This is a genomic window from Rhizobium sp. NLR10b (assembly GCF_019685435.1).
Lineage (GTDB): Bacteria > Pseudomonadota > Alphaproteobacteria > Rhizobiales > Rhizobiaceae > Rhizobium.
Map to the genome: position 1 here is coordinate 1 of NZ_JABDWV010000017.1, position 55419 is coordinate 55419.

Consider the following 55419-nt stretch of genomic DNA (forward strand, 5'->3'; position numbering starts at 1 on the left):
GGCGCGGGTTGATCGTCCACAGCCGCTCGCGCTCGCCCGCCTCGCGCCATTTCAGCGCGCAGGGGGTACCCATCAGCCGCTTGAAGATCTTGGAGAAATGGCCGGAATGCAGCACGAGAAGGCCCATTCCCTCCCAGACGCGCCTGGCTACACGTTCGACGACGACGTCTGACACCGCGCCGTGATCCTTGTGGCCCCACCAGGTCAAGACATCGGTTTCGGCAAGCCGGGCCTCGCTCAGCCCATGTTCCGGCTCCTGCAGCGTCGCCGTGGTCGCCGAGATGCCGGCATCGGTATTCAGCGCATTGGCGATCGTCGTATGCATGCCTTCAGGGTAGATGCCCCGGACGATCGCATTGGTATTCTCGTGGATGTTTTCACCCCAGACGACGGTGCGTATGGTCATGATGTGCTCCTCTGGAAGCCGGAAGTATCGACAGGCGGGAAATTCAAAGCGCTTTGGAAAAAGGCGCTTGGGTGCGCCTCTATCTCCTCCACGTCCGAGCAACACATATCGCTTTGTCAGGGGTTTGACAAAGGGGAAAATTTCTTCCGTGAGACTCCAGAGGACTTTCTGAAATATAGCAATGAAATCAATGAGAAACGGATTTAGAGAACAGATTGACGACGATGACGCCCGATATGATCAGCCCGAGGCCGACAATGGCCGGCAGGTCGAGGCGCTGCTTGAAGAAGATCAGGCCAACCGAAGAAATCAGCACGATTCCCAAAGCGCTCCAAATTGCATAGGCGATGCCGACGGGAATGCTCTTCAGCGTCAAAGATAGGCAATAGAAGGCCGCGGCATAACACGCGACGACAAGCGCCGTCGGCCCGATGCGCGTAAACTGTTGCGACAATTGCAGCGCCGTAGTGCCGATGACTTCGAGCACGATGGCTGCAAAGAGCAGCCCGTAGATGGCGGCCTGGCTCATGACGAATTCCTTTTCGCATTACTTTCCCGTGAGCTCGACAAGACGGCTGATGAGATTCAGCCTCAAAGCACTGCTGATGTCATGGCTCTCCAACGTATCGGCGAACCACAGCCCGTCAGCGGCGAAGCGCACGATCTGTGCATCGAGCGAGGAGTCGGTGCCGACATATTCCTCGGCCCGCGCCTGAACCCATTGGCGCCAGCGAAGGCGCAGCCGGGGTTCGGCGAGAAGCGCGATCGTCACCTGCGTCCAACTCCTGGAATCGTCGGGACGGTCCTTGAGACCGGACACCGCATTGAGATAGGCGCGGGTGAAGCGGCCCTGCGGCACGGGATCGCCGCGCATCAGTTCCTCGATATCGGCATCGAACCTTTCGAGCAGGCTCTCGAACAGCGCGTCGAGCAGCGCATTCTTTGTCGGGAAGTGATGCAGCAAGCCGCCCTTGCTGACGCTGGAGGCAGCGGAAACCGCATCGAGCGTCACGGCCGCCATGCCTTCGCTGGCAGCGAGACGCGCGGCGACCTCCAGCAACTGCTGGCGCACGAGAGCGGGTTGCTTCTTGCGATGATGAGCGTTTGACATGCGAGATAAAGATACCGTCCGGACGGTTTTGTCAAGAAGAATCGGCGTAAGCGCATGCCCCACAGGCACTATGCGCGAAATGCCGCGGCACCTTGATGACAGTTGCGATCGTTTTCCATCGGGTGCATGAAGAGCCGGGGATGAGATAATACCGGGGATGGTTCCGTGACGGAGAAGGTCACCACTCTATATGAAGCGATCGGCGGCGATCCCACCGTGCGGGCGCTGACGCATCGCTTCTACGCGCTGATGGATACGCTGCCGCAGGCAAGCAACGTGCGCGCCGCGCACCCGCCGAGCCTCGAAGGCAGCGAAGAAAAATTCTACGAATACATGAGCGGCTATCTTGGCGGCCCGCCGCTCTATACCGACAAGCGCGGCCATCCGCGCCTGCGTAGCCGCCATTTCGTTGCCGAGATCGGGCCGGTGGAGCGCGACGAATGGCTGCTCTGCTTCCGCCGCGCGCTCGACGAGACGATATCAAGCCAGGCACTGCGCGATCTCATCTGGGCGCCGGTCGAACGCCTCGCCCATCACATGCAAAACAAGGAAGAGTCATGAGCCTCAACGCGCGCCTGGAGCCGGCGCTCTATCTCTTTGCCGGCCTGTTCGGCGCAGCCGGCGTGGCGCTCGCCGCCCTTGCCGCCCATGGCGGGGGCGAGGCAAACCTTGCGGCTTCTGCATCCGCCATGTGCCTTGCGCACGCCCCGGCCCTGCTGGCGTTGGCGCTCGGCATCGCCAGGCTCAAAACCGCCGGGCTGGCCGGTTTTCTGATGATCGTGGGAACACTGTTCTTTGCCGGCGATCTCGTCTCGCTCCGCTTCTCCGGCGCTGGCCTCTTCCCCTATGCCGCGCCGACCGGTGGATGGGCGATGATGCTCGGCTGGCTGGCCGTGGCGGCGGGTGCTGTGTTTCGGGTCAGAGCGTAGAGTCACCCCTTCTCCCCAGCGGGGAGAAGAGGGAGGAGGCGGCACCGGCATTCCGTAAGGGCCAAGCCTTAAATCCCGTCGACCACATTAAAACCCTCAAAAACCGGCGGCCCCTTGTACATCGTCTTGCGGTCCCCGGCATTGCGGTGCGCCGCGCGAAAGTTCTCAGACTTCGTCCAGTTCTGAAAATCGTCTTCGCTCTTCCAGACCGTGTGCGAGGAATAGAGCGTGTAGCCCTCTTCTTCGTTGGCCTTGCCGCGCAGCAGGCGGAATTCGACGAAACCGGGGACCTCGGCGAGGCTGGAATCCCGATTGCGCCAGACCGTCTCGAAATCGCCCTCGGTCCCGGTTACGACCTTGAAGCGGTTCATTGCGATATACATGAAATCTCCTTACGCCTTCTTGGCCGCCTTCGCAGCAGGCGAGGGAAAGGCGAGAACATTATTGCCGTTTGCCGCAGCCGCGCCAAGCGGTCTCGTGGCCGCCTCCCCAGGCATGCGCGCCTCCCAGGTCGGGAACAGTGTCACATTCTGATGGAGCTGCTGGCGTGCGGTGTGCTGCTGGAACAGTTCGTGGAGTTCGGGCACGAGGCCGTCGCCGCTCTGCGCGGCGAGCTTGTGCAGGCCGATCATGGTGAAGCCGTCGAGGCGCTGGTCGTTCATCGGGAAGTGTCTCGTTCGTTCATCGTCTGCAGCGCACGTTCCAGGCTGGACTTGCTGCCGTTTCGAAGCGGGATGAAGGCCTTGCTGAACTTCTTGCAGCCGGTCTTCACGCGCAGGCAGGCATCGTGGCTGATACAGTCGATAGGGCAGAACACGCAGTCGACGGAGGGAAGCAGCGTGTCGATGCGGGAGACCGCCTCGCGCAGGCCGCCATCGTGATGAATGAGCTCGGCGCCGAAATTGCTGGCGATCTGGCGCAGATGCGCCACCTGGCAGTCACGCCCGCCGACATAAAGAAAACTGCGGCCACCCAGTTTGGATCGTCCGTTGGATGCCTGTCCGGCCTCCGCGCCCGCGGTCTCGCGGACCTCCCGGTTCGATCCCTTCTTGCCCTTGCGAGCCATATGCCACCCGTTCGCTGGTTGATCGTCACACGATTCCTGCGTGTGCGGACGGACCTTATTAAACTTGATTTTTGGAGTAAAGTATAAAGTTGATTGTATTTATCGCGGAGTGACCTCAACCGGAAAGGTGTATGTGCGCTGGGATGCCGTCAGGTCATCGGACATAGCCGGAAGATTGCAGGAAGCTACCCTGGCAAGTGCGGCACGATCCACATCTGGCAAGCTTGACCCGCGGACGATGCCCGACGCTGTGATATCGCCGCCGCGGCTGACGGTGATGCGAACAGTTAAGCTGGCGCGAGCCCTCCGATACCGCGCCTCCATCCGATCGACGCAACGGAACAATCGTGCAACGAGCTTGCCCTTATAGTTGGCTTCCGACGCGGCGCCGGCTCCATTCCCACCGCCCGATGTCCGTGAATTGTTATCGGAATTGGCGTCTGCCTGCCCATCTGCCACACCTCTGCGCGCTTCTTGTTTGGCATCGCCCTCCGAGCCCTGCGCTTTCTTCGGCGGCTGTTTTCTTTCCACCGGCTTCTTTTCCACTGGCTTTTCAAGCTTGGGTCTCGGCGCTGGCGTAACGATTTCTGCCGGCTGTTCCGGCTCGGGAGAGATGGCGGCCGTCTCGACAGGCTTGATCTCTTCCTGCTCGGGCTGCACCGCGGCCGCCACAGGTGGCTCGACAGACATCACCGGAGTGTCCACCGGTTGTTCAGGCACCACCGTTGACATCGGCTGTACGACTGAAGTTTCCGCAGGGGTTTCCGATACAAGAACTTCCGGCTCCGCAGCCGTCACCGTCTCCGCTGAGTGACGTGTAATCTCCTGCGCCGGTTGAACAGCTTCGACAGGCTCCGCATCGGTCGGCTGGACGGCCTCCGGCTGCACCTCTGCTGTCTCTACCGGTTTGATCTCATCGGGTTCGACAGCTTCTGGAACGATTTCTTGCTGGATCGTGACATCGGTCTCGCCGGCTGCGCTTTGATCCGCATCAGAACTGCCGAGCATAATGACGCTGATCGCTTCGCCTGCTTCCACCAGTGTCTCGTCAGAAGGCTTGGGCATAACGACAAGCAGCGCCACGGCCAGCGCGACATGAAAGAAGAACGAACCGACACACGTCAGCGCCACCCGCCGCCGCACCGGCTTCTGATCGTCTTCCTGCTTCTCCACCGCCGCATCCATCGGCGGCGCGGAAACGTGAGCGACCGGTTCGGCTTCCGGATGGCCGGGAAAGGAAGAGATATGTGCTAAATGCGTATAGTGGATCACCGTTTCGCCGGCCGGCTGCCGCTGCGCGTTTCGCAGTTCGGGAAGCTCGTGGCCGGGGTGCATGCCGGGCGTGTTGTCGTTCAGGCTGGTGTCGGCACTCTCCTCCCCGATGAGCACGTGTTCCGATCCGGATTTCGCTGAAATCGCCATTCTTTACGCCTCGGACAGCCGGAAACATGTCCGCCGGGGTTCATCCCCGGCGTCTTCTCATCCTTCGAAAGGAACGGAGATCTGCGAGCGGGTGACGAGACCCTTCATGCATTCGCCGGCGACCGGCCCGTCGCAGACCGGCGTGTCGTTGATGAGGATGCGGGTCACGCTCTCGCATTTGACATTCGGCATGTCGAACTGGCGCACGCGCTTCTTGCCCTGCGGCAGATCGCGGAAGTCGAGAACGGTGATGCGGTCGACGGCATTCTTGTCATTGAAGAAGGCGAGCTCGAAGGAAACCTTGTTGATGGCGGAGGACAGCTTGTTGAGCGCCACGAAGGTCATCATGCAGCCCTTCTGCGAAGGCGCCAGCGCGTTCAGTTCGACATCGAGAGAGGTTGCGGGCGCCGCCTCCTGCGCCTGGACCACGGTTGCAACCACCAAGCCGGCCATTACGGCCGCAACCCCACCCGTCATAATCTTCTCCGCATTGTCGCGAGCCGTCAGCGGACGGCTTCGTATCAGCAATCTCAAAAACTTGACTGCTTTAGTCTCCTATTGCGTCTTTTAAAAACTATGAGTAAGCAAGTCAAGTTAATTGTAAACACAACCGGAGGCCTTCAGATCCCGGTACCACGGAATTGCCTGCCGAAATGATGGTTGAAAAGCCAGACACCTTTAAGCATGTGCCACTGCCCTTAGAGCCTGCGGCGCAGCACCGGATCGTCGAAAGCGCGGATCTTTTCCGCGGCAGCTTGCCGCCGTTGACGGCGTGCTGCCGCAGGCAAGCACCATTTCCTTTCCCTTCACCCTGCGCGAGATCGTCCGCATGGGCCTCACCTTGGGCCTGAACCTGCGCCCCGACAAATCAGATCAGACGGCCGCCGCCGCTCTCGCTTCCGTCGGCCATGTCGGCTTCGAAGGCCGCTTTTACCAAGAGCTTTCGGGCGGCGAACAGCAGCGCGTGCAGCTTGCCCGCGTGCTCTGCCAGATTTCCGAACCGTCGTCGACGGCAAGCCCTGCTGGCTGCTGCTCGACGAGCCGGTCTCCGGTCTGGATATCAGCCACCAGCTGACCATCGTGACGCTCGCCGGCAATTTCTGCGAACGCGGCGGCGTCATCGCAGTCATGCACGACCTCAACCTGACAGCACTCGTTGCCGACCGGATCGTGCTGATGAAATCCGGTCGGCTCGCCGCCGCCGGCTGATGGCACGCCTTTCGTGCTTGCCCACAGCGCCCGCTCCTGTCCCTGAGCCTGCGCGGGCGGAACTTTTGCCCTGTCAAAACGTTGTCGGCAATGATCTGGGTCAATGCCGGGCGACATCATTCATGCAACGGACGGTGGTGACCCTCGTGCGAAACAGGCGGGCTCGCGCGCGCCCCAGCCAATGGAGACAGCCATGAGCTATTCTATTTTCCAGTCCGGCCGCAGCCGCCGCAACGGCACCTTCCACCATCTCGAATCCGGTATCGAAGAACAGATCGAGGCATTGCGCGACGAGCTCGCTGAATTGACGCGCCTCGTCGGCAAGAACTCGCGCCACCAGAGCGAGAAGATTCGCAGCCAGGCCAACGCTGGCTATGAGGAACTGCTCAGCCGCAGCGAGGATCTGCTGCGCGAACTGCAGCACGGCTATGAGCGCGGAGCCACCGAAATGCGCGAGACGGTGCGCAAACATCCGCTGGCAACTATCGGCGCCGCTGCCGCTTTCGGCTTGGCCATCGCCTTCCTCGCCCGTCGCTGAGGAAGCACGATGCTCTCGATCCTCAGCCTGCTGATGGGCGCAAGCGTGCATCGGACCGTCGCGCGCGTCAAACGCAACAGCATCTTCATCGCGCTTGCCGCGCTCTTCCTCCTCACGGCCTATGCGCTGGCGGTGGCCGCCGGCGCCATTTGGCTCGCCGGCATCTACGGTCCGCTCGCCGCCGTCTTCTTCCTGGCCGTCGGCGCGATGCTGATCGCAATCATCGTGCTGGTGGTGATGTCTATCATCAACGCCCGCGAGGCTCGCCGCGCCCGCGATCGCCGTGCGGCGCTGGAATCTCTGGCGACGGTGGGACTGGGCCTCGTCCGCGCCCAACCGCTGCTCACTGCCGGCGTCCTGGCCGCCATCGTCGCGGCCAATCTTATGGGTTCGAAGCGGGAGGATTAGGGAAGGGCCACAAAGCTTGGCGTGCGATTATCGATAGCGGCACCACGCTAACCTCCTTCATTCCTGTCCTCGGGCTTTGACCCGAAGGCAGGAATGAAGGTGGAGAGTTGGTGCCTCGCACAAGCAACCGTTACGCGGATGCGCCGTTTCCCGGCCCCACCGAGGCAAAAGCCGGTGCCCCGAAGAGCAGATCGGCTCCACATGCAACACCTCTCAGAACGCAAAAGCCTTCGAGGTCAGCGGCGCCGAAGTGGCGTCGGGGCCGAAATCGGCCTCGCCTGAAATCTGCAGCAGTTCCTGCAGGCGCTGCCGCGCGCGGTTGACGCGGCTTTTGATAGTGCCGACGGCGCAGCCGCAGATCTCGGCGGCCTCTTCGTACGAAAATCCCGAGGCGCCGACGAGGATGATCGCCTCGCGCTGGTCCGGCGGCAGCTGATCGAGCGCCTTCTTGAAATCCTGCAGATCGAGTGCGCCATACTGGGAGGGATGCATTGCCATCGATTCCGTGAACAGCCCGTCGCTGTCCTGCACCTCGCGGCCGCTCTTGCGCATCTGGCTGTAGAGTTCGTTGCGCAGGATCGTGAAGAGCCAGGCCTTCATATTGGTGCCCATCTCGAAATGGTCCTGCTTGGCCCAGGCCTTCATGATGGTATCCTGGACGAGATCGTCGGCGCGATCGTGCCGTCCGATCAGCGAAATGGCGAAAGCGCGAAGGCTAGGGAGGGCCGCCAGCAATTCCCGCTTGAAGCTGGGTTGCAGTTTCTCTTCCATGCGACGATCCTATTCGGCCATCTTGGCAGAAGCCATCATTTCAGCATGGTCGAGCTTTTCGAGAAGGTCGAGAAAACGATCGGGGATCGCCTCTTCCTGTGCCGCGGCATAGAGCGACCGCAGCTTGACGCCGATCTGGTTGTTCGGGTCCAGAATATCGCTTGCCCGCAGCTCCAGCTTCCGCTGATCCGCCGCCTCTTTATTGCGTGTAGTCATCAACTCGTCTTCTCACCGTTATCTGTTCCAGAGGCGTGCAATCAAGAAATCAACCACCGACACCGACCGTTCCACTATCGATATCGCTGATATTTGCCGCGGCATGGATCAAATGCTACGCCCTTTCTTCGTCGGGTGGGATAATGCGGCGCGACAAAAAAAGTTCCTGCCGTTCCGGAACTTTTTTACCAAGGAAGCGTTAACCGCCCATTGAACCTACGACCGGCCTGCATACGGGAGCCCTTGATGACACTTTCTACTCGAATTGCGCCGCACCTTCCTTATCTGCGTCGCTATTCCCGCGCCCTTACCGGCACTCAGACTTCAGGTGACGCTTACGTCGCCGCCGTTCTCGAAGCCATTATAGCCGACCTGTCGATCTTTCCGGATACCCCAAATGACCGGGTCGCGCTTTACAAACTGTTCACGCAACTGTTTGGTTCCACTGCGGTCCAGATTCCAGAGCCGACCTCCCCTTATGCATGGGAACAGCGCGCCACGCTCAACCTGTCCAAGGTTTCGCCGGGCGCTCGTCAGGCCTTCCTGCTCGCTTCAGTGGAGAATTTCCGCGTTGCAGAAATCGCGGAAATCCTCGAACTCGATGAACAGGATGTCATGCAGTTGCTCGACAAGGCCTCGCAGGAAATCTCCCGTCAGGTCGCAACCGACATCATGATCATCGAGGATGAACCGCTGATCGCCATGGATATAGAGCAAATGGTCGAAAGCCTCGGCCATCGCGTCACCGGCATTGCCCGCACGCATGCCGAAGCCGTAGCGCTCTACAACAAGACGAAGCCGAGCATGGTGCTCGCCGACATCCAGCTTGCCGACGGCAGTTCCGGCATCGACGCGGTCAACGACATCCTCAAGACGTCGAGCGTGCCGGTGATCTTCATCACCGCGTTCCCGGAACGGCTTCTGACGGGTGAGCGCCCCGAACCCACTTTCCTCGTGACCAAACCGTTCAACCCCGACATGGTCAAGGCCCTGATCAGCCAAGCGCTTTTCTTCAATGAATCGACCAAGGTAGCCGCCTGAGACGCAATTTTCCGGTTCTCGGAACCAAACCGCCGAGACAGGCGTTCCGGTGCTACCGGGGTGCCCCGATGACTTTAACGGTTTTTGCAGCGCTTTATTCTAGAGTTGGCAGGCGGTTTCTGGCGGGGCGTTCCGTTCAGCGACGCTCCGAGATGTCACAAGGAAAGGCGGCCGAGTGAATACGACTGAACCATTGTCGGGCACGCCTTTCACCTTCGAAGGCAAAGCCGCAATGATGGAGCGGGCGCTCGGCAGCGCCGGGATTTCGATCCTCTGCCAGGACGCCCGGCTTTCAATCTTCTACGCCGAAAATCTGCCGCCGCATTTCGCAGCGCTTTTGATGCCCGGCGGCAGTGATGCCGCCCTTTTCGGCGATGTCCATGGGCAATATCTGACGGCGCTGAAACGCAAGGTGCTGGAGACCGGCATTCCCAACAATGCCGAGGTCGAAATCGATGTCGACGGCGAAATGCGTACCTATGAATTGAAGATCCAACGCACTGGCGACCGCAGCACGCTTGGACTTCTGTCCGTGATGACGGAGGTCACTGAGAGCCGGCATCGCGAAAAAGTGCTGAAATCGCTGCTGCGTGAGCTATCGCACCGTTCGAAGAACCTTCTCGCCATCATTCAGGGCATTGCGACCCAAACAGCGCGCAACACGCTCTCGCTAGACAGCTTCCTCCTCAAGTTCCGCGGCAGGCTGCAATCGCTTTCCAATTCCCAGGACCTCGTCACGGATTCAAGCTGGCGGGGCGCCTATCTCTTCGAGCTCGCTGAAAAACAGTTCGCTCCCTACTGGCCGGAGACATCAGGCTCCATGCCGATCTACGGCATCAATGCCCATCTGACGCCGAATGCCGCCGTGCATCTCGGCCTCGCCCTCCACGAGCTCATTGTCAACTCCGCTTCCTACGGGGCAATATCAGGCGGCGCCGCCTCAATCACGTTGAACTGCCGCGAGGCGATGATCAACGACAGGAAGGCAATCGAGATCGCCTGGGCCGAAGTGCTGCAGGATCAGTCGGAGGTCCATGAATTCAGCGACAACAGCTTCGGCCGCACCGTGCTGGAGCGTGTCGTGCCCTCGTCTGTCAACGGCAAAGCGGAATTGAGCCTTGTGCCCGGCCGCATCGAATATCGGTTGACCATTCCGGAAACCGAATTCGAGATCTTCAAGCGTGTGTGATAGCCGGAAACGACAGGCCTGTCAGCAACAGAAAAACAGCCGGTGCGAGGGCGGCGCACCGGCTGTCTTCACTCACCGGGAGGGGACCGTGAGTACGTCCGGATAGTGGGTTGGGGGCGCGCATGTTGGGTCGATGCGATCACCATCCGGATATCGCAATAACGGCGAAGCCAGGATTTGGTTCCCTCGCATTCGAAAAAAATCGTCCTTTTTTAATCTTTTTTCTGATGCTCTTCCCTCGCCGCATCTTCAGATAAATCATCGGTCAAAACTGAAGAAATTAAACGTTAAAAAACAGCGATTTACCGGCACCCTCTCCAGGAGGATCCGTCAAAATTTTACCGTTTGATAAATTTTTAAACCTGAGTTACGCTTTCCCTCACAGGCCGTTTACCAATAATGAGGGAACTTCAATGGAACGACTGGAAACCGGGATTCATGCTGGCCGGCTTTCGCCCGCCGAGTATGACGCTAATTTTTCCGATCTGCATCCGCGCCTCGACAATCATGAGGCGCTGGTCGCCGCCGACCGCTGTTATTTCTGTTATGACGCGCCGTGTATGACGGCCTGTCCCACCTCGATCGACATTCCGCTCTTCATTCGCCAGATTTCGACCGGCAATGCGCTCGGCTCGGCAAAGACGATCTTCGACCAGAACATCCTCGGCGGCATGTGCGCCCGCGTCTGTCCCACCGAAGAGTTGTGCGAGCAGGCCTGCGTGCGCAATACGGCCGAGGAACGGCCCGTCGAAATCGGCCGCCTGCAGCGTTATGCGACCGATGCCGCCATGCAGGCCGGCAAACAGTTTTATATCAGGGCAGAGGCGAGCGGCAAAAGGATTGCCGTCGTCGGCGCCGGCCCGGCAGGCCTTGCCGCCGCACATCGCCTGGCCGTGAAGGGTCATTCCGTCACGATTTACGACGGCAGGGAAAAATCCGGCGGCCTCAACGAATACGGCATCGCCACCTATAAAACAGTAGACGATTTCGCCCAGCGGGAAGTCGATTACATCATGTCGATCGGCGGCATCGAGGTTAAGCAAGGCGCCCTCCTCGGCCGCGATTTTTCGCTTTCCGATCTGCAGGCGCAATATGACGCCGTCTTCCTCGGCATCGGCCTTGCCGGCGTCAACGCCCTGCGCATTGAGGGCGAAAACCTAGCCGGCGTCGACGACGCCGTCGATTTCATCGCCGCCCTTCGCCAGGCTGACGACAAGAGCGACATTGCCATCGGCCGCCGGGTCGTCGTGCTCGGCGGCGGGATGACGGCGATCGACGCTGCCGTGCAGGCAAAGCTGCTCGGCGCCGAGGAAGTGACGATCTGTTATCGCCGTGGCAAGGAGCACATGAACGCCTCGGAATACGAGCAGGATCTGGCCAGTTCCAAGGGCGTCATCATCCGCCACTGGCTGGCGCCGAAATCGATCCTGTCGCAGGACGGCAAAGTTGCCGCGATCGAAGTGGAATATACCAAAATCCTCGAAGGCCGCCTCGTCGGCACCGGCGAGACCGGCGTGATTGCCGCCGACCAGATCTTCAAGGCGATCGGCCAGACCTTTGATGCCGCGGGCCTCGGTTCGCTGCGCATGGAGTCCGGCCGCATTGCCGTCGACGCCGAAGGCCGCACCTCGCTCGACGGCGTCTGGGCCGGCGGCGACTGCGTCTTTGGCGGCGAGGATCTCACGGTTTCCGCCGTCGCCCACGGCCGCGACGCGGCTGAATCCATCCATCGCGCCCTCTCCGCAACAGCCGTTCCGGCTGTCGCGGTTGCTTGAAGGGGAGAATGAACAATGGCTGATCTCCGCAACAATTTCGTCGGCATCAAATCCCCGAACCCGTTCTGGCTGGCCTCCGCGCCGCCGACCGACAAGGCCTATAACGTCGAGCGCGCCTTCAAGGCCGGTTGGGGCGGCGTGGTCTGGAAGACGCTCGGCGAGGAAGGCCCGCCCGTCGTCAACGTCAACGGCCCCCGCTATGGCGCGATCTTTGGCGCCGACCGCCGCCTGCTGGGACTCAACAATATCGAGCTCATCACCGACCGCGACCTCTACACCAACCTGCGTGAGATGAAGCAGGTGAAGATGAACTGGCCGGATCGGGCGCTGATCGCCTCGATCATGGTGCCCTGCGAGGAACAGGCCTGGAAGGCGATCCTGCCGCTGGTCGAAGAGACCGGCGCCGACGGTATCGAACTCAATTTCGGCTGTCCGCACGGCATGTCGGAGCGCGGCATGGGCTCGGCCGTCGGCCAGGTGCCGGAATATATCGAGATGGTCGTGCGCTGGTGCAAGCAGTACACCCGCATGCCCGTCATCACCAAACTGACGCCCAATATCACCGATATCCGCCGTCCCGCCCGCGCCGCCAAGGCCGGCGGCACCGACGCCGTTTCGCTGATCAATACGATCAACTCGATTGTGTCAGTCGATCTCGACAACTTCGCCCCCAACCCGACGGTCGGTGGCAAGGGCAGCCATGGCGGCTATTGCGGCCCGGCGGTCAAGCCGATCGCCCTCAACATGGTGGCCGAGATCGCCCGTGATCCGGAAACCTATGGCCTGCCCATCTCCGGCATCGGCGGCATCACTACCTGGCGGGACGCAGCCGAATTCCTCGTTCTCGGCGCCGGCAACGTCCAGGTCTGCACCGCGGCGATGACCTATGGCTTCAAGATCGTGCAGGAGATGATAACGGGTCTCTCCGACTGGATGGACGAAAAGGGCCATCGTAGCCTCGACGACATTACCGGCCGCGCCGTGCCCAACGTCACCGATTGGCAATATCTGAACCTCAACTATGTCGCCAAGGCGAAGATCGACCAGGACGCCTGCATCAAATGCGGCCGCTGCCATATCGCCTGCGAGGACACCTCGCACCAGGCAATTACCAATGTCGTCAACGGTCTGCGTCATTTCGAGGTGATCGAAGAGGAATGCGTCGGGTGCAATCTCTGCGTCAACGTCTGCCCGGTCGAGAACTGCATCACCATGGAACCGCTTGCTGCCGGTACCCTCGACAAGCGCACCGGCCGCGTCGTCGATCCGAACTACGCCAATTGGACGACCCACCCGAATAATCCGATGGCCCGCCAAGCGGCGGAGTGACTGCTTCGCGACGCCGCGGACAGGTTCGGTCCGCGGCGTTGCGCTGTATTGCAAATGCGGATTTTGAGCCTGATGGGCGGCCCCGAAAGGTGGCGGAAAGCAATTCTGGGAACATCATGAGGCTGCCGAAGTTAGCGCAGGCGATCTCCACGAGAGAGCCATGCACGACCACTCAAACAGCGAAAAGTCGAAACCGGTGTCCCCCAGTTCGAGCCGACGCCTCCCGATCGGAGCGGAGGTTGATGCTGGCGGCGTTTCGTTCCGACTATGGGCCCCTGCCAGAGAACGCTGTTTCGCCGTCATCGAGGAAAATTCCGAATACGAGATGCCGGCGGAGGACGACGGCTACTTCTGCCTCTATCTGCCCGGCCTGGCTGCAGGGACGCGATACCGGTTTCACTTTGGGGATGCAGGTGATCTTCTTGCCGATCCTGCCTCGCGTTTTCAGCCGAAGGGTCCATCCGGGCCGTCAGTTGTCGTGGATCCGGCGCAGTATCAGTGGAATGACCACGATTGGCAGGGAATCCGCGCCTCCGGAGCTGCTCTCTATGAGATGCACATCGGCACCTTCACAAGGGACGGCACCTTTGCGGCAGCCCGGGAAAAACTGGCAAGACTTCGGTCGATTGGCATCAACTGCCTGGAAGTAATGCCGATCAACGAGTTTGAAGGCGAGTTCGGCTGGGGTTACGACGGCACGTTGCTCTATGCTCCCACCCGGCTCTATGGACCACCGGATGATGTGCGCGCCTTCGTCGACGAAGCCCACCGGATCGGCATGGGGGTGATCATCGACGTGGTCTACAATCACTTCGGTAAAGGCGAGCGTTTTTGCGAATTCACACCAGACTATTTCACCGAGCGTTACTCGAACGAATGGGGCAAGTCGATCAACTTCGATGGTGCGAACAGCCGTGGCGTTCGCGAATATGTCGCAAAGAACGCGGCCTATTGGATCGACGAATTTCATTTTGATGGATTGCGCATCGATGCAACGCAGGCCTTGTTCGACTCAAGCCGCGAACACATCGTCACGGTCATCGCCAGGGAAGCTCGCGCAGCAGCGAGACAGCGTCAAATCTATCTCGTCAGCGAAAATGAGCCGCAACAAACCAATATGGTGCGGCCGGCTGAGGTGGGAGGGCATGGGCTGGACGCCTTGTGGAATGAGGATTTCCACCGCTCCGCGACAGTGGCGCTGACGGGCCGCAATGAAGCCTATTATCATGATCATCGCGGTACGGCTCAGGAACTCGTTTCTGCCGCCAAGTATGGCTGCCTGTTTCAGGGACAAAGATATGATTGGCAGGATCGGCCGCGGGGAGCCGCCGGGCTCGACCTCAAACCGTGGAATTTCGTACATTTTCTCCAAAATCACGATCAGGTCGCCAACTCCGGCATAGGAGCCAGAATCGGCCACATAACGTCTCCGGCACGACTTCGAGCCCTGACGGCGCTCCAGTTGCTGGGGCCGCAGACGCCCATGCTCTTTCAGGGACAGGAGTTTGGTTCCTCTTCTCCGTTCTATTATTTCGCCGATCACGACGGAGAAATTGCCGACATCGTACGGCAGGGACGGCGTAGTTTTATCAGCCAATTCCCGAACCTGAGGGATGAAGAACTCATTAGACACATGGCTGATCCATGTGCTCGCGCGACGTTCGACAAGGTGAAGCTTGATTGGGCCGAATGGGAGAGGAACGCGGCGATCGTTCAGCTTCATCGCGACCTGCTGAATCTGCGTCAGACAGATAAGGCATTTTCTCGCCAGGCGTGCGCCCGTGACGGCCAGTTGGACGGCAGTCTCTTGTCCAGCACCGCCTTCCTCCTGAGGTTCTTCGCGGAAAAACCGTCTGATGAGAGATTATTGCTGATCAACTTCGGCAATGATCTCGTGGTCGACAGTCTGCCGGATCCGCTTTTTGCTTCACCGCAAGGTCATCAATGGTGTCTCTCGTGGTCGAGTGAAGATCCCTCATATGGTGGCAGCGGACGCCGGCCCTATGATTTCCAGAAGCGTTGGGTCTTGAACGGAGATATCGCTTTGGTCCTCGCACCTGTAAAAGTCGGGAACCGGCGAAACGCCTCAGGAGTACCCGTGAAGCGCTGGCAAGCCGGCATTTCGCGAGCAGAAGACGCCGGCCTCTGATCCAATACCTCGCATAACCGTCCCATGAAGCGGGGCTTATCGGCAGCTGCGCTTCATAGGCCAGTTCAGGTGGCGCCGCCGATCCTCTCAGGCCCCCTGCGCGTTTCCAGGTCGTGGGCGTATGGTCCCGCATGTCCACCGGTTCTCATGAAGTGCTTATCAATTTCGGCGATGCTCGCTTCAGCCCTTTCTCCGGCATTTAATCGGATCAGAGCGTCCAGTTTCGCTTCCGCGCGGTCATCATTTTCCTTCGAAGACGGAGATCCGATGTAGAGAAAGTAGGCAAGACCGACGACCTGCCAGAGCAGTTGCAGGAATTCGGACTGCCAATTTTCAAAGGTGTCTCTGCCCATCTCCATGAGATAGGCATCGATATCAGCGGCTTGACCGTGGCTCTGCTGCTCCCCGACAAAAGCAAACCAGCCAAATAACCAATGGCCGGCGAGCGAAAACAGAAAGAAGCCGACGGTGATCCAGGCGTAGGCGTATTTCTTGAAAATGATACCTCCTTTGGACAGGCAACTGGTGCGCAGAGTGCGAGAGCAGCCGCATTTGAGGTCCTCATCAGCTGATCCTGGCCTGTCCTTCACGTTCCCCCGTATTGCGAGATGCAGCAGCCGTCGCCCCGGACCTGAAAGCGGGCAGCACCTCATGTCCGTAGACTTCGATGATTTCGCGCTGATTGCGCCCGACATTGTGGATGTGGATCACCGCGCCCTCATACCAGCTGCTGATTCGGTTCGGCACCGCGACGGTCTCCCGTTAATCTCTCTTGCACACCTTCTAACGGTCCCCGAAGGAGGGGGTTCCAGGTCCACCGAGGCCGCGGGAAACCGGATGAAGGTCCGGCCCGGTGGAACCCGCGGGCGTCATCGGTGTTCTCCCAAGATCCCAAACAAGTAGGAAAGCCTCCGATGGATCAGTCCACGACATCGCTGGGAGGTCCCGTGCGATCACCTCTCCAACCGAAATGGTGGCATACGGCAACTGTCTACCAAGTCTATCCGCGCAGCTTCTGCGACTCGAACGGAGATGGCATCGGCGATCTTCCCGGCGTCACCGCAAAGCTCGATTACCTGAAGAAGCTCGGGATCGACATCATCTGGCTGTCGCCGATCTACAAGTCGCCGATGGACGACAATGGTTACTGCATATCCGACTATCGGGACATCGCCCCCGCGTTTGGCACGCTCGCAGATTTTGACCAGTTGGTGGCTGAGGCGAAAGACCGGGGGATCGGCATCATGCTCGACCTCGTCGTCAACCACACCTCCGACGAGCATCCGTGGTTTCTTCAATCCCGCCAAGACCTCGACAATCCATTCCGCGACTTCTACATCTGGCGCAAGCCCGCCCCGGACGGAGGACCGCCAAACAGATTAAAATCCTCCTTCGGCGGGCCGGCATGGACGCTCGATCCCGCCACCGGCGAATACTACCTGCACATGTTTTCCCGCCGCCAGCCGGACCTCAATTGGGAGAACGAGAGGGTACGGGCGGAAATCTATGACATGATGAACTGGTGGCTCGAGCGCGGCATTGCCGGCTTCCGCATGGATGTCATCGACTATTTCCGCAAGCAGGTGGATCAGGAACTCGTCAAGGACGGACCACATCTGCACGATTATCTGCAGGAGATGAATGCCAGGACCTTCGGCAACAGCGATATCCTGACCGTCGGCGAAGCCTGGAGCGCCACGCCCGGCGCGGCCCTTCTCTATTCCGGGCGTGAACGCCGGGAACTTTCGATGATCTTCCAGTTCGAGCACGTCACCCAGCAATGGGACGCGGTCTATGGCAAACGGCGCCCGAGCCGTTCGACCTCGTGAATCTCAAGACCGTGCTCAGCAAGTGGCAGCTTGCTCTATCCGAAGATGGGTGGAATTCGCTCTTCTGGGGCAATCACGATCTGCCGCGCGCCGTTTCGCGCTACGGCAATGTCAGCGGCTATCACGTCGAGTCGGCGAAGATGCTGGCGACCGTGTTGCATCTCCTGAAAGGCACGCCTTTCGTCTATCAGGGCGAGGAGATCGGCATGACGAACGTCCCCTTCACCTCGATCGAACAGTATCGCGATATCGAAACCATCAACATGCACAGGCTGCACGTGGAGGCCGGCCTTTCACCGGAGGAATTCATCCGCGGAGCAAACGAGAACGGCCGCGATAACGCCCGCACACCGATGCAATGGAGTGCTGCCCCCTATGGCGGCTTTTCCACAGGCGCCCCCTGGATCGAGGTCAATCCCAATTACCCGAAGGTCAACGCCGAAGCCGCCATCAAGGACGAAAAGTCGATCTGGAACCATTATCGCAAGCTGATCGCTCTCCGGAAAACCCACCCTGCCATTGTCTATGGGGAGTACCGGTCCTGGCTCGACCAACACCCCGATGTCTTCGTGTATACCCGCACGCTCGACAGGAGCTGGATCATTGTCGTCGCCAATTTCACGCCGCGCGAAATTGCGGTAAGTCTGCCGACAGAGCTGGCGATCCATGGAGAATGCCTGATCTGCAATTATGAACCGGTGCACACGATCGGCGAAACCGTTGAGCTCAAGCCGTACGAAACCTTCGCGATAGAATGTAAGTGAAGCTCTCGGACCAGCCTGTTAAACAACCGACGGGTTGACGGCCGTCGGCGATATCGAACGCGTTGAAAAGTTGGACCCTATGTCGGCATAACGCGCTCAGCCGCCAAATGACTTCCGATAGGCATTCGGGCTCGTGCCCAGCCGCTTGCGGAAGTGGTGCCGCATCGTCGCCAAGGTGCCGAAGCCGCTGGATATCGCGATGTCGTCGAGCGATACGGCAAGCTCTCTTTCAAGAAGGTCGCGCGCATGGCGCAGCCGCTCCTTCAGCAGCCATTCGCCGACGCTGAGACCTGTCGTCGCTTCGAAGCGGCGCTGGAAAGTGCGTACGCTCATGCCAGCCCTTTTGGCGAGCAGACTGATCGGCTGCTCCACGGCAAGGCTTTGACGCATCCATTCGATCAGCGGGCTGAGGCGTATGCCCTCACGTTCCTGCGGAATCGGCGCGCCGATGAACTGTGCCTGCCCACCTTCGCGGTGCGGCGGCACGATGAGGCGGCGGGCAACGCTGTTTGCCGCCTCCGAGCCGAAATCGCCGCGCACGACATGCAGGCAGAGATCGATGCCGGCCGCGCTGCCGGCCGCTGTCAGCAGGCTGCCCTCATCGATGTAGAGTACATCCGCGTCGAGCGTGATGTCAGGATAACGCGCTGCGATCGTGGCGACATAGCGCCAATGCGTTGTAGCCCTGCGGTTGGCAAGCAACCCGGACGCGGCAAGAACCGCAACTCCGGAACAGAGCGACATGATGCGCGCGCCGCGCTGGTGCGCTGCCTTGAGAGCGGCGGAAAGCGGTTCCGGCACCGGCGCATCGATTGACCGCCAGCCGGGCACGACGATCAGGTCCGCCGCATCGAGCACTTCCAGCCCCTTGTCGACCGCGACCGTCAATCCGCCGGCGGCGCGAAGCGGCCCCGGCTCGATACCGCAGACGGAGAAGCGATACCACCCCTCGCCCATCTCGGGACGCGGCAGGCCGAAGACCTCATAGGCTATCCCGAATTCGAAGGTGCAGAGCCCGTCATAGGCAAGTACGGCGACCAGCGGTCCGTTCCGCCGCGGAGATGTGTTTGGCATGATCTTTACGCTGACAGTCATGTTGGCCAATTTCGCAAATCTCTAGCATCGGCGATACCAGGCGGCAATTCCAACTAGAAGGAAAAACAAATGCCGAGTTCCGTCTCCGAAATCCCCGCTGCCGCACCCGATCTTGCTGTCGCCCACTATGCCGCCAAGCTCGCCTTCGAAACCGACTGCTCGGATGTCCGCGCTGCCTTTACCGCCGGCAAGGTCGATTTCGTTCTCCTCGACGTGCGCTCGCCGGCGCTGTTTGCGCAGTCGCATGTGCCTGGCGCGGTTAACCTGCCGCACGGCAAGATGACCGCCCACCGCATGTCGGGATGGGCCAGCGATACGCTCTTCGTCGTCTATTGCGCCGGTCCTCACTGCAACGGCGCCGACAAGGCCGCTTTCCGTCTCGCCAAGCTCGGCCTCCGGGCCAAGCTGATGATCGGCGGCATGACCGGCTGGGCCGACGAGGGCTTCGCCTTCGAAAGCCAAGCCGCCGCTGCCGAATAGGGTATCGCTCCCCTTCGCGATGCGAGGGGAGCGCATCTCTCAAAACTTAATGACGATCTTGCCGAAGGGACCTCGATAGAGATGATCGAGCGCCTGCGGCAGCTCCTCGAAGCCATAATGCCTGTCGATAACAGGCTTCAGCCTGATCTGGTCGACGGCGCGCACCAGATCCTCCAGCGCCCTGCGGTGACCGACCGTAATTCCCTGCATGACGGGCGCCTTGAGAAGCAGCGGCGCCACCGGCGCCGAGATCTCGAAACCCTCGAAGACGCCGATCACCGAAATGCGTCCGTTAACCGCCACAGCCTTCAGCGCCTGGCCGAGATGCGGTCCGCCGACGATTTCGAGCACGTGGTCGGCGCCGTAATCGCCGGTCAGTTGATGGAACTGCTCCACCCAGTCGCGCTCATGCCGGTTGATCAGGTGATCGGCGCCAAGCGCCAGCGCCCGGTCGAGCTTTTCGCTGCTGCCCGATGTGATGAAGACCTCGGCGCCATGTGCCTTGGCAATCTGCAGGCCGAAGAGCGCCACGCCGCCGGTTCCCTGTACCAGCACTTTGTCGCCGGCCTTGAGCTTGCCGCATTCGATCAGCGCGAACCATGCCGTCAACCCGGCGCAGGGCAGCGTGCTCGCTTCGGCGGCATCGAGCGTTTTCGGCGCAAGTGTGAACCACTCTTCAGAAAACACGGTGTGTTCGCTCAGCACGCCGGGATAGAAGCCGCCGCGCGTCTGGTAAGGCGGATTGCGCGCAGTGCCCGGCCCGCGTCCGTCGATCCAATCCGGGGAAAAGGTGGAGATAACTCGATCGCCGGGTTTGAAGCGTGTGACATCCGGGCCGACGGCCTCGACCTCGCCTGCCATGTCCGAGGCCGGTACGAAGGGAAACTGCAGCGGCAGTCCCATGCCGCTCTCGAGCACCAGCCTGTCGCGGAAATTGAGGGAGACCGCCTGCGTCCGCACCCGGATCATCGTGCCGGACACGTCGGGAATTCTCGCTTCACCAATCTTCAGATTGGCCTCCGCCCCAATGGCGTCGGTTTGCCACTGCCTTGTCGTCTGCATCTTTCTGCTCCTTCTCGATTGGAGGAGTAGCAGATATATCGTTGAATATTGATCGCCTGTTGCGATATAAAATCGTCAAACTGGTGCCGCAAAGGAAACAACGATGGAGCAGTTGAAGGGGATTTCGATCTTCGTCCAGACGGTCGAAGCCGGCGGATTCTCCGCCGCCGCCGAACGGCTTCACCTCACCCGCTCGGCAGTCAGCAAGACAATCGCAAGGCTCGAACAGCGACTCGGCGTCCGGCTCTTCAACCGCACGACCCGGACCCAGAGTCTCACCGACGAGGGCCGGTTCTTCTATGAGCGGTGCCTGAGAGCCATCGAGGAAATCCGGATCGGTGAGGCCCAGCTTGAGTCGGGCAGGCGCGAGGTCCGCGGCAGGCTGCGGGTATCGATGCCGGCACTGTTCGGGCGCCATTGCGCCGCGCCGATCCTGACCCGCCTGCTCGATGACCACCCCGATCTCGAACTGGACTTATCCTTCAGCGATCGGGTCGTCGATCTCTCGGAGGACGGCTTCGACCTTGCCGTCCGCAACGGTCCTCTGAAGGACAATCCCGACCTGATGGCGCGCACGATCGCCCGGCAAACAATGACGGTCTGCGCCTCGCCCGCTTATCTCGAAACCTATGGCGTGCCGCAAACGCTCGACGATCTCGCCCGTCATCATGGTATCGTCTATCGCAGGGGTGATAATGACAAGGCCTGGACCTTCCCGGCTCCGGCCGGGCCCCCACGCGAAGTTCTGCCGACATCGCGGTTACGGCTCGACGATCTCGCCTCGATCGCAGACGCCGCGGTTGAAGGCCGCGGGCTTGCCTGGCTGACCTGCTGGCTGGTGCGGGACAGGGTCCTCTCAGGTGAACTCGTGCGGGTTCTGACCGATACGCCATCCACCATATTTGAAGCCTATGCCGTCTGGCCGCGATCGCCGGTGATGCTGCCGAAAGTGCGTCTTGCCATCGATACGCTGGCCGCGGAACTGCCGGCGATCATGAGCTGAATCTCACCAAATCGAGCCGGAGGCGAAGCCCATGTTTTTCTATAGGTTTCTCTGGAAATGCCGAGACGCTGCAATATATCGCTAGTTCGTCGCTCTCGCATTCGCAGCATCCTCTGCCACTTCACTCAGAACACGGTCCGTATGTCACTTCGAAGCGTGCTCCGCGCAGAAACAGCAGATTGCCACGCCAAAGTCGATAAGCTCTTCGGCATTTTCGACCTCTCCAGCAGAGAGCAGTACAGGACATTCCTGCGCGCGCACGCCCGCATCATACCGGCAGCCGAACATGCGCTCGAGGAAGCCGGAGTCGTTCGCCTGCTGCCCGATTGGCCGGAAAGAAGGCGCGCGCAGCTGCTGTTTGCCGACATCGGCGAACTCGGCGACCGGTTGCCCAAGCGCCTTCCGCCACCGCCATTGCAGGGCGACGCGGCGCTCTGGGGCGCCCTCTACGTCCTTGAAGGCTCCAAGCTCGGCGGCGCCATGCTCGCCAGGTCCGTGCCCGATCACCTGCCCAGCAGCTATCTCACGCCGCAGGGGTCCAAGGGCGCTACTAGGGTCTTCATGGATCGTCTCGATGCAAGCAGCGTCGACGTTCCCGCCGCCACCATTTCGGCGGCCCGCATGCTCTTCGAACTTTTCCTCAGAGCCGGCCAACTCGAACTGGAAGCCGTCGCATGAGCAGCGTGCGCCAACCCGTCGATCTCACCAATTGCGATCGTGAGCCCATCCATCAGCTCGGCGCCATCCAGCCGTTCGGTTTCCTCCTGGCGATATCGCTCGATTGGATGGTCACGCGGGCCTCGGCGAATCTTGCGGAATTTCTCGGGGTGGAACACACCGACGCGCTCGGTCGTCCCGTCTCGTCGCTGATCTTGCCCGAGGCGGTCCACACGATCCGCAACAAGCTGACCACCATACGCAGCTCCGATGTCGTCGAGCGCATTTTCGACATTACCCTGCTGCCTGAGGAGTCCCGCTTCGACCTCGCCGTCCACCTGCAAGAAAATCTGGTCATCCTTGAAGGCGAGCGCAGCCAGCAAGACAAGCGCAACGCCCCGTCGCTCTCCATGCGCAGCATGATCTCCCGCCTCGATCAAACTGAGACGCTGGAAGCCTTCTTCCGCGAGGGCGCGAGGCAGGCACGCGCGCTTACCGGCTTCGACCGGGTCATGGTCTATCGCTTCGATGAAGGCGGCTCGGGCGAGGTCGTGGCGGAAGCCGCCCGCAGCGGCATTGGCTCGTTTCTTGGGTTGCACTATCCGGCCTCCGACATTCCGGTGCAGGCGCGCGCCCTTTATCTGCGCAATCTGTTTCGCATCATCGCCGATGTGGACGCGGTGCCCGTGCCGGTTCTCCCGCAATTGGACGAAGAGGGCCAGCCGCTCGATCTCTCTATGTCGGTGCTGCGCTCGGTCTCGCCGATCCACATCGAATATCTGAAGAACATGGGGGTCGGTGCGTCGCTCTCCATATCGATCGTCGTGGACGGCAAGCTCTGGGGCCTGTTTGCCTGCCATCACTACGGTCCGCGTCTGCCGTCGGCGCAAAGCCGCTCCACCGCCGAACTCTTCGGCCAAATGTTCGCTTCGCGCCTGGAAAGCCGCGAGCGGCGGCTGGCGCTCGACTACGAGACCAAGGCGCGCCGCATCGCCGACCGGCTTCTCACTTCCGTCGCCGACAATGCCAGCCTGCTCGACGATCCGGCCTGGCTGATCGAGGCGCTCGCCGACGCCGTTCCCGCCGACGGGATCGGCGTCTGGATCAACGGCCGGATGGCGCTTGCCGGGATCGGGCCGGATGAGAGAGGCTTTTCGGCCCTCGTCCGCCACCTCAACCGCAACGCCAGCGGGCGCATCTATGCGGTGGACAGGCTTGGCGAAACCTATCCGGATCTTGAGATCGACGATGCGGTGGCAGGCATGCTCGCCATACCGATCTCGCGTTCGCCGCGCGATTACGTCGTGCTGTTCCGTCAGGAATTGGTGCGCACCGTTCGCTGGGGCGGCGACCCGCACAAGCCAGTGGAATACGGCCCCAACGGTCCGCGGCTGACGCCGCGCAAGAGTTTCGAAGCCTGGTCCGAACTGGTGCGCGGCCGCTCCCTGCCCTTTACCGAGGCCGAGCGCCGGGTCGCTGAAACCATCCGCGTCACGTTAATCGAGGTGGTGCTGCGTCTGACCGACGAGGCCAGCATGGCCCGCCAGGTGGCGAACGAGCGGCAGGAACTGCTGATCGCCGAACTCAACCACCGCGTCCGCAACATATTGAGCCTGATCACCGGCATCATCCGGCAGTCGCAGACGACGTCGGTCGGCCTCGGCGATTATGTCCGTCAGCTCGAGGGCCGCATTCAGTCGCTCGCCCGCGCCCATGACCAGATCACGAGGGATCACTGGGCACCCGCTTCGCTGCGGCAATTGTTGTCGGCTGAAACCGCGGCCTACCTCGGAAAGAACGCGCAACGCTTCCGGATAAGCGGCGAAGACGTCCTCCTAGAGCCCCAGGCTTTTACCATCGTCGCCTTGGTCTTCCATGAGCTGATGACCAACAGCGCCAAATACGGCAGCCTCTCCGGCGCCGGCAGCGGCACCGTCGAGCTCGGCTGGCATCGCGATGATGAAGGCAGTCTACGCATCGGCTGGCGCGAAAAGGACGGCCCGCCCGTCGCCGAGCCGGAGCGTCACGGATTCGGCTCGACGATCATCCGGCGCTCCATTCCCTATGACCTCGGCGGCAAGGCCGAAATCCGCTACATCAAGGAAGGGCTGGAGGCGGATTTTTCGATACCGGCCCGCTACGTGAGCGATGTCGACCAGAGTCTATTGCCCCAGGCGACGGCTGCCGGCGTTGCGGAACGCAAGACTGTTCCCGCTGACCGGGAGCCGCTCTCCGGCTTGAAGATCCTGCTGGTGGAAAACAACCTGATCATCGCCATGGATGGCGAGGATATCCTGCGCCGCCTCGGTGCCGAAGTGACGACGGCGCCCAGCGTCGCCGAGGCGATGGAGATCCTGGCCGGCCGGTCCTTCGATTTCGCGCTTCTCGATGTCAATCTGGGAGACGAGACGAGTTTCGGGATTGCCGACCGATTGGCAGCCGCAGGCGTGCCCTTCGTTTTTGCCACGGGTTATGGCGAAGGCATCGCCCAAGCCAACACCCACTCGGGCGCGCCGGTATTGCAGAAGCCCTATACGACCGAAGGCATCACGGATCTTCTTGCCCGGGTGCAGCTTCCGAAGGGAGGGTGAAACGGTCAAGTTCTCGCAGTATCCGGCCGCAGCCCGCCGATGAAAAGCTGTTCCAAAAACCGCGCCGCATCCTCGAAGCGCCCCTCGCCGGCGTGCTCCTGCCCCAGCACGGCGCGCACCTGGACGTCGAAGTCCGCATAATGCTGCGTCGTCGACCAGATCGAAAAGATCAGGTGGTAGGGATCACACTCGACGATCTTGCCTGATTTCGTCCAGGCGCGGATGACCTCCGCCTTCTCGTCGACCAATTCCTTCAGTGGCCCCTTCAGCTCGTCCTCGATATGGGGGGCACCCTGCAGCACTTCGTTGGCGAAAAGCCTGCTCTCGCGCGGAAAATCGCGCGCCATCTCAAGCTTGCGCCGGATGTAGCTGCGGATTTCTTCCTCCGGATTGCCCTCGGCGTCGAAGGCGCGCAGCGGCTCCAGCCAGGTGTAGAGCACCCGATCGATCAGCGCCCGGTGCATGGCTTCCTTGGTGCGGAAATAATAGAGCAGATTGGGCTTCGACATGCCGGCCACTTCGGCGATCTGATCGATCGTCGAGCCGCGAAAGCCGCGGGCCGAGAAGACATCGAGCGCCGCCTCCAGAATCTGCTCTTCCTTCTCCTCCTGGATTCGCGTCCGCCGCAAGGTCTTCGCTGCTCTCGGAATAGCCATAGGCTATCGTTTCCCCTTGCAATTCAACTTCTTCGCTCAAGTCTTGGCTAGGGTCGGTCCTGCCATTTTCTTCAGCAACTGCCCGCATTTTTATCGGCAATTTTCGTGATTTTCGTCTTGAGCCCGGCGGTGGAAGTTGTAATGTTTACCAATCGGTCAAATATCCGCCAGATGAAAAACAAAGGCAACTGGCGATTTTCCTGCGCTCGATAAAACCAATAAGAGGCGCGGGATCAGACCATGGGAACAGGCGGGCATGCCCCTTGCATGACTGCCGCAAACAGGTGAGGGCTTGAAGAATGGTGGCAGCACCAGGCGAGAACATGCGCGTCAATGGCGACCGTCTCTGGGACAGTCTCATGGACATGGCGAAAATCGGCCCAGGAATCGCCGGCGGCAACAACCGCCAGACGCTAACGGATTCGGATGCCGAGGGCCGAAACCTTTTCAAGACATGGTGCGACGAAGCGGGCCTGACCATGGGTGTTGACCGCATGGGCACGATGTTCGCCACCCGCCCCGGCACCGATCCCGATGCCCTGCCGGTCTATGTCGGCTCGCATCTCGATACCCAGCCGACCGGCGGCAAATATGACGGCGTTCTCGGTGTGCTTTCGGCACTCGAAATCGTGCGGACGATGAACGACCTGGGCATCAAGACCAAGCATCCAATCGTCGTCACCAATTGGACGAACGAGGAAGGCGCGCGCTTCGCCCCTGCCATGCTGGCGTCCGGCGTCTTCGCCGGTGTGCACAGCCTGGACTTCGCCTATAACCGCAGGGATCCCGAAGGCAATCTCTTCGGCGATGAGCTGAAGCGCATCGGCTGGGTCGGCGACGAAGAGGTCGGCGCCCGCAAGATGCACGCCTATTTCGAATATCACATCGAGCAGGGCCCTATCCTCGAAGCTGAAGACAAGCAGATCGGCGTCGTCACCCATTGTCAGGGCCTGTGGTGGCTGGAATTCACGCTCACCGGCAAGGAAGCCCATACCGGCTCGACACCGATGAACATGCGCGTCAATGCCGGCCTCGCCATGTCGCGCATCCTGGAAATGGTCCAGGCTGTCGCGATGGGCGAACAGCCGGGCGCCGTCGGCGGCGTCGGTCAGGTCTTCTTCTCGCCGAACTCCCGCAACGTGCTGCCGGGCAAAGTGGTCTTCACCGTCGACATCCGTTCGCCCGACAAGGCCAAGCTCGATCGCATGCGGGCAAAGATCGAAGCGGAAGCGCCTGGCATCTGCGATGCACTGGGTGTCGGCTGTTCCATCGAGGCGATCGGCCATTTCGCGCCGGTCACCTTCGACGAAAAGCTCGTCGCCTCGGTTCGCTCTGCTGCCGAACACCTGGGTTACAGCCACATGAACATCATCTCCGGCGCCGGCCACGACGCCTGCTGGGCCGCCAAGGTGGCGCCTGCCACCATGGTCATGTGCCCCTGCGTCGGCGGGCTCAGCCACAACGAGGCGGAAGAGATTTCCAAGGAATGGGCGACCGCGGGTGCCGATGTGCTGTTCCATGCTGTTGTGGAGACGGCGGAGATTGTGGTGTGATGGCGTCGAACTTGCCAACGACGTATCTCGACTATGCCGATGCCTTTAAGTTCGGAATTCAGCGAACTGCCGACGACATCGCATGGGCCACCTCCAATGTGGTGCCAGTGACTGAAGGGCCGTGGGGCGACATCCCTAGCGTGCAGATCTATTGTGTTGGCGTCAACACTGCAGGCGAGCGGATTAGGCTTCCGCAAATACCCAGCTTTTGGCGGTATAAACCTTCCGGGGTCCAACTGGCCCATTCGGATGACCCCGACCCAAATGGGCCCCATCGAACCTATTATATCTATGGACCTAGGCCTTGTGTCGTTCGAATCGAACTCGGCCCTTCCATGCCCGGCATTTTGGTCGAACGTCCCAACGGCGGCCATCCCGTACAGTCAACTGGGCTGATCGATGGCAAGGATTTCTACTTTCGCGAAAGCGATGGTTTTTGGTCATTGTCCGTCGGCGGCACTGACGTCGTTGACCAGCCCGACTGGTATTACGAGGAAGAGCATGACACGCCAGATGAGCTGAGTGAGGAAGCCGTCTACAGCCTCATCGCCAAGGGTGCAGCGCTCCTGCGAAGTGGTACGCCCACGATGGCAGTTGAGCAGTAACAACAAGAGACCGCAGGGAGAAGGAACAGCAGCCATGACCACAGTCATCAAGAACGGCACCATCGTCACGGCCGACCTCACCTACAAGGCTGACGTCAAGATCGACGGCGGCAAGATCATCGAGATCGGCCCGAACCTCTCAGGTGAAGAGAGCCTGGATGCCACGGGCTGTTACGTCATGCCCGGCGGCATCGATCCGCATACCCATCTCGAAATGCCCTTCATGGGCACCTATTCCTCCGACGATTTCGAGAGCGGCACGCGTGCGGCGCTTTCCGGCGGCACGACCATGGTCGTCGATTTCGCCCTTCCCGCCCCTGGCCAGTCGCTGCTCGAAGCGCTGACCATGTGGGACAACAAATCGACGCGGGCCAATTGCGACTATTCCTTCCACATGGCCGTCACCTGGTGGAGCGAGCAGGTCTTCAAGGAGATGGAGACCATCGTCCGCGACAAGGGCATCAATACCTTCAAGCACTTCATGGCCTACAAGGGCGCGCTGATGGTCGACGATGACGAGATGTTCGCCTCCTTCCAGCGCTGCGCCGAACTTGGCGCGCTGCCGCTGGTGCATGCCGAAAACGGCGACGTCGTCGCCTCGATGTCGGCAAAGCTGCTCGCCGAAGGCAATAACGGCCCCGAGGCGCATGCCTATTCCCGTCCCGCCGAAGTCGAGGGCGAGGCCACCAACCGCGCCATCATGATCGCCGACATGGCCGGCTGCCCGGTTTATATCGTCCATACCTCCTGCGAACAGGCGCACGAGGCGATCCGCCGGGCGCGCGCCAAGGGCATGCGCGTCTATGGCGAACCGCTGATCCAGCACCTGACGCTCGACGAGAGCGAATATTCCAACCCCGATTGGGACCATGCCGCCCGCCGCGTCATGTCGCCGCCCTTCCGCAGCAAGCAGCATCAGGACTCGCTCTGGGCCGGACTTGCCTCCGGTTCGTTGCAGGTGGTCGCAACCGACCACTGCGCTTTCACCACGGCGCAAAAACGTTTCGGCGTCGGCGACTTCACCAAGATCCCGAACGGCACCGGCGGCCTTGAAGACCGAATGCCTATGCTCTGGACGCACGGCGTCAACACCGGCCGCCTGACGATGAACGAATTCGTCGCCGTCACCTCGACCAACATCGCCAAGATTCTCAATATCTATCCGAAGAAGGGCGCGATACTCGTCGGCGCCGATGCCGATATCGTCGTCTGGGACCCGAACCGTTCGAAGGTTATCTCGTCCAAGAGCCAGCAGTCGGCGATCGACTACAACGTCTTCGAAGGCAAGGAAGTAACCGGCCTGCCGCGCTATACGCTGACGCGCGGCGTCGTCGCGATCGAGGAAAACACGATCCAGACCCGCGAGGGCCACGGCGAGTTCGTCAGACGCGAACCGGTGACAGCCGTCAGCAAAGCGCTGTCCACCTGGAAGGAGATCACCTCCCCGCGCAAGGTGGAACGCAGCGGCATCCCGGCAACCGGCGTGTGACGATGGAGCATAACGATACGGCCATCATCTGGGGAACGACGCCTCCATGCGGATGACCTCACGCCGGCACCAACGCGTCCAGCTCCGGCAGAAGCACGACGCTTTCCTGCTCGTGCGGATCGGTGCGGGCGATGACCGCCGTGCAGGGCGTGCTGCTGAGGTTCGCAGGCATATGCGGCACGCCGGCCGGGATGTAGAAGAGCTCGCCGGCATGGGTGACGACGTGATGCTCCAGTTGGTCACCGTACCAGGTATGAGCCTCGCCGGAGAGCACGTAGATCGCCGTCTCATGCGCCTCGTGCAGGTGCGCCTTGGCACGCACGCCGGGCGGGATCGTCAGGAGGTGCATGCAGATGCCCGTGGCGCCGACGGTCTCGGCCGCTATCCCTTCGAAATAGCTGAGCCCCTGCTTGCCGTCATAGGCGTGCTTGGGACGAACGATGTGGCAGGTGGGTTTTGATGTCGCATCCATCTTCTTACTCCGTAAATTGTGCCGCCGGCAGAGCCTGCGGTGATGGTAACACGCAAACCGCGGTCCCGCGGGGAAAACAAGATCGGTCGCATTGATGCAAGCACCCTCGGTCGTATCCGCCAAGGATCTCTGTCTCACCTATCAAGCGAATGACGGCCCCGTTCGGGCGCTGAGCGATGTCAATCTCGATGTCCGCAAGGGCGATTTCGTCTCTTTCATCGGCCCGTCCGGCTGCGGAAAGACGACCTTCCTGCGGGTCATCGCCGATCTCGAAAAGAGCACATCAGGCGAGATCTCGATCAACGGCATGACGCCCGAGGAGGCGCGCAGGGCCCGTGCCTACGGCTATGTCTTCCAGGCGCCGGCGCTCTATCCCTGGCGCACGATCGAAAGCAACATCGCCCTGCCGCTGGAGATCATGGGCTATCGCGGCGCTGATCGCACGCGGCGCATCGCCGAGGCGCTCGACCTCGTCAGCCTTTCCGGCTTCGAAAAGAAATTCCCCTGGCAGCTTTCCGGCGGCATGCAGCAGCGCGCCTCGATCGCCCGCGCGCTCGCCTTCGACGCCGACCTGCTGTTGATGGACGAACCCTTCGGTGCGCTCGACGAGATCGTCCGCGACCATCTGAACGAAGAGCTATTGAAGCTTTGGGCCCGCACCAACAAGACGATCTGCTTCGTCACCCACTCGATCCCCGAGGCGGTCTACCTCTCGACCAAGATCGTGGTGATGTCGCCGCGCCCCGGCCGCGTGACCGACGTGATCGACTCCACCTTGCCGGCCGAACGCCCGCTCGACATCCGCGACACCCCCGAATTCCTGGAAATCGCCCATCGTGTCCGCGAGGGGCTGAGGACGGGGCATAGCCATGAGGTTTAGAGCGTTGATCTCAAGGGCAGAGGGGGGTGGCTCCGCACTCGACGCCAACAGATGGAGGCAGTCGCTGTGAAACCAGACACCTTCAAAAACAAGATCGTTCCTGTCACCACGATCCTGCTCGGCCTGATCGCCATCTGGTATGTCGCCGCCATTCTCATGAATGCGCCGTTCCAGCGTGACATGGACAGCCGCGCCGGCGTCACGCCGACCACGATGGAATTCATCGGCAAGACGCTGGCGCAGCCAAAGCCGATCCTGCCGGCGCCGCATCAGGTGGCGCAGAATGTCTATGAGAACACTTTCCTGCGCAGCCTTTCGAGCAGCCGCAGCCTCGTCTATCACAGCTGGATAACGCTCTCCTCCACCCTGCTCGGCTTCGGTTTCGGCATGCTGCTCGGCATTCTTCTCGCCGTGCTGATCGTGCACAACCGCGCCATGGACCGCTCGCTGATGCCCTGGCTCGTGGCCAGCCAGACGATACCGATCCTCGCCATCGCGCCGATGATCGTCATCATCTCCTACAACGTGCTCACAGGCGATAATGCGCTGGCGCATCTGCTGAACCTCGATTCCGACGCCTCCCGTCTCGTCTCCAAGGCGCTGATCTCCACCTACCTCTCCTTCTTTCCCGTCGCCGTCGGCATGGTGAAGGGGCTGCGGTCACCCGAAATCCTCTATCTTGACCTGATGCGCACCTATAATGCCAGTCCGATGCAGACCTTTTGGAAACTGCGCGTCCCTGCCTCGATCCCGTTTCTTTTCACCTCGATGAAGGTCGCGATCGCAGCAAGCCTCGTCGGCGCCATCGTCGGTGAGCTGCCGACGGGCGCGGTTGCCGGTATTGGTTCGAAGCTGCTCGCCGGCTCCTATTACAGCCAGACAATTGACATCTGGGCGGCGCTGGTCGCCGGCTCGCTGCTTGCCGGCGTTCTGGTCGCGATTGTCGGCCTGGCGGCGAAGATCGTCGACCGCGCCATGGGCGGGAGGCCGGCATGAGGCGCCTGACCTTCTCCTGGCAAGGCACGGCGGCTCTTCTTCTCTGCGTCACGGCGCTGGCGACCTTGCCGCTTCTGTCCAACGGTGCAGCCCGTCCCCTGACCGACGGCACCGCGAGCCTCATCTTCATCGTCATCGCTTCGGCCGCTCTCCTGTCCTTTGCACCGCAGCCACCGGCCTATCGCGCCACCGTGCTTTTCATCGGCGCGCATGGCGCCGCCTGGCTGCTGCTTGCGGCACTTTCCGGCAACGAGGGCACGGCAACGCGGGCTTACTTCCTGCTGCTCTTCTCTGCCTGGCTGCTCGCCTGGCGATGCGTCACGGAGCTTTCGAAAGTGCCGCCTGCCGCCGCCTTCGGTGCATCGGTGCTCGAACTGCTGATTCCGGCGATTTTCGGCGCCTGGATTCTCATCCTCTGGGAAGCGATCACGCGCGGCGCCGGCATTCCATTCATCCTGTTGCCGCCGCCGAGCGCCATCGGCGCCCGCATCATGGCCTCTCTGCCCATCCTCGGCGACGACGTCAGACAGACGATCTTCAAGGCGGTCCTGATCGGTTATATCGTTGGCTGCCTGAGCGGCTTCGTCGTCGCGGTGCTGGCCGACCGCATCGCCTTCCTGCGCCGCGGCCTGCTGCCGATCGGCAACATGGTGTCGGCCCTGCCGATCATCGGCATCGCTCCGGTCATGGTCATGTGGTTCGGCTTCGACTGGCCGTCGAAAGCCGCCGTCGTCATCATCATGACCTTCTTCCCAATGCTGGTGAACACCGTGGCAGGCCTTTCCGCCTCCGGCAGCATGGAGCGCGACCTGATGCGCACCTACGCATCGAGCGACTGGCAGACGTTGCTCAAGCTCAAGCTTCCGGCGGCGATGCCCTTCATTTTCAACGCACTGAAGATCAACTCGACGCTGGCGCTGATTGGTGCCATCGTTGCGGAATTCTTCGGGACGCCGATCGTCGGCATGGGCTTCCGCATCTCGACCGAGATCGGCCGCATGAATGTCGACATGGTCTGGGCGGAAATCGCCGTCGCGGCGCTGGCCGGCTCGATCTTTTATGGCATCATCGCCCTGACCGAACGGGCGGTGACGTTCTGGCATCCGTCTATCCGTGGTGGCTAGGCGCGCGCGGCCTCGCAAATGGGGTCCGGGCATAACTTCAGAGGGTAAGGACAAGAAAATGAAAAAATTGATGGTTGCAATGATGGCGAGCGCCATGTCGCTTGCAGCGGCCCATGCTATGGCCGCCGACAAGGTGGTTCTGCAGCTGAAATGGGTCACACAGAGCCAGTTCGCCGGTTATTACGTCGCCCAGGAGAAGGGTTTCTACAAGGAGGAAGGCCTCGACGTCGACATCAAGCCGGGTGGTCCCGATATCGCGCCTGAGCAGGTGATCGCCGGTGGCGGCGCCGATGTCATCGTCGACTGGATGGGCGGCGCGTTGGTTGCCCGCGAAAAGGGCGTTCCGCTGGTCAACATCGCCCAGCCCTATCAGAAGTCCGGCCTGGAAATGATCTGCCGTAAGGACGGCCCGGTCAAGACCGAGGCCGACTTCAAGGGCCATACGCTCGGCGTCTGGTTCTTCGGCAACGAATACCCCTTCTTCGCCTGGATGAACAAGCTGGGTCTTTCCACCGAAGGCGGCCCGAACGGCGTCACCGTGCTGAAGCAGAGCTTCGACGTGCAGCCGCTCGTCCAGAAGCAGGCCGATTGCATCTCCGTCATGACCTATAATGAATATTGGCAGGCGATCGATGCCGGCTTTAAGCCGGAGGAATTGACGGTCTTCAACTATACGCAAATGGGCAACGACCTTCTCGAGGACGGCCTCTACGCCATGGAAGACAAGCTGAAGGACCCGGCGTTCAAGGAGAAGATGGTCAAGTTCGTCCGCGCCTCGATGAAGGGCTGGAAATATGCGACCGAGAACCCGGACGAGGCGGCAGAGATCGTCGTGGACAATGGCGGCCAGGACGAAAACCATCAGAAGCGCATGATGGGCGAAGTCGCCAAGCTCGTCGGCGACGGCTCCGGCAAGCTGGACGAGGCGCTCTATGCCCGCACCGCCAAAGCGCTGCTCGACCAGAAGATCATCAGCAAGGAACCGTCGGGCGCCTGGACGCACGAGATCACCGACGCCGCATCCAAGTAAGGACGGCCACATTTGAGGCAAACGCGCGGAGAATATTTCCGCGCGTTTGATATTTTTCCCGCTTGATGAAAAAACACCGTGCAGCTGTCGCATTTATCGGGCGTCAAACGTCATTGGATAGAGGCAGGATCAATCATCGTCATGTTCGCATAACCCTTCGGTGATTGATTCAAGTTCTGATGGTAATTAATATCAGCTCATGGGGAATTGTTTTCTGCCGGGCTTGCATATCGAGCAAATCGATACCAATTAGAAGCCGATTTGCCGGCGAGGGATGAAGACGGCAAAAGACGTGTGGATACCCCTGAGAATGCAGGAAAGGCAGTGGCCTGGTCGCGAGCTCAATGGCAGACGCGCGAATTCGGCTAACCTTCTGACGAGATTGGACGAAAACGCATGGCACGCAAGCCGACCGGAATTTTAGGCGCATCCACCCTTTTTGCAGCGGCGCTGGCTGCATCCACCGCCTTTTCGCAGGAGGCGCCGGTCTCAAAGCCGCAGCAGAACCTGCCGGCGATCGTTGTCACCACGGCTGTGAACCGCACCCTTGTCGACCGTGTCATCGGCACCGGAACGGTCAAGCCCGTCGAGGAAGTCTATATCCAGCCGCAGGTCGAGGGACTGTCGATCCGCACGCTGAAAGCCGATATCGGCGACAAGGTTCAGGCGGATAGCACGCTGGCGACGCTGAACGACGACGCGCTGGTCCTGGAGAAGAGCCAGATGATGGCGACCAAGGCCAAGGGCGAGGCAAGCCTCGCCCAGCTGCGCGCCCAGCTCATCGAAGCGCAGGCCAATGCAGAACAGGCAAGGCAGCAGCAGGCCCGCGCCCAGGAAATGGGCAAGAAGGGCACCGTTTCTACCGCCCAGGTCGAGCAGGCCGATGCAACCGCCGCTGCCGCCAATGCCCGCGTCGTCTCCGCCGAACAGGCGATCGAGGTCGCCGAAGCCGATCTGAAGGTCTTCGACAGCCAGATCGCCGACGCCGATCTGAAGCTCGCCCGCACCGACGTTAAGACGCCGGTTGCCGGCGTGGTTTCTGCGAAGAACGCCAAGGTCGGCGCGATCGCCGCCGGCAACGGGGATCCGCTGTTCACCATCATCCGCGACGGCGATATCGAGCTCGTTGCCGAAGTCGCCGAAAGCGATATCGTCAGGATCATGGCCGGCCAGAAGGCGACGATATCGCTTTCCGGCAGCCGCGAAAAGCTTTCCGGCGCCGTGCGCCTGGTTTCACCCACCGTCGATTCGGTGACCCGCCTCGGCCTCGTCCATATCTCCATCGACGATGACAGCAAGGCGCGTTCCGGCATGTATGGTAGCGCCGAGATCATCGTCCGCCAAACCGAGGGCGTATCGCTTCCCTTGACGGCGGTGCTCACCGGCAACGAAGGTTCCTCCGCCCGCAAGGTCGAAGACGGCGTGGTGAAATTCGCCAAGATCGAGACCGGCATCCAGGACGGCGCCTATGTCGAGATCGTCAATGGATTGAAGAGCGGCGACGAGGTCGTTGCCAAGGCGGGCGCCTATGTCCGCGACGGCGACCACATCACGCCGGTGCGTGAACAGCCCTCCGCTTCCAACTAAAGAGACCATCCGATGAATTTTTCAGCCTGGTCCATTCGAAATCCCATCGCGCCGCTGCTGGCCTTCTGCCTGCTGATCTTCATCGGCATTCAGTCCTTCAACACGCTGCCGATCACGCGCTTCCCGAACATCGACGTACCGCTCGTCTCGATCAGCGTCACGCAAAGCGGCGCTTCGCCGGCCGAACTCGAAATGCAGGTGACGAAGGAGATCGAAGATGCGATCGCCTCGATCACCGGCATCGACGAAATCCAGTCGACGGTGACCGACGGCAGCTCGCAGACAAACGTCATGTTCCGGATGGAAGTGCCGACGGAACAGGCCGTACAGGACGTCAAGGACGCGATCGACCGCATCCGCAGCGATCTGCCGGCGACGGCCGAAGCACCAATCGTTACCAAGGTCGATGTCGAGGGCCAGGCGATCCAGACCTTCGCCGTGTCATCACCCGACATGTCGCTGGAAGAACTCTCCTGGTTCGTCGACGACACGATCAAGCGCGCCCTGCAGGGCCAGGCCGGCATCGGCCGCGTTGACCGCTACGGCGGCGCGGAGCGCGAAGTGCGCATCGAACTCGCGCCTGGTAAGCTCGATGCTTACGGCATCACCGCCGCAAGCGTGAACGATCAGCTGCGCGGCACCAATGTCGATCTCGGCTCCGGTCGCGGCCAGGTGGCGGGCAGTGAACAGGCAATCCGCGTTCTGGGGGATGCCCGCAACGTCGCCGAACTTGCCGACACGACGATTGCGCTGCCGAGCGGACGCTTCGTCAAGCTGTCCGATCTCGGCGTGATCAAGGACACCTATGAGGAGCCGAAATCCTTTTCGCGCTTCAACGATACGCCTGTTGTTACCTTCGGCGTTTTCCGCTCGAAGGGCGCCAGCGAGGTCAGCGTCGCCGAAACGGTCGCGCAGAGCCTCGATAAGGTCCGAAGCGAAAATCCGAACGTGAAGATCGAAATGATCGACGATTCGGTCTATTTCACCTACGGCAACTACGAAGCCGCCATCCACACGCTGCTGGAAGGCGCTCTGCTTGCCGTCATCGTCGTTTTGCTGTTCCTCCGAAACTGGCGGGCGACGCTGATTTCGGCCATCGCGCTGCCGCTCTCTGCAATCCCGACCTTCTGGGTCATGGACATGATGGGTTTCTCGCTGAACCTCGTCAGCTTCCTCGCCCTGACGCTCGCGACAGGTATCCTGGTCGACGACGCGATCGTGGAAATCGAGAACATCGCCCGCCATATCAAAATGGGCAAGACGCCCTATCGGGCGGCGATCGAGGCGGCGGATGAAATCGGCCTCGCCGTCATCGCCACCACCTTCACCATCATCGCGGTTTTCGTGCCGGTTTCCTTCATGCCGGGCATTCCGGGCCAGTACTTCATCCAGTTCGGCCTGACCGTCGCTTTCTCCGTCTTCTTCTCTTTGCTGGTCGCGCGCTTGATCACCCCGATGATGGCCGCCTATCTGATGCGCGCCGAAGACGGGATGGAAGACCATCACGACAATGACAGTCTGCTGATGAAGGGTTATACGCGCCTGATCCGGGGAACGACCGGGCATAAGTATTCGCGATATCTGACTTTGCTTGCGGCGATTGGCTTTCTCGTTGGCTCGGTTTTCCTGCTGATGAAGGTTCCGGGCAGCTTCCTGCCGCCGGAAGACGCCTCACGCATCGTTCTCTCCGTCGAGCTACCGCCCAATGCGCGGCTCGACGACACCGAGAAGACGACCAATGCGATCTATGACAGGGTCAAGGACATCAACGGCGTCGAGAGCGTCTTCGTTCTCGGCGGCGCATCTCCGAAGGGCGATCTCGAACTGCGCCGTGCAACCATCACGCTGGCACTCCACAAGCTCGACCAGTCGCTGGTCAAGAAGGTGGTCAACGACGTGCTCGGCCGTATCCCGGTCATTGGGCCGATGCTGCCCAAGGTGGAAGTCCACGGCCGTGAGCGCCCGCAATGGGATATTGAAAAGGAAGTCTTTGCCAAACTGCGCGATATTCCCGATGTCCATATCCTGAAGCTGAACGACCGCGGCGAACGCGACCTCTCCTTCAACTTTCTCTCCAAAAACGAGAAGGACCTGAACGAGGCCGTCGGCATTCTGGAATCGAAACTCCGCGCCGATCCGCTGCTCGCCAATGTCAGCGCCGACGGTGCCCTGCCCCGTCCGGAACTGCAAGTGTATCCGCGCAAGGATGAAGCCGCCCGCCTTGGCATCACGCCGCAGCAGATCTCCGAGACGATCCGCGTCGCCACCATCGGCGATGTCGATGCGGCACTAGCCAAGATCTCGCTCGACGATCGCCAGATCCCGATCCGGGTGCAGGCAGCGCTCGACATGCGCCGCGACCTTGCCGCCATCCGGGCACTGAAGATCCAGACCGCCAGCGGCGGCACCGTTCCGCTCTCGAGCGTCGCCAATATCGACTATTCGGAAGGCGTAAGCTCGATCAAGCGCAATAACCGCTACCGCGTCGTCTCGATCGGTTCCGACCTGCCGCAGGGCGTGGCGCTCGACACGGCCTCGGCCCGCTTCCGTGAGATCGTCAACGCGGCCAAAATCCCGGCGACGGTGCATCTTGCCGAAAGCGGCGACACCAAGGTGCAGACCGAGATGCAGCAGAGCTTCGTCAACGCCATGTTGATGGGCCTTCTGCTGGTGCTGACGGTGCTGATCCTGCTCTTCAAGGACGTGATCCAGCCCTTCACCATCCTCTTCTCGCTGCCGCTCGCGATCGGCGGCGTCGCGGCGGGCCTGATCGTCACCAACAATCCGCTGTCCATGCCAGTCATGATCGGCATTCTCATGCTGATGGGTATCGTCACCAAGAACGCCATCCTGCTCGTCGATTTCGCGATCGAGATGCGCCACCAGGGCATGACGCGGGTCGAAGCCATGGTCGAAGCCGGCCGCAAACGCGCCCGGCCGATCATCATGACCTCGATTGCCATGTCGGCAGGCATGCTGCCGTCCGCGCTCGGCGTCGGCGAAGGCGGCTCGTTCCGCGCGCCGATGGCGATCGCGGTGATCGGCGGCATCATCGTCTCGACGGTGCTTTCGCTCGTCGTCGTGCCTTCCTTCTTCCTGATCATGGACGATCTGTCCCGCCTGCTCGGCTGGATGTTTGGACGCCTGGTCGGCAGGAAGGACGAGGAAGACCTGCCGCTCTCGCGCGAGGATCTTACCCGCGTGACCCGCGAGAACCGCAGCGATATCGATGCGCTGGACGAGCGCCTGACCGCGATCGAAAAGCCGGAAAGCAAGCGCAAGAGCGCCAAAGATACCAACGTGCTTCGCCTGCCGCCATTCGCGGCTGAATGAGCGAAATCCGAAAAACAGAACGGGCCGGGAGCAATTTCCCGGCCCGTTTCAGTTCGACGTTCCGCAACATCGCCTGTCGCGCAGCTTCAAAGCCCGCCCTGCTCCCTCAGGAAGCTGACGATCGAGCTGACGCCGTCGCCGCGCTTCATGTCGGAGAAGATGAAGGGGCGGCTTGCGCGCATGCGGGTAGCGTCCCGGTCCATCACCTCCAGATCCGCGCCAACATAGGGTGCCAGATCCTTCTTGTTGATGACGAGCAGATCCGAGCGGGTGATGCCTGGCCCGCCCTTGCGCGGGATTTCCTCGCCTTGGCAGACGGAGATGACATAGATGGTGATATCGGCGAGATCCGGCGAAAAAGTTGCCGCCAGATTGTCTCCGCCGGATTCGATGAAGACCACGTCGAGATCGGGAATGCGCTCGTTGAGGCCGGCGATCGCCTGAAGATTGATCGTCGCATCCTCGCGAATGGCGGTGTGCGGGCAGCCGCCCGTCTCCACGCCGACGATGCGCTCCGAAGGCAGGGCCTGCATGCGCACCAGCGCCTCGGCGTCTTCGGTCGTATAGATGTCGTTGGTGACAACAGCGACGGAATAATCGTCGCGCATCGCCTTGCAGAGCTTTTCCGTCAGCGCCGTCTTGCCCGAGCCGACCGGCCCGCCGATGCCGACGCGCAGAGGTCCATTTCGTGATTTCATATGTCGTACTCCAATAGGATTGCGATGATAGCGAGGCCGCCGGTAGGCGCCACCGTCAAATGGCGCAGTTGCAGGATTATTTTGGTAGGTTACGAGCGGAAAAGTCTGGTCGTTTGGGTTTCGTGGCGCAGGCTGGCGATATCGGCCTGCACCGTCGCCGAACCGAGATCGTCGAGGGTTGAGGCTGCCGCCCGCCACGCGATCCCCGCAATCTGCTCTTCAAGCCCGGCAAGTATGGCAACGCCATCCTTCTGCCCGGCGACGCCAAGTCGGATGCCTGCTGAAATCGCCTGCGAGGCATAGGCATGCAGAAAGACTGCGAGCACCTTCTCCGGTCTGATGCCATGGGCGCCAGCAACCGCTCCGACCGCGATAGGGTAGGCGGTCTTGCCGGGCAGCCTTTCGAAAACTTCATCCGGCCAGGCTCGCGCCGCCAAGAGGAAGGCCTCGCCGAGCAGCATCGTTTCCTGATGACGCTCGCGCGATCCGGCAAGCGCCTCGGCGAGTGCGGCAACCTCCGTAAGGCGCGCGAGGATCGCTTGGCACCTGTGGCTCTCTGCCAGAAGCACCGCATCGTTCCAGACCGAGCCATGGCCGACCAGCGTGACGACCCAGTCCGCAAGCGAGGCGCCACCGGTGACGAGCCCATCGGCCACCGCCCCCTCCAACCCGCCCGAATAAGCAAAACTGCCGATCGGAAAGGCCGGTGAAAGCCATGCCGTCAGGCGCAGCAGTGCCTGTAACTCACGATCTTCGCTCATCGAGCCTCAGTCGTGTTTGTGGCCGTGATGCCCGTGCCCATGATCATGGTCGCAGGTGTGATCATGCTTGTGGTCATGGCCATGCGTGTGATCATGGTCATGCCCATGGTCATGATTGTGCCCGTGGTCGTGATGAGCGTGCCCGTGGTCATGCGAATGTCCGCCATGGGAATGATAGGCTCCACGTGCCGGCTGGAAGGGCTCTTCGATATCGAGCACGGTGGCGCCGAGCCCCTGCAGCATGGTGCGGATGACATGGTCGCGCAGGATGACGATGCGGTCTTCCTCGATCTGGGCGGCAAGATGGCGGTTGCCGAGATGCCAGGCAAGCTCGACCAGATGCGTGCGGTCGCGTCCGCGAATCTCGAAGAGTTTCTCGTCGGCCGCAAGGATCTCGATCAGTTCGCCGTCTTCGCGCACAAGCAGGTCGCCATTGGCGAAGAGCACCGGATCCTTGAGATCGAGCATGACCATCTCGCCATTTTCCAGATGCAGCAGCTTGCGGCGCAGATGCCGCAAATCATGCGGTAGTTTGACCTGGGCGGTCGGGTGGGAGGACGGGGTTCCGACAGGAAGATAGGAGGTAACGCGCTGCATGACTTGTCCGTTTTGCTGAAAGGGCGACCATGCAAAATAGCTCTTGCCGATGCAAGCACCAATGGCCTTTCGTTAGCAGCTTGGCTTTTATATCCCGTAGGCCTGCATCACGTTGTCGCTGCTTAATCCCCTGCCCTCCGTGTCGGGACCAGCTTCGGCAAGTCCGTGCCAGGCATGATGCAGTCCCTCCCGCTCGTGCACGACGCGATTGCGTCCGAGCGCCTTGGCGAGATAAAGCGCCCGGTCGGCCGAGGCGTAGACCTGCTGCTTGTTGCGCCCAGGAATGAGATCGGCCACGCCGCCGGAAATGGTGATGGCAATATGGTTCCCATCTGCCACGAGCGGCCTGCCGGCGATATCGGACTGCACGGCCTGGATCCGCTCCAACCGTTTCTCCAGCGGTTCGCCGGAGACGATGACGCCGAATTCCTCGCCACCGAGGCGCGCAACGACGGATGATTCGTCGAAGGCGGTGATCAGCACCGCCGAGACCGCCGTGATAGCCGCATCGCCGCAGGCATGGCCGAAGCGATCATTGATCGCCTTGAAACGGTCGACGTCGAAAATGACGAGCGAGGCGTCGCCTTCGATCCGATCCAGCGCCTCTGTGAAGGCGCGCCGGTTCAACAGGCCGGAGAGGGTATCGGTGCGGCTGAGCTTTTCGAACTTCGCCCGCGATAGCGTCAGCTCATGCATGGTGAAGCCTGTGGCCAGCGACAGCATTCCGGAGACCGTGCCGCCGACAAGCCAGGAAAAAATGGCGCCGAAGCCGATCGCGTGCGAAAGGGTCACCGGCAGCAGCCCGAGAAAACCGAGTGGCGGTATCGTCAGCGCAATGATGACGCCGGAGAAAATGACGGCAAGAAAGCTCATCCTCAGCGCAAAGACATAGACGTGCCTGCGATATTGAAAATCGCCAAAATCGGCCTGCAGCGACATCCAGTTTCTCATGAGAATCGACCTTCCTGCCCGGCGTTTCAAAGCATTGATAAGAGCCCAATTGCTGCGGGTGTCTTAATCGACTCGCTAAAATTCGAACGATTTCCGACGATTCGGTGGAGAGATTTTTTCTAGCAGGGGCTGCAAGTCTCCAATCCCTGAATCGAACAACGCGCACGAGCAGCTAATATACTGATATATAATAGCTTTATCACGATCTTGCGCCGGGTTGTTTCAGAATGGACTAGCCGGAGAAAAGCCGGGTTTTCCCAGTGGTTTTTACAACCGAACGGAGAGCTCTGTTCACAATTTCGTTTAAGAGCGGATAGGCCAGCGAGTGCGTCAATTGTAGACACCGACAGACAATCGCAATGATTGTGGAAGCGGGTTCCATAAGCCAGTCCGAAGCCCCGCCGAACGGAGTGCAGCGGCAGTCCAGGTGTTGCAGCCGAAGAGGGCATTGAAGTATCCCTTGGCTTCGAAAAACCGATCGATCTCCCCGTAACCCGCATCCGGGATCGGCGCGATCTCGCCCGCGTTGCGGACGAGGCTGTCAGCGATGAATTGGCGCAGCCGCGCCAATTCATCGTCACCAATAACGAATGCGGTAACATCAGGCTGCGGCTCGGCAATATGGCCGGCGAGATCCACATGCAGCACCGAACGATCGATCGTCAGCGCCCGTAGCACCGGCAGCGGCTTTAGCTCACCCCAGGTCGGTGTTTCGAGATAGAAGGCGCGGCCGCCCCAGCCGACCACGAGCCATTCCGCATTCGGGTGACCGAGCGGAAAATCGGGATCATCGAGAAAGGAAAAGGCAGCCCGCGTCTCCGCATCGAGCGGAATGGCAATATCGGTATGGATCGGTCCCGACAGCAGAAGCACCCGGTGGGTCGGCACCGCAGGCGACGCCTTGACCGGGGCAATCAACGGCCGGGGAATGAAGGTCCCGCCCGCTGCCAGAATCAGAAGCAGGAATAGGGCCTGCAACAGCCAGCGGATGCCCGTCCTCATCAGCCGCCCCGCATGCACGGATGCTGGCCTAAAACAGGAAATAGCGCTGCGCCATCGGCAGCACCGTCGCCGGCTCGCAGGTCAGCAATTCGCCGTTTGCCCTGACTTCATAGGTCTCCGGATCGACTTCGATCTCCGGCGTCAGGTCATTGTGGATCATCGACGCCTTGGAAATGCCGCCGCGCGTATTCTTCACCGCCACGAGTTCCTTTGCGACCCCGAGCCTGCCCTTCAGCCCGGCATCGAGCGAGGCCTGGCTGACGAAGGTGACGGAGGAATTGGTGAGGCTGCGACCGTAGGAGGCGAACATTGGCCGATAATGCACCGGCTGCGGCGTCGGGATCGAGGCGTTCGGATCGCCCATCGGAGCCGCCGCAATGGAGCCGCCGAGCAGCACCATGTCGGGCTTCACGCCGAAGAAGGCCGGGTTCCAGAGCACGAGGTCGGCGCGCTTGCCGATCTCGACCGAGCCGATCTCATGGCTGAGACCGTGGGCGATCGCCGGATTGATCGTGTATTTGGCGATATAGCGGCGGACGCGGAAATTGTCGTTATCACCCTTTTCCTCCTTCAGCCGGCCGCGCTGGCGCTTCATCTTGTCGGCCGTCTGCCAGGTGCGGATCGCCACCTCGCCGACGCGGCCCATAGCCTGGCTATCGGACGAGATGATCGAGAAGGCGCCGATATCGTGCAGAATGTCTTCCGCCGCGATCGTCTCCTTACGGATACGGCTTTCGGCAAAGGCGATATCCTCGGGGATCGACGGCGACAGGTGATGGCAGACCATCAGCATGTCGAGATGCTCGGCGATGGTGTTGACGGTATAGGGCCGCGTCGGGTTGGTTGACGACGGGATGACGTTCGGCTGGCCGCAGATTTTGATGATATCGGGCGCATGCCCGCCGCCCGCCCCTTCCGTGTGGAAGGCATGGATGGTGCGGCCCTTGATGGCGCCGATCGTATCCTCGACGAAGCCGCTTTCGTTCAGCGTGTCGGTGTGGATCATCACCTGCACGTCATATTCGTCGGCGACCGACAGACAGCAGTCGATGGCGCCTGGCGTCGTGCCCCAGTCCTCGTGCAGCTTCAGCGAGGTCGCGCCGGCCAGCACCATTTCGGTCAATGCTCCCGGCAGCGAGGCATTGCCCTTACCGGCAAAGGCAAGGTTCATCGGGAAGGCGTCGGCCGCTTCGATCATGCGGGCGAGATGCCAGGGGCCGGGCGTGCAGGTGGTGGCAAGCGTGCCATGCGCCGGCCCCGTGCCGCCGCCGAGCATGCAGGTCATGCCGGACATCAGCGCTTCTTCGATCTGCTGCGGCGCGATGAAGTGGATATGACTGTCCATGCCGCCTGCAGTAACGATCTTGCCTTCGGCGGCGATCGCCTCCGTGCCCGGGCCGACGATGATATTGACGCCCGGCTGCATATCGGGATTGCCGGCCTTGCCGATCGCAACAATGCGCCCGTTCTTAAGGCCGATATCGGCCTTGTAGATGCCCGAATGATCAACGATCACCGCATTGGTGATGACGGTATCGACCGCGCCGTCGGCCCGCGTCACCTGGCTCTGGCCCATACCGTCACGGATCACCTTGCCGCCGCCGAATTTCACCTCCTCGCCATAGCTGGTGAAATCCCTTTCGATCTCGATGAAGAGCTCCGTATCGGCAAGGCGCACCTTGTCGCCGGTCGTCGGTCCGAACATGCCGGCATAGGCGGCGCGGGAGATCTTGTAGGGCATTCATCAGGCTCCGTGGGAGGAAGAGACAAGTGGTTTTTCGCCGAGTCGCGTGAGACGGCCGGCGGCAACATAACTATCGACAAGCTGCCGTTCGGCCGCAAACGGGTGCCATTCCCAGCCGGCGTGACCGAAGCCGGCCAGCATCACCTCGGCGTGGGGATATTTGTTCAGCACCTCGGCGATGACGATCATGCCGCTGCTCGGCACCACATAGGGCGCCGGCGCAAAGGCCGAAAGCGAGGCGTCAACGTCCTCGTGGAGCGCCTTACCGATGACGACATGCGCCTTGCCGGCGTCAGTGCAGAAGGCAGCGAACGCATCCGTATAGTCGTCGCAGAAATCGTCGAGCTCCGGATGAGAGGCAGTAAGCAGCGCCCGCATGGCGGCAAATTTTTCCGGGTCGCGCACGCACCAGATTTCGCGCGCCGCGACGACGCCGGGATGGGCGCGCCACGCCGGCGAGGCGAGCATCGCCTTGGCCGGCCGGCCGGTATTGCAGACTGCAACGGCATCCGTGCGTCTGCCGCCGGCGCCATAGGAGCGGCAATCGTTGAAGCGGATGACGAAATCAGCGGCATCGATGATGCCTGCCTGACCTTCTGCGACCTCTCCATTGCCGACGATTACGATCTTTTTGATCACCCTAATTGCTCATCGTGTCTTCGAGCTGTTTCAGCTCTTTCGTGCGTTTATCCGTCTCCTCGGCCAGGCATCCGGCAACCAGCATCGGCTCCATCGTGCCGCCGCGGGCCTGAAATCCGAAGGCATCGCATTCTGCATCGCGATAGTCGATCCAGGCGCGCTGCGCCTTGACCAGCGCCTTCTCCGCGCCTTTCATGTCGCCATCGAGATCCTTGTCGATCGCGGCCATGGCGGCCCGCGTCTTCTTATACTGTTCGTTCAGCGCCTTGTCGGCAGCCTCATGGCGCTCCTCTTCGCAGGAGGTCATATCCGATTGCGTCTGCGGATTCTTGCAATCGACATCCTGCGCGGACACACGGCCGGCCACAAACAGCATCGCCGCCCCGATGAGGCAAATATTCAGACGCATTCGCCTCTCCCGTTCTTCTAAAGCTTTCCCATCACGAGTTGGCGGAAGCCGTAAACCTCGCGCTTGCCGGACAGCGGGATCAGCGTCACCGAACGCGTCTGCCCCGGCTCGAAGCGCACGGCCGTCCCTGCCGGAATATCGAGACGTTTCCCATGCGCCGCCGCGCGGTCGAAGGAAAGTCCGGCATTGGTCTCCGCGAAATGATAGTGGCTGCCGACCTGCACCGGCCGGTCGCCGGTATTGGAAACTTCCAGCGTCACCGTCGGCGCGCCGGCATTGAGTTCGATATCGCCGCTAGCGGCAATGATTTCGCCCGGAATCATAGAGTTCTCCCTAAGCCGCCCTGGGCGCACAGCCCTCGGCCTTCAGCACACGTTTCGTCGAAGCCGGATTTTTGGCAAGCATGGCGGCCGGCCGGATGGGCCTGGCGACGAGATTGCCGCCGCAATTCGGGCAAGTGCCCTTCAATACGCCGTCCACGCAATCGGCGCAGAAGGTGCATTCATAGGTGCAGATCCGCGCTTCAGCGCTCTCCGGCGGCAGATCCTTGTCGCAGCATTCGCAATTGGGTCTGAGTTCCAGCATTTCTATCTCCTCACCTGATCGGTTCGTGCACAGTGACGAGCTTGGTGCCATCCGGGAAGGTCGCCTCCACCTGCACGTCGTGGATCATCTCTGCAACGCCTTCCATCACCTGGTCGCGGCCGATCACATGGGCGCCGGCCTCCATCAGCTCGGCGACCGGGCGGCCGTCGCGGGCGCCTTCGACGACGAAATCGCTGATCAGCGCGATCGCCTCGGGATAGTTCAGCTTGACGCCGCGCTCCAGCCGCCGCCGCGCCACCATCGCCGCCATCGATATCAGCAGCTTGTCTTTTTCTCTTGGAGTGAGGTTCATTACGTATCCATCTGCTTCGTGCTTAAATTCAGAGATTCCAGACTTTCGGCACAGGCGCACCATTACGCAAGGTGGAAATGACCGGGATCAGGATTTTTCTCAGCGAGAAACCGTCGGCTGCCGCAAGGCGCACGACGAGCTTGTCGTTCCAGGCGCTTGCACCGCCCATCGGCCCTTCGAGGAGCGTCCGCACTTTGCCGAGATAGGCCTCCGCAAGCGGCCCGGCATAGAGCAGCGTCGCAAAGGCCACCTGCCCGCAAAGCACGGCCTGACGCGCCGCCAGCGTCGAAATACCTTCGGAAAGCTTCAATTCCTCGGCATGGATCAACTGGCCCGAACGGCGGATACGCCAGCGGTCGCGAAAGAGTCCCGTCTCCACTGCCTCACCCATCGCCTTGCGGCCGAGCAGCACCGCCTCGACGGCCAGGAACTCGGCGCTTTCGTCGAGATCGACATCGAGCCGGCGGAAAAGTGAAGCCCGGTCGAAGAGTATCGTCTCCTGCGGCAGCCAGTCTACGCGCGCTCGCATTCCAACTTCGATGCGGGTCGTCACCTCGGCGGTGCCCGCCGATGCCTTGTAGATCTTCTCGCAAGCCTGGGTGGTAACGTCGATCTTCGTACCGGCGCCGGCAACGACGCTCCAATCCATCCGGTCGCCGCCGGTCAGCCCACCCGCGGTATTGATGATGACGGCTTCCATCGAGGTATCGAACGTATCGGGCAGGCGGATCTTCGCCGCGCCCTCCTGATAGAGCTCGCGGATGCGCGTGCGGCCGTCGAGCAGCCTTGCCGCCAGATGCCCGCGTCCCTCCGCTCTTTGCGGTCTGGTACCAGCCGCCGCAATCGTCATTTCGTCCCTTTCGGTCGCGCCACCGCTTTTCATTTCATCGCGCGGATCACGGAAAGCAAGCAATTCCCATGCCGCCCGGAAGACACCGCGATGCGTGCGGGAGATCGACGAAGCGCCGCTCTCATTGCCGCAAAACGCGGCATCTGCCCGTCAGACGGTCAGATGCCGGCGGGCCTCCGGCGTGTCCAGCGTCTCCGCCAGCCCCTCATGCACGATCTCGCCGCGATCCATGATGTAGACGTAGTCGGCAAGCTCCCGGCAGAAATCCAGATATTGCTCGACGAGCAGGATCGCCATGCCGGTGGAATCGCGGAGATAACGGATCGCCCGGCCGATATCCTTGATGATCGACGGCTGGATACCCTCGGTCGGCTCGTCGAGCACGAGGATCTTCGGCCGCGTCACCATGGCACGCCCGATCGCCAGTTGCTGTTGCTGCCCGCCGGAAAGATCGCCGCCGCGCCGCGACAGCATCGATTTCAGCACCGGGAAGAGACTGAAGATATCGTCGGGAATATTGCGGTCGCGGCGGCCAAGCGGCGCGAAGCCGGTTTCGAGATTTTCCCTCACGGTGAGCAGCGGGAAGATTTCACGGCCCTGCGGCACATAGCCGATGCCCTGCTTGGCTCGGGCAAAGGGCGGCAGGCCGTTCAGCTTCGTATCGTTGAAGGTGACGGCGCCGGCCGACAGTGGATGCTGGCCGGTGACGGCGCGCAACAGCGAGCTCTTGCCGACCCCATTGCGGCCCAGCACGCAGGTGATCTTGCCCATCTCCGCCTTGATGGAGATGCCGCGCAGCGCCTGCGCGGCGCCATAATGCAGATTTGCGTTTTCGACTGTCAGCATCCGTTCACCATTCCCCATCAGTTCATCAGGCTGCGCCTCAGCGTCTGCAGGGCATAGTCCTGTTCTTTCGTTCTCTCGCCGCCGACCGCAGCTACGTCCTCGGCGATACCGATCAGTTGTTGGCGCTCCTGCATGTCGAGCACCTTGATCCAAAGATCCCTGAACCGGCGGATCGGATCTTCGGGACTGGTGACGTTCTTGGACGCCCACTCGCCGAAAACCAGAACCTCTTCCATGTCGGCCGGCCGAATGATGCCTTTCATGCGGCCGCGGATGACATCCCTCGCCGCGTCGACATACATCGGCTTCTCCTTGGCAAGGCAGAAGAAGAAGGCGACCGCCGCAATCGCCGGATCGGCAATCGAAGCGAGCGGCGCCGCCTCCGCCTGTTTGCGGCGCTTTCCGCGCTTATAAGCGCCCCGCATACGCTCGACTGAATCGATAATCTCGTTTCCCGCCTCGCGCACCATTTTAAACCGCCAATACCAGATAACCGCGCCGCTGAGCGCCGCGACCAGAATACCGAGAAAAGCCATGATGAAACCCCACAATGAAACCCACTCGTTTTAGAGCGCCTTCTTTTGTCAGGTTCAAGCCTGGAGGTTGCATTCCTCACCGTCCCAGATAGTTCTCGATCACCTTCGGATCGGAGCTGACGAAATCGATCGATCCTTCGGCCAGCACCGAACCTTCTGCAAGACACGTCACCTTGACGCCGAGGTCGCGGATGAAGCCCATGTCATGTTCGACGACGACAACCGACCGGGTCCTGGCGATATCCTTGAGCAGGATCGCCGTTTCCGCCGTCTCCGCGTCCGTCATACCGGCCACCGGTTCGTCGACGAGCAGCAGCTTCGGCTCCTGCGCGAGCAGCATGCCGATCTCCAGCCACTGCTTCTGCCCATGAGAGAGATTGGCCGCCAGTTCGTCGCGCCGGTGCGTCAGCCGCACGGTTTCCAGGATTTCCTCTATCCGTGCCCTGTCCCCGCCCGAAAGCCGGTAGAACAGCGTCGAAAACACCCCACGGCGGCGGTTCAGCGCCAGTTCCAGATTGTCCCAGACCGTATGGCTTTCGAAGACCGTCGGCTTCTGGAACTTGCGGCCGATGCCGAGCTGAGCAATGTCGGCCTCATCCCTTGTCGTGAGATCGATTGTGCCGTTGAAGAACACCTCGCCCTCATCGGGTCTGGTCTTGCCGGTGATGATATCCATCATCGTCGTCTTGCCGGCGCCGTTCGGGCCGATGATGGCGCGGAGCTCACCGGGCTCAATGACGATCGAGAGCGAATTCAGCGCCTTGAAGCCGTCGAAGGAAACTGAGACGCCGCTGAGATAAAGCACACTATTCGGTTTGACGTCGGGAATCACTGTGTTCACTCCGCTGCCTGGATTTTCGGCTCGATGCCATCTTCCTCTGCCGCCGGCGGGACAGAATCGGAGACGGCTTTCCGTTTGCCGAGATGGTGCGAGATCGTGCCGACGACGCCCTTCGGCAGGAACAGCGTGACGGCGACGAAGAGGCCGCCGAGCGCAAACAGCCAGAACTCCGGAAAGAGGCCCGTGAAGATCGTCTTGCCGCCGTTGACGAGGATCGCGCCGATGATCGGCCCGATCAGCGTTCCCCGCCCGCCGACCGCCGTCCAGATGACGACTTCGATCGAGTTGGCGGGCGCGAATTCGCCAGGATTGATGATGCCGACCTGCGGCACGTAGAGCGCGCCTGCAATACCGGCCATCATCGCCGAGACGACGAAGGTGAAGAGCTTGAAATGCTCGACGCGGTAGCCGAGGAAGCGTGTGCGGCTTTCCGCATCGCGCACGCCGACGAGCACCTTGCCGAATTTCGAACGTACGATTGCCGAGGCGATCGTGAGCGACAGCGCCAGGAAGACCGCGGTCGCGGCAAAGAGGCTGGCGCGTGTGCCGTCAGCCTGGATGTTGAAGCCGAGGATGTCCTTGAAATCGGTCATGCCGTTATTGCCGCCGAACCCCATGTCGTTGCGGAAAAAGGCAAGCAGCAGCGCGTAGGTCATCGCCTGGGTGATGATCGAGAGATAGACGCCGTTGACGCGCGAGCGGAAGGCGAACCAGCCGAAGATGAAGGCGAGCAGCCCGGGCACGAGGAGCACCATCAGTGCCGCGAACCAGAACTGGTCGAAGCCGTACCAGAACCAGGGCAGTTCCTTCCAATTCAGGAACACCATGAAATCGGGCAGGATGGGATCGCCGTAGACGCCGCGCGAGCCGATCTGGCGCATCAGATACATGCCCATCGCATAGCCGCCGAGCGCGAAGAAGGCGCCGTGGCCGAGCGAAAGGATGCCGCAGAAGCCCCAGACGAGATCGAGCGCCAGCGCCAGCAGCGCATAGGTCAGATACTTGCCGAACAGCGCCATGATATAGGTCGGCACGTGCAGCGGGTGCGTCGGGCCGGTAGCAAGGTTCAGCACCGGCACGAGAATGGCGACCGCCAGCAACAGGGCGACGGCAATGGAGATCCTGCGATCGAGAGACCGGAGAAGGAAGGCCGTTATCATGCTTCCACCGCCCTTCCTTTGAGTGCGAAGAGCCCGCGCGGACGCTTCTGGATGAAGAGAATGATGAGGACGAGCACCAGGATCTTGCCGAGCACGGCGCCGGCGAAGGGCTCGAGGAACTTGTTGACGACGCCGAGCGACAGCGCGCCGACCAGCGTTCCCCAGAGATTGCCGACACCGCCGAAGACGACGACCATGAAACTGTCGATGATGTAGTTCTGGCCGAGGTTCGGCGAGACATTGTCGATCTGCGAGAGCGCCACGCCGGCCATTCCGGCGATGCCGGAGCCGAGCGCGAAGGTGAAGGCGTCGACCCAGCCGGTGCGGATGCCCATCGACGAGGCCATGCGGCGATTCTGCGTCACCGCCCGCATCTGCAGGCCGAAGGCGGAGCGCTTGAGCAACATCAGGAGTGTCAGGAACACCACCATCGAGAAGACGATGATCCAGAGCCGGTTCCAGGTGACGACGAGCCCGCCGAAATCGAAGGCGCCGGACATCCAACTCGGATTGCGCACCTCGCGGTTGGTCGGGCCGAAATAGCTGCGGATCGCCTGCTGCAGGATCAACGATACGCCCCAGGTGGCGAGCAGCGTTTCCAGCGGCCGGCCGTAGAGATAACGGATGACGACGCGCTCGATGACGAGGCCGACGAAACCGGTAAAGACGAAGGCGGCCGGCACCGCGAAGGCAAGCGAATAATCGGCAAGCGACGGAAAGGCCGAGGTGATATATTCCTGCACAACGTAGGTCGTATAGGCGCCGATCATCACCATCTCGCCATGCGCCATGTTGATGACGCCCATGACGCCGAAGGTGATGGCAAGGCCGATCGCGGCCAAGAGCAGCACCGAGCCGAGCGACAGGCCGTACCAGATGTTCTGGACGACATCCCAGAGCGCCAGGTCGCGGTTGATCGCATTGATCTCCGTCTGGATCGCGGGCTTCAGATCGTCGGGGGCATTCGTCATCGCCGTCGTCAGGATCGTCAGCGCATCGCGGCCGCCGCGGGCGGCGATCATGTCGATGGCGGCCCGCTTCTCCTCGATGCCGGCATCGCTCTTCAGCACCATCACGGCCCGCGCCGCTTCCATCGTGTTTTTGATCTGGCCGTCCTTCTCGGCTGAAAGAGCCGAATTCAGCAGTTCGAGATTGGCGGGATCGGCATCCCTCAACATGCCCTCGGCCGCCGTGAGCCGCGCGGAGCGATTCGGGCTCAAAAGCGTCAGCTGGCTCATCACAGTCGTGATCGTGGTGCGCAGCGAATTGTTGATCTTGACCTTCGACATCATGTCGGGGTCGACATCGGCAACCGCCTCGCCGGTGATCGGGTCCGAATAGGTGGGCTCGTCCTCCGTGCCATCCTGAACGAGAACGGGACCGCCCTCCGAATTGACGTAGAGTTGGCCATCGCTCAGCTGCTGCAGGATCTGGCTCACATGCGAATCCCCGGACGCGGCGAGCGCCCGGATGGCCGCCTCGCGCTCGGGAAAGCCGCCGACGCCGAGCGCATCGACGAGAGCGTGCACGTCGTCCTCGGCGCGAAGGCCAGTCACAGAAAGCGTCAGGCCCGGAAGCATCAGACAAAATGTCAGAAGGAGAATCTTGATGGCGCGAAACATCGGCTCTCTCGCCTTGAGTGTCGTCGGCCTTGCGGCGCAGCGGTAAGGACGGAGCTTCCGCCCGGATCGGCTCCGGACGGAAGTCTTCAGGCTATCAGCGGATGGGTCTCCTCAGGAGCCCTTGCCGCCGCACTTGCCGGTGGCAACGTTGAAATTGCCGCAGGAGAGAGGCTTGCGCCAATCGGAGATCAGGTCCTTGGAGTCGGGCAGGTAATCAGACCATTCGTCACCAACGACGGCGGGCGTCTGCTGGACGATTTCGAATTGGCCGTCAGCCTGGATTTCACCGATCAGCACCGGCTTGGTGATGTGGTGGTTGGGCATGACGGTGGCATAGCCGCCGGAGAGGTTCGGAACGGTGACGCCGATGATGTTGTCGAGAACGGCATCGGTATTGGTGGTGCCGGCGGCCTGTACGGCCTTCACCCAGGCGTTGAAGCCGATATAGGCGGCTTCCATCGGGTCGTTCGTCACGCGCTTGTCGTTCTTGGTGAAGGCATGCCATTCCTTGATAAACTTCTTGTTGGCCGGGCTTTCCACGGACTCGAAGTAGTTCCAGGCGGCGAGATGGCCGACCAGCGGCTTGGTATCGAGACCGGCAAGCTCTTCTTCGCCGACCGAGAAGGCGACGACCGGGATGTCGGTCGCCTTGATGCCCTGGTTGCCGAGTTCCTTGTAAAAGGGAACGTTGGCGTCACCATTGATGGTGGAGACGACGGCGGTCTTCTTGCCGGCCGAGCCGAATTCCTTGATCTTGGCGACCTCGGTCTGCCAGTCGGAGAAGCCGAACGGCGTGTAGTTGACGAGAATGTCTTCCTTCGGAATGCCCTTGGATTCGAGATAGGCCGCGAGGATCTTGTTGGTCGTGCGGGGATAGACGTAGTCGGTGCCTTCGAGCACGAAGCGCTTCACGCCTTCAGTGTTCATCAGGTAGTCGACGGCAGGGATCGCCTGCTGGTTCGGGGCCGCACCCGTATAGAAGATGTTGCGCGAGGATTCTTCGCCTTCATACTGCACGGGATAGAAGAGCAGCGAGTTCAGCTCTTCGAAAACCGGCAGGACGGATTTGCGCGAGGACGAGGTCCAGCAGCCGAAGACGGCGGCGACCTTGTCCTTTTCGATCAGTTCGCGGGCCTTTTCGGCGAAGAGCGGCCAGTCGGAAGCCGGATCGACGACGACGGCTTCAAGCTTCTTGCCGAGAAGACCGCCCTTCTTGTTCTGCTCGTCGATGAGCATCAGCATGGCGTCTTTCAGGGTGGTTTCGGAAATCGCCATCGTGCCCGAGAGCGAATGCAGCACGCCGACCTTGATCGTGTCATCGGCGGCCACCGCGCAGCTGAAGGCAGCCGACGCTGCCATGACGGCGCCGAGCGCGGCACCGGTAATCGTGGATTTGAGATTCATTGGTTGATCCCCTCTCTTGTTCCGCAACAGGCCGGAAACGGAGTTAACTGTTGCCGAGGGGACTATCGGGTGCTGCAGCGCGAAAACACATACGCAAAATGACGTAGGCGCAGGGGTCGAATGAGCACGCCGGGAAAGCACGGGCATCCCCATCAAAGGGGATGCCCTGTCGGTTCGATATTAGCCGTGGATCGTCAGGGTGACCGAGGTCGGGCCGTAGGAGACGGTCGCCCTGTGGCCGGAGATGGTGAACTTGCCGAAGGTGCCGGTGACAGCCGCGGCCTTCAGGATTTCGATCTTCGTTCCCGGCGCCGGGGCAAAGCCATGGGCGAGCGTCACGTCAAGATCGCCGGCGAGCGTCGCCTTGCCTGCAACGACCAGCGTGCCGGCGCCATTCGCGCCGAGCGTCGGCTTCGCCGTCGCACTGGCGAGCTGCTGATAGTCGCCGCCCACGGCCAAGGGCTTGTCGGCCGCCACGATGAGAGAACCGCCATTGACCATCAACCCGCCGGCGCCGAGGGCCGAGGGGGAGCCGGCTACCAGCACGCCCTCTTCCAGCACGGTGCCGCCAGCATAGCTGTTGGCACCGGAAAGACCGAGAATGCCGCTGCCGCGTTTTACCAGCTTGCCCTTGCCGCCGATGTCGTTGCGCCAGGTGTCGATCGCATTGAAGCCACCCTTTGCCGCATCCATCATCACGGTCACATCCTGTTTGAAGGCGCCATAGCCGTCGGCGGCGGCAAAGAGATTGAGGCGACCGTAGCCTTCCGCGTCGTCGAGCAGCGGATAGCCCGAAGCGATTTCCGTTGTGCCAAGCACCTCGCGGCGCTGTTCACCATCGAGATAAGGCAGACGGGTTTCGAGAAGCGTTTCGGCGCCCTCCGGCACGCGAGCCGGCTGATCGGTCGCATGGATCGTCGGCAGGCCATAGCTCAGGCGCTGCAGAACGTAAGCGCGATTGGCATCATGATCGGCGAAACGGTCCGCCGAAAGTGGCGCCGCATGGGCTGCGACTTCGAGCGCACCCGCATCCGCAACACCCGACTTGGCGATCAGCCATGATTGCGCCTGGGCGTAGGCGGCGCTCTTCAGCGCTGAATTGTCGGACTTGTTCAGGTTATAAACGACCGTGGCGGTGCCGAGCATGCGGCCGCCCATAACGTCGAGGGGAGAGTGCATTCCGGCAAGGATGCGGTCTTCACCCATTTCGCTGGCACGCGCGATCATTTCCTGGAATCGCTGCGGCACCAGATAGGCCATGGCGAGCGCATCCCGCCAGGCTTCCGCCGTATGTCCGCTGGGGAAGCCACCGTCCTCGACCGGCTTGCCGCTTTTGGCGGGCTCGAGCGTCGGGACGACCGAAACGTCCGGGCTCCAGCGATAGGGGCGGGCATATTTGAAATAGCGCTTGGCGGGCTCTGTCGAGCCATCGCCGCTCGCGGCGTTGATGAAGTCGATGGCGAGACCCATGTCCGGATTGGCATCGGTCTTGTTTTCCGTGTCCGGTTTGCTGCCGGCGCCGCGATTGTTACCCTTGTCGTCATATTTGACCGTCGTCGCGTCGGCCGCCACCTCAGTGATCGTGGTGATCTGCTTGGAACCGGCCTTCCAGGCATCCGTCAGCGGACCGAGACCATCGACGATGCTGGTATTCTTGCCGCGCCGATCGTCGAGATAGGCGGCAACCGCCTGCTCG

59 protein-coding genes and 2 pseudogenes (1 of these 61 only partly in view) are annotated in these 55419 nt (G+C 61.3%); 26 read left to right on the forward strand and 35 right to left on the reverse strand.

Going from position 1 to position 55419, the window contains the following annotated elements:
- The 3 genes from HJB91_RS24760 to HJB91_RS24770 all read right to left on the reverse strand — a co-directional run.
- Nucleotides 1-406, reverse strand: a 406-nt coding sequence (locus tag HJB91_RS24760) for a ThuA domain-containing protein (RefSeq protein WP_221156045.1), incomplete at its 3' end; no start/stop codon positions are given.
- A 187-nt stretch (nt 407-593) separates the two neighbouring features.
- Complete coding sequence (locus HJB91_RS24765) at nt 594-935, reverse strand: multidrug efflux SMR transporter (protein WP_064804454.1); 342 nt, start codon at nt 933-935, stop codon at nt 594-596.
- 18 nt (nt 936-953) lie between these two features.
- Nucleotides 954-1517, reverse strand: a complete 564-nt coding sequence (locus HJB91_RS24770) for a TetR/AcrR family transcriptional regulator (RefSeq protein WP_221123481.1) — start codon at nt 1515-1517, stop codon at nt 954-956.
- A gap of 165 nt (nt 1518-1682) precedes the next feature.
- On the opposite strand from HJB91_RS24770, the gene HJB91_RS24775 reads away from it, so the two are divergent.
- Together HJB91_RS24775 and HJB91_RS24780 are read left to right on the forward strand one after the other, a co-directional pair.
- On the forward strand, nt 1683-2078 hold the full coding sequence (locus HJB91_RS24775; RefSeq protein ID WP_210630179.1) for a group II truncated hemoglobin: 396 nt from the start codon (nt 1683-1685) through the stop codon (nt 2076-2078).
- Complete coding sequence (locus tag HJB91_RS24780; protein ID WP_221123482.1) at nt 2075-2446, forward strand: DUF423 domain-containing protein; 372 nt, start codon at nt 2075-2077, stop codon at nt 2444-2446. The genes HJB91_RS24775 and HJB91_RS24780 overlap by 4 nt, the downstream gene beginning before the upstream one ends.
- 68 nt (nt 2447-2514) lie before the next feature.
- On the opposite strand, the gene HJB91_RS24785 is transcribed toward HJB91_RS24780, so the two are convergent.
- The 5 genes from HJB91_RS24785 to HJB91_RS24805 all read right to left on the reverse strand — a co-directional run bounded on the left by HJB91_RS24785 (nt 2515) and on the right by HJB91_RS24805 (nt 5411).
- Nucleotides 2515-2829, reverse strand: coding sequence for an antibiotic biosynthesis monooxygenase (locus tag HJB91_RS24785; RefSeq protein WP_210630176.1), 315 nt, complete (start codon nt 2827-2829; stop codon nt 2515-2517).
- A 9-nt stretch (nt 2830-2838) separates the two neighbouring features.
- A complete protein-coding gene (locus HJB91_RS24790; protein ID WP_210630174.1) occupies nt 2839-3108 on the reverse strand; it encodes a hypothetical protein in 270 nt (89 codons plus the stop codon).
- Nucleotides 3105-3512, reverse strand: a complete 408-nt coding sequence (locus tag HJB91_RS24795) for a DUF2325 domain-containing protein (RefSeq protein ID WP_221156046.1) — start codon at nt 3510-3512, stop codon at nt 3105-3107. The genes HJB91_RS24790 and HJB91_RS24795 overlap by 4 nt, the downstream gene beginning before the upstream one ends.
- 99 nt (nt 3513-3611) lie before the next feature.
- Nucleotides 3612-4934: an energy transducer TonB gene (locus tag HJB91_RS24800; RefSeq protein ID WP_221156047.1), complete on the reverse strand. Its 1323-nt coding sequence runs from the start codon at nt 4932-4934 to the stop codon at nt 3612-3614.
- A gap of 57 nt (nt 4935-4991) precedes the next feature.
- Nucleotides 4992-5411, reverse strand: coding sequence for a hypothetical protein (locus tag HJB91_RS24805; RefSeq protein ID WP_221144723.1), 420 nt, complete (start codon nt 5409-5411; stop codon nt 4992-4994).
- A gap of 176 nt (nt 5412-5587) precedes the next feature.
- Between HJB91_RS24805 and HJB91_RS31175 the strand changes: the two are divergent.
- The 4 genes and pseudogenes from HJB91_RS31175 to HJB91_RS24825 all read left to right on the forward strand — a co-directional run.
- A pseudogene (locus tag HJB91_RS31175) lies at nt 5588-5686 on the forward strand (hemin uptake protein HemP); the annotation flags it as partial.
- Nucleotides 5668-6189, forward strand: a pseudogene (locus HJB91_RS24815) (ATP-binding cassette domain-containing protein); the annotation flags it as partial. The pseudogenes HJB91_RS31175 and HJB91_RS24815, both read left to right, overlap by 19 nt.
- Before the next feature lie 147 nt (nt 6190-6336).
- Complete coding sequence (locus HJB91_RS24820; RefSeq protein ID WP_210630167.1) at nt 6337-6681, forward strand: DUF883 family protein; 345 nt, start codon at nt 6337-6339, stop codon at nt 6679-6681.
- Nucleotides 6682-6690: 9 nt separating this feature from the next.
- Entirely contained in the window at nt 6691-7089 is a 399-nt protein-coding gene (locus HJB91_RS24825; RefSeq protein ID WP_221123487.1) for a hypothetical protein, read from the forward strand.
- 213 nt (nt 7090-7302) lie between these two features.
- Here the strand turns inward: HJB91_RS24825 and HJB91_RS24830 are convergent, their stop codons facing one another.
- Together HJB91_RS24830 and HJB91_RS24835 are read right to left on the reverse strand one after the other, a co-directional pair.
- On the reverse strand, nt 7303-7860 hold the full coding sequence (locus HJB91_RS24830) for an RNA polymerase sigma factor (RefSeq protein ID WP_011426507.1): 558 nt from the start codon (nt 7858-7860) through the stop codon (nt 7303-7305).
- Nucleotides 7861-7869: 9 nt separating this feature from the next.
- Nucleotides 7870-8076, reverse strand: a complete 207-nt coding sequence (locus HJB91_RS24835; protein ID WP_011426508.1) for a NepR family anti-sigma factor — start codon at nt 8074-8076, stop codon at nt 7870-7872.
- Between the two features lie 246 nt (nt 8077-8322).
- Here HJB91_RS24835 and HJB91_RS24840 point away from each other — a divergent pair, with 246 nt between their 5' ends.
- From HJB91_RS24840 to treZ, 5 genes are all read left to right on the forward strand, one after another.
- Nucleotides 8323-9117 (forward strand): response regulator, encoded by a 795-nt coding sequence (locus HJB91_RS24840; protein ID WP_210630163.1) that lies wholly within the window; start codon nt 8323-8325, stop codon nt 9115-9117.
- Nucleotides 9118-9310: 193 nt separating this feature from the next.
- Nucleotides 9311-10306: a sensor histidine kinase gene (locus HJB91_RS24845; RefSeq protein ID WP_210631574.1), complete on the forward strand. Its 996-nt coding sequence runs from the start codon at nt 9311-9313 to the stop codon at nt 10304-10306.
- A gap of 413 nt (nt 10307-10719) precedes the next feature.
- Entirely contained in the window at nt 10720-12081 is a 1362-nt protein-coding gene (locus tag HJB91_RS24850) for an NAD(P)-dependent oxidoreductase (RefSeq protein ID WP_210630162.1), read from the forward strand.
- A gap of 15 nt (nt 12082-12096) precedes the next feature.
- The gene (preA, locus tag HJB91_RS24855) at nt 12097-13410 is read left to right on the forward strand and encodes an NAD-dependent dihydropyrimidine dehydrogenase subunit PreA (RefSeq protein ID WP_210630160.1); all 1314 of its coding nucleotides are present in this window, start codon (nt 12097-12099) and stop codon (nt 13408-13410) included.
- A gap of 160 nt (nt 13411-13570) precedes the next feature.
- Nucleotides 13571-15559: a malto-oligosyltrehalose trehalohydrolase gene (gene treZ / locus HJB91_RS24860; RefSeq protein ID WP_221156048.1), complete on the forward strand. Its 1989-nt coding sequence runs from the start codon at nt 13571-13573 to the stop codon at nt 15557-15559.
- 65 nt (nt 15560-15624) lie between these two features.
- Here the strand turns inward: treZ and HJB91_RS24865 are convergent, their stop codons facing one another.
- Both HJB91_RS24865 and HJB91_RS24870 read right to left on the reverse strand, forming a co-directional pair.
- A complete protein-coding gene (locus tag HJB91_RS24865; RefSeq protein WP_311044187.1) occupies nt 15625-16149 on the reverse strand; it encodes a DUF6766 family protein in 525 nt (174 codons plus the stop codon).
- A complete protein-coding gene (locus tag HJB91_RS24870) occupies nt 16124-16306 on the reverse strand; it encodes a hypothetical protein (protein WP_221144719.1) in 183 nt (60 codons plus the stop codon). The genes HJB91_RS24865 and HJB91_RS24870 overlap by 26 nt, the downstream gene beginning before the upstream one ends.
- A gap of 167 nt (nt 16307-16473) precedes the next feature.
- Between HJB91_RS24870 and HJB91_RS31290 the strand changes: the two genes are divergently transcribed.
- Complete coding sequence (locus HJB91_RS31290; protein ID WP_409079593.1) at nt 16474-17388, forward strand: alpha-amylase family glycosyl hydrolase; 915 nt, start codon at nt 16474-16476, stop codon at nt 17386-17388.
- Nucleotides 17385-18152 carry an alpha-amylase family glycosyl hydrolase gene (locus HJB91_RS31295; protein WP_409078108.1) on the forward strand — a complete coding sequence of 256 codons (768 nt, stop codon included), beginning with the start codon at nt 17385-17387 and terminating at the stop codon, nt 18150-18152. The genes HJB91_RS31290 and HJB91_RS31295 overlap by 4 nt, the downstream gene beginning before the upstream one ends.
- A gap of 96 nt (nt 18153-18248) precedes the next feature.
- On the opposite strand, the gene ftrA is transcribed toward HJB91_RS31295, so the two are convergent.
- Nucleotides 18249-19247: a transcriptional regulator FtrA gene (gene ftrA / locus HJB91_RS24880; RefSeq protein ID WP_210630155.1), complete on the reverse strand. Its 999-nt coding sequence runs from the start codon at nt 19245-19247 to the stop codon at nt 18249-18251.
- 69 nt (nt 19248-19316) lie between these two features.
- On the opposite strand from ftrA, the gene HJB91_RS24885 reads away from it, so the two are divergent.
- On the forward strand, nt 19317-19727 hold the full coding sequence (locus HJB91_RS24885) for a rhodanese-like domain-containing protein (protein WP_210630153.1): 411 nt from the start codon (nt 19317-19319) through the stop codon (nt 19725-19727).
- Nucleotides 19728-19766: 39 nt separating this feature from the next.
- Here the strand turns inward: HJB91_RS24885 and HJB91_RS24890 are convergent, their stop codons facing one another.
- The gene (locus HJB91_RS24890; protein ID WP_221156049.1) at nt 19767-20789 is read right to left on the reverse strand and encodes an NAD(P)-dependent alcohol dehydrogenase; all 1023 of its coding nucleotides are present in this window, start codon (nt 20787-20789) and stop codon (nt 19767-19769) included.
- Between the two features lie 103 nt (nt 20790-20892).
- On the opposite strand from HJB91_RS24890, the gene HJB91_RS24895 reads away from it, so the two are divergent.
- From HJB91_RS24895 to HJB91_RS24905, 3 genes are all read left to right on the forward strand, one after another.
- Complete coding sequence (locus tag HJB91_RS24895; protein WP_210630149.1) at nt 20893-21792, forward strand: LysR family transcriptional regulator; 900 nt, start codon at nt 20893-20895, stop codon at nt 21790-21792.
- Nucleotides 21793-21933: 141 nt separating this feature from the next.
- On the forward strand, nt 21934-22470 hold the full coding sequence (locus tag HJB91_RS24900) for a biliverdin-producing heme oxygenase (RefSeq protein WP_210630148.1): 537 nt from the start codon (nt 21934-21936) through the stop codon (nt 22468-22470).
- Entirely contained in the window at nt 22467-25040 is a 2574-nt protein-coding gene (locus tag HJB91_RS24905) for an HWE histidine kinase domain-containing protein (RefSeq protein ID WP_210630146.1), read from the forward strand. Before HJB91_RS24900 ends, HJB91_RS24905 begins: the two co-directional genes overlap by 4 nt.
- A 5-nt stretch (nt 25041-25045) precedes the next feature.
- Here the strand turns inward: HJB91_RS24905 and HJB91_RS24910 are convergent, their stop codons facing one another.
- The gene (locus tag HJB91_RS24910) at nt 25046-25696 is read right to left on the reverse strand and encodes a TetR family transcriptional regulator C-terminal domain-containing protein (RefSeq protein WP_210630145.1); all 651 of its coding nucleotides are present in this window, start codon (nt 25694-25696) and stop codon (nt 25046-25048) included.
- Nucleotides 25697-25995: 299 nt separating this feature from the next.
- Here HJB91_RS24910 and HJB91_RS24915 point away from each other — a divergent pair, with 299 nt between their 5' ends.
- The 3 genes from HJB91_RS24915 to hydA are packed head-to-tail and all read left to right on the forward strand — an operon-like array spanning nt 25996 to nt 29343.
- Nucleotides 25996-27249: a Zn-dependent hydrolase gene (locus HJB91_RS24915; protein ID WP_210630143.1), complete on the forward strand. Its 1254-nt coding sequence runs from the start codon at nt 25996-25998 to the stop codon at nt 27247-27249.
- Complete coding sequence (locus HJB91_RS24920; RefSeq protein ID WP_221144712.1) at nt 27249-27854, forward strand: hypothetical protein; 606 nt, start codon at nt 27249-27251, stop codon at nt 27852-27854. The genes HJB91_RS24915 and HJB91_RS24920 overlap by 1 nt, the downstream gene beginning before the upstream one ends.
- Nucleotides 27855-27888: 34 nt before the next feature.
- Nucleotides 27889-29343, forward strand: coding sequence for a dihydropyrimidinase (gene hydA, locus HJB91_RS24925; protein ID WP_210630140.1), 1455 nt, complete (start codon nt 27889-27891; stop codon nt 29341-29343).
- A gap of 58 nt (nt 29344-29401) precedes the next feature.
- Here the strand turns inward: hydA and HJB91_RS24930 are convergent, their stop codons facing one another.
- A complete protein-coding gene (locus HJB91_RS24930; protein WP_210630139.1) occupies nt 29402-29815 on the reverse strand; it encodes a cupin domain-containing protein in 414 nt (137 codons plus the stop codon).
- Between the two features lie 94 nt (nt 29816-29909).
- Here HJB91_RS24930 and HJB91_RS24935 point away from each other — a divergent pair, with 94 nt between their 5' ends.
- The 6 genes from HJB91_RS24935 to HJB91_RS24960 all read left to right on the forward strand — a co-directional run bounded on the left by HJB91_RS24935 (nt 29910) and on the right by HJB91_RS24960 (nt 38765).
- Nucleotides 29910-30695, forward strand: coding sequence for an ABC transporter ATP-binding protein (locus tag HJB91_RS24935; protein WP_210630137.1), 786 nt, complete (start codon nt 29910-29912; stop codon nt 30693-30695).
- A gap of 66 nt (nt 30696-30761) precedes the next feature.
- Nucleotides 30762-31691 (forward strand): ABC transporter permease, encoded by a 930-nt coding sequence (locus HJB91_RS24940; protein WP_210630136.1) that lies wholly within the window; start codon nt 30762-30764, stop codon nt 31689-31691.
- Nucleotides 31688-32815 carry an ABC transporter permease gene (locus HJB91_RS24945; protein ID WP_210630134.1) on the forward strand — a complete coding sequence of 376 codons (1128 nt, stop codon included), beginning with the start codon at nt 31688-31690 and terminating at the stop codon, nt 32813-32815. Before HJB91_RS24940 ends, HJB91_RS24945 begins: the two co-directional genes overlap by 4 nt.
- A 58-nt stretch (nt 32816-32873) precedes the next feature.
- Nucleotides 32874-33845, forward strand: a complete 972-nt coding sequence (locus tag HJB91_RS24950) for an ABC transporter substrate-binding protein (protein WP_210630133.1) — start codon at nt 32874-32876, stop codon at nt 33843-33845.
- A 396-nt stretch (nt 33846-34241) separates the two neighbouring features.
- Entirely contained in the window at nt 34242-35432 is a 1191-nt protein-coding gene (locus HJB91_RS24955; protein WP_221156050.1) for an efflux RND transporter periplasmic adaptor subunit, read from the forward strand.
- Nucleotides 35433-35444: 12 nt separating this feature from the next.
- Entirely contained in the window at nt 35445-38765 is a 3321-nt protein-coding gene (locus HJB91_RS24960) for an efflux RND transporter permease subunit (protein ID WP_210630130.1), read from the forward strand.
- An 86-nt stretch (nt 38766-38851) separates the two neighbouring features.
- On the opposite strand, the gene ureG is transcribed toward HJB91_RS24960, so the two are convergent.
- From ureG to HJB91_RS25055, 19 genes are all read right to left on the reverse strand, one after another.
- Nucleotides 38852-39463: an urease accessory protein UreG gene (gene ureG, locus HJB91_RS24965; protein ID WP_221144696.1), complete on the reverse strand. Its 612-nt coding sequence runs from the start codon at nt 39461-39463 to the stop codon at nt 38852-38854.
- A gap of 89 nt (nt 39464-39552) precedes the next feature.
- Nucleotides 39553-40224: an urease accessory protein UreF gene (locus HJB91_RS24970; protein ID WP_221144687.1), complete on the reverse strand. Its 672-nt coding sequence runs from the start codon at nt 40222-40224 to the stop codon at nt 39553-39555.
- A 6-nt stretch (nt 40225-40230) separates the two neighbouring features.
- Entirely contained in the window at nt 40231-40821 is a 591-nt protein-coding gene (ureE, locus tag HJB91_RS24975) for an urease accessory protein UreE (protein ID WP_221144685.1), read from the reverse strand.
- Between the two features lie 87 nt (nt 40822-40908).
- Nucleotides 40909-41772, reverse strand: a complete 864-nt coding sequence (locus HJB91_RS24980) for a GGDEF domain-containing protein (protein ID WP_210630123.1) — start codon at nt 41770-41772, stop codon at nt 40909-40911.
- Between the two features lie 330 nt (nt 41773-42102).
- Nucleotides 42103-42774 carry a TIGR02117 family protein gene (locus HJB91_RS24985; RefSeq protein WP_221144683.1) on the reverse strand — a complete coding sequence of 224 codons (672 nt, stop codon included), beginning with the start codon at nt 42772-42774 and terminating at the stop codon, nt 42103-42105.
- A 28-nt stretch (nt 42775-42802) separates the two neighbouring features.
- Nucleotides 42803-44515, reverse strand: a complete 1713-nt coding sequence (ureC, locus tag HJB91_RS24990; RefSeq protein WP_210630119.1) for an urease subunit alpha — start codon at nt 44513-44515, stop codon at nt 42803-42805.
- Between the two features lie 3 nt (nt 44516-44518).
- Complete coding sequence (locus tag HJB91_RS24995) at nt 44519-45157, reverse strand: Urease operon accessory protein (RefSeq protein WP_221156051.1); 639 nt, start codon at nt 45155-45157, stop codon at nt 44519-44521.
- 1 nt (nt 45158) lies between these two features.
- Nucleotides 45159-45566: a lysozyme inhibitor LprI family protein gene (locus HJB91_RS25000; protein ID WP_210630115.1), complete on the reverse strand. Its 408-nt coding sequence runs from the start codon at nt 45564-45566 to the stop codon at nt 45159-45161.
- 17 nt (nt 45567-45583) lie between these two features.
- Complete coding sequence (locus HJB91_RS25005) at nt 45584-45889, reverse strand: urease subunit beta (RefSeq protein ID WP_003542314.1); 306 nt, start codon at nt 45887-45889, stop codon at nt 45584-45586.
- Between the two features lie 10 nt (nt 45890-45899).
- The gene (locus tag HJB91_RS25010; protein ID WP_210630113.1) at nt 45900-46151 is read right to left on the reverse strand and encodes a DUF1272 domain-containing protein; all 252 of its coding nucleotides are present in this window, start codon (nt 46149-46151) and stop codon (nt 45900-45902) included.
- Nucleotides 46152-46161: 10 nt separating this feature from the next.
- Nucleotides 46162-46464 (reverse strand): urease subunit gamma, encoded by a 303-nt coding sequence (locus HJB91_RS25015; protein WP_064695492.1) that lies wholly within the window; start codon nt 46462-46464, stop codon nt 46162-46164.
- Nucleotides 46465-46492: 28 nt separating this feature from the next.
- Nucleotides 46493-47314 carry an urease accessory protein UreD gene (locus tag HJB91_RS25020; RefSeq protein WP_221156052.1) on the reverse strand — a complete coding sequence of 274 codons (822 nt, stop codon included), beginning with the start codon at nt 47312-47314 and terminating at the stop codon, nt 46493-46495.
- Between the two features lie 150 nt (nt 47315-47464).
- Entirely contained in the window at nt 47465-48160 is a 696-nt protein-coding gene (urtE, locus tag HJB91_RS25025; protein ID WP_210630109.1) for an urea ABC transporter ATP-binding subunit UrtE, read from the reverse strand.
- A gap of 17 nt (nt 48161-48177) precedes the next feature.
- Nucleotides 48178-48696 carry a hypothetical protein gene (locus HJB91_RS25030; RefSeq protein ID WP_210630107.1) on the reverse strand — a complete coding sequence of 173 codons (519 nt, stop codon included), beginning with the start codon at nt 48694-48696 and terminating at the stop codon, nt 48178-48180.
- A gap of 76 nt (nt 48697-48772) precedes the next feature.
- Complete coding sequence (gene urtD, locus HJB91_RS25035) at nt 48773-49528, reverse strand: urea ABC transporter ATP-binding protein UrtD (RefSeq protein ID WP_210631573.1); 756 nt, start codon at nt 49526-49528, stop codon at nt 48773-48775.
- A 5-nt stretch (nt 49529-49533) separates the two neighbouring features.
- Nucleotides 49534-50697 carry an urea ABC transporter permease subunit UrtC gene (gene urtC, locus HJB91_RS25040; RefSeq protein ID WP_210630105.1) on the reverse strand — a complete coding sequence of 388 codons (1164 nt, stop codon included), beginning with the start codon at nt 50695-50697 and terminating at the stop codon, nt 49534-49536.
- Nucleotides 50694-52319 carry an urea ABC transporter permease subunit UrtB gene (gene urtB / locus HJB91_RS25045; protein ID WP_221156053.1) on the reverse strand — a complete coding sequence of 542 codons (1626 nt, stop codon included), beginning with the start codon at nt 52317-52319 and terminating at the stop codon, nt 50694-50696. The genes urtC and urtB overlap by 4 nt, the downstream gene beginning before the upstream one ends.
- Before the next feature lie 111 nt (nt 52320-52430).
- Nucleotides 52431-53723, reverse strand: coding sequence for an urea ABC transporter substrate-binding protein (urtA, locus tag HJB91_RS25050; RefSeq protein ID WP_210630102.1), 1293 nt, complete (start codon nt 53721-53723; stop codon nt 52431-52433).
- 180 nt (nt 53724-53903) lie between these two features.
- Nucleotides 53904-55419: the 3' portion of a phosphatase PAP2 family protein gene (locus tag HJB91_RS25055; protein WP_221156054.1), read on the reverse strand. Its footprint extends 389 nt past the window's final position; the window shows 1516 of its 1905 coding nt (coding positions 390-1905); the start codon falls outside the window, past its right edge; its stop codon occupies nt 53904-53906.

Coding starts and splice junctions, on each gene's coding strand:
- HJB91_RS24950 (WP_210630133.1), top strand. CDS start 32,874: ATGAAAAAATTGATGGTTGCAATGATGGCGAGCGCCATGTCGCTTGCA.
- HJB91_RS24895 (WP_210630149.1), top strand. CDS start 20,893: ATGGAGCAGTTGAAGGGGATTTCGATCTTCGTCCAGACGGTCGAAGCC.
- HJB91_RS24970 (WP_221144687.1), bottom strand. CDS start 40,224: ATGAGCGAAGATCGTGAGTTACAGGCACTGCTGCGCCTGACGGCATGG.
- treZ (WP_221156048.1), top strand. CDS start 13,571: ATGCACGACCACTCAAACAGCGAAAAGTCGAAACCGGTGTCCCCCAGT.
- HJB91_RS25020 (WP_221156052.1), bottom strand. CDS start 47,314: ATGACGATTGCGGCGGCTGGTACCAGACCGCAAAGAGCGGAGGGACGC.
- HJB91_RS24805 (WP_221144723.1), bottom strand. CDS start 5,411: ATGACGGGTGGGGTTGCGGCCGTAATGGCCGGCTTGGTGGTTGCAACC.
- HJB91_RS24820 (WP_210630167.1), top strand. CDS start 6,337: ATGAGCTATTCTATTTTCCAGTCCGGCCGCAGCCGCCGCAACGGCACC.
- HJB91_RS24825 (WP_221123487.1), top strand. CDS start 6,691: ATGCTCTCGATCCTCAGCCTGCTGATGGGCGCAAGCGTGCATCGGACC.
- HJB91_RS24785 (WP_210630176.1), bottom strand. CDS start 2,829: ATGTATATCGCAATGAACCGCTTCAAGGTCGTAACCGGGACCGAGGGC.
- HJB91_RS24840 (WP_210630163.1), top strand. CDS start 8,323: ATGACACTTTCTACTCGAATTGCGCCGCACCTTCCTTATCTGCGTCGC.
- HJB91_RS24900 (WP_210630148.1), top strand. CDS start 21,934: ATGTCACTTCGAAGCGTGCTCCGCGCAGAAACAGCAGATTGCCACGCC.
- HJB91_RS25015 (WP_064695492.1), bottom strand. CDS start 46,464: ATGAACCTCACTCCAAGAGAAAAAGACAAGCTGCTGATATCGATGGCG.
- HJB91_RS24980 (WP_210630123.1), bottom strand. CDS start 41,772: ATGAGAAACTGGATGTCGCTGCAGGCCGATTTTGGCGATTTTCAATAT.
- ureG (WP_221144696.1), bottom strand. CDS start 39,463: ATGAAATCACGAAATGGACCTCTGCGCGTCGGCATCGGCGGGCCGGTC.
- HJB91_RS24960 (WP_210630130.1), top strand. CDS start 35,445: ATGAATTTTTCAGCCTGGTCCATTCGAAATCCCATCGCGCCGCTGCTG.
- HJB91_RS25005 (WP_003542314.1), bottom strand. CDS start 45,889: ATGATTCCGGGCGAAATCATTGCCGCTAGCGGCGATATCGAACTCAAT.
- HJB91_RS31290 (WP_409079593.1), top strand. CDS start 16,474: ATGGATCAGTCCACGACATCGCTGGGAGGTCCCGTGCGATCACCTCTC.
- HJB91_RS24905 (WP_210630146.1), top strand. CDS start 22,467: ATGAGCAGCGTGCGCCAACCCGTCGATCTCACCAATTGCGATCGTGAG.
- urtB (WP_221156053.1), bottom strand. CDS start 52,319: ATGTTTCGCGCCATCAAGATTCTCCTTCTGACATTTTGTCTGATGCTT.
- HJB91_RS24770 (WP_221123481.1), bottom strand. CDS start 1,517: ATGTCAAACGCTCATCATCGCAAGAAGCAACCCGCTCTCGTGCGCCAG.
- preA (WP_210630160.1), top strand. CDS start 12,097: ATGGCTGATCTCCGCAACAATTTCGTCGGCATCAAATCCCCGAACCCG.
- HJB91_RS24985 (WP_221144683.1), bottom strand. CDS start 42,774: ATGAGGACGGGCATCCGCTGGCTGTTGCAGGCCCTATTCCTGCTTCTG.
- urtA (WP_210630102.1), bottom strand. CDS start 53,723: ATGAATCTCAAATCCACGATTACCGGTGCCGCGCTCGGCGCCGTCATG.
- HJB91_RS24780 (WP_221123482.1), top strand. CDS start 2,075: ATGAGCCTCAACGCGCGCCTGGAGCCGGCGCTCTATCTCTTTGCCGGC.
- HJB91_RS24830 (WP_011426507.1), bottom strand. CDS start 7,860: ATGGAAGAGAAACTGCAACCCAGCTTCAAGCGGGAATTGCTGGCGGCC.
- urtC (WP_210630105.1), bottom strand. CDS start 50,697: ATGATAACGGCCTTCCTTCTCCGGTCTCTCGATCGCAGGATCTCCATT.
- HJB91_RS25030 (WP_210630107.1), bottom strand. CDS start 48,696: ATGGCTTTTCTCGGTATTCTGGTCGCGGCGCTCAGCGGCGCGGTTATC.
- HJB91_RS25010 (WP_210630113.1), bottom strand. CDS start 46,151: ATGCTGGAACTCAGACCCAATTGCGAATGCTGCGACAAGGATCTGCCG.
- hydA (WP_210630140.1), top strand. CDS start 27,889: ATGACCACAGTCATCAAGAACGGCACCATCGTCACGGCCGACCTCACC.
- HJB91_RS24885 (WP_210630153.1), top strand. CDS start 19,317: ATGCCGAGTTCCGTCTCCGAAATCCCCGCTGCCGCACCCGATCTTGCT.
- HJB91_RS24800 (WP_221156047.1), bottom strand. CDS start 4,934: ATGGCGATTTCAGCGAAATCCGGATCGGAACACGTGCTCATCGGGGAG.
- HJB91_RS25000 (WP_210630115.1), bottom strand. CDS start 45,566: ATGCGTCTGAATATTTGCCTCATCGGGGCGGCGATGCTGTTTGTGGCC.
- HJB91_RS24850 (WP_210630162.1), top strand. CDS start 10,720: ATGGAACGACTGGAAACCGGGATTCATGCTGGCCGGCTTTCGCCCGCC.
- HJB91_RS24795 (WP_221156046.1), bottom strand. CDS start 3,512: ATGGCTCGCAAGGGCAAGAAGGGATCGAACCGGGAGGTCCGCGAGACC.
- urtE (WP_210630109.1), bottom strand. CDS start 48,160: ATGCTGACAGTCGAAAACGCAAATCTGCATTATGGCGCCGCGCAGGCG.
- HJB91_RS24910 (WP_210630145.1), bottom strand. CDS start 25,696: ATGGCTATTCCGAGAGCAGCGAAGACCTTGCGGCGGACGCGAATCCAG.
- HJB91_RS24945 (WP_210630134.1), top strand. CDS start 31,688: ATGAGGCGCCTGACCTTCTCCTGGCAAGGCACGGCGGCTCTTCTTCTC.
- HJB91_RS24920 (WP_221144712.1), top strand. CDS start 27,249: ATGGCGTCGAACTTGCCAACGACGTATCTCGACTATGCCGATGCCTTT.
- HJB91_RS24765 (WP_064804454.1), bottom strand. CDS start 935: ATGAGCCAGGCCGCCATCTACGGGCTGCTCTTTGCAGCCATCGTGCTC.
- HJB91_RS24955 (WP_221156050.1), top strand. CDS start 34,242: ATGGCACGCAAGCCGACCGGAATTTTAGGCGCATCCACCCTTTTTGCA.
- HJB91_RS24835 (WP_011426508.1), bottom strand. CDS start 8,076: ATGACTACACGCAATAAAGAGGCGGCGGATCAGCGGAAGCTGGAGCTG.
- HJB91_RS24790 (WP_210630174.1), bottom strand. CDS start 3,108: ATGAACGACCAGCGCCTCGACGGCTTCACCATGATCGGCCTGCACAAG.
- HJB91_RS24915 (WP_210630143.1), top strand. CDS start 25,996: ATGGTGGCAGCACCAGGCGAGAACATGCGCGTCAATGGCGACCGTCTC.
- ureE (WP_221144685.1), bottom strand. CDS start 40,821: ATGCAGCGCGTTACCTCCTATCTTCCTGTCGGAACCCCGTCCTCCCAC.
- HJB91_RS24890 (WP_221156049.1), bottom strand. CDS start 20,789: ATGCAGACGACAAGGCAGTGGCAAACCGACGCCATTGGGGCGGAGGCC.
- HJB91_RS24930 (WP_210630139.1), bottom strand. CDS start 29,815: ATGGATGCGACATCAAAACCCACCTGCCACATCGTTCGTCCCAAGCAC.
- HJB91_RS24935 (WP_210630137.1), top strand. CDS start 29,910: ATGCAAGCACCCTCGGTCGTATCCGCCAAGGATCTCTGTCTCACCTAT.
- ureC (WP_210630119.1), bottom strand. CDS start 44,515: ATGCCCTACAAGATCTCCCGCGCCGCCTATGCCGGCATGTTCGGACCG.
- ftrA (WP_210630155.1), bottom strand. CDS start 19,247: ATGACTGTCAGCGTAAAGATCATGCCAAACACATCTCCGCGGCGGAAC.